This window comes from Polycladomyces subterraneus, assembly GCF_030433435.1.
Classification (GTDB): domain Bacteria; phylum Bacillota; class Bacilli; order Thermoactinomycetales; family JIR-001; genus Polycladomyces; species Polycladomyces subterraneus.
The window spans coordinates 1-46,837 of sequence record NZ_JANRHH010000021.1 but is presented as its reverse complement, the minus strand read 5'-3'; the positions used below and the strand labels follow the sequence as shown (position 1 = coordinate 46,837).

Below are 46,837 nucleotides of genomic sequence, written 5' to 3'. Positions count from 1 at the left end.
ACTCAAGAATCCCACGGCTTCAGCCGTGTGGAGTGTCAACTTTATGGTCAAGGATCGTACACTGAGTTGCATTTTGAGCGGTATCGCAGGGAAACAGGTCAATATCACTGGTTATCTTCAAACAAGACTGCGCCATCAACTCAATCTGGTCAGATTGGTCGTCGGTCCTCCCGATTTGGAAAGAAGAAGTGATCTCCAAGTGGTTAGAAATGTGTTGAGATCCCTTTGTGTGCCTTTTCAGGAGAAAAAAGTGCTTCAAATCCTCCGCATTTCCACCCGGAACACCCGGTGTCATCAACGGATCTTCGGCGCATTGTGGTGCAGGGTAAAGGTGAAGGCGATCTATATCGGTGAGGAAACCAGGCTATTCGTTGACGTATCGAAGCTGGGCAGGGCGGTTCGCATCTTGTCGCAACAAATTGGGAAACAATGTCCCAAGCGGTGCGGATAGCTAGATTAAGACTCACAGGATACGTTCTAAGATGTGGCCATTCAGACAACCCTTTTCAAATGAATGTGTGATCACACATTTCAGTTAGCTTTTCAGACTGGTGAATACTCGAAAAACCAATTAGATCCAACAGACTTGACTCCATTAAACCCTCCGAGTGAGTATTCATTTATCACGATACCAAATAACGATTGTTGTCGGTGAGAAGAATGAAGACTTCTCACAATCTTAAAGTAAAAACTAGTTTGCAACACAGACTTTCTTCATTCATATTTTCATCCCACCAGTGGAATGAACCGATCTAGCATATGAAAACAGCCCAGCGGACGAAGGGGAATTCCGCTGGGCTGTTTGGATTCAAAATGATTTCGCCATCATCACGGCCAGAATCGATCCAAAGACGACATACATGATATGCAGTCGCCAATACGCCAGGATTGCGGCGACAATCCCACCTGCCAAACCGATCCAAGGTTCTCCTTTGGCGACGGATAAAATTCCGGGAAAGATCAATGCTCCCAAGGCCGCATACGGGATGCTGTCGAGCCATTCCCGTGCCCAATCGGGCCATGTGATACGATCCATGATCCATACAGGAAGCCATCGAGGTATCAGTGTCACCACCGACATGCCCAAAATGATGAGCAGTAGATGGTCTGTCATCCCTTTTTCCTCCTCATCAACCAAACTCCGGCCAATCCTCCCAGTACGGTGGACAACACGATCGACCAACCGCTGCTGAGAAACATGCCCAACACCGTGTTGAGCCCCATGCTGATCAAGGCGATCATCCCCCATTTTCCATTCTCCCTGACCGCCGGGATCAACAATCCGATAAACATGGCGTACAGCGCCACCGACATGCTTTCACTGATACTCGGGGGAATGACCTGAGATAGCAGTCCCCCGATCAGGGTACCGATCACCCAAGTGACATAGGAAGTGAGAACCAGTCCCGCGAGAAACCACTTGCCGATCATATCTTTTTTTAAGGAAGCGACAGCGAAGGTTTCGTCCGTGATGCCGCTGGAGACGGCTATTTTCCATGCGACGGGCATCTTTTTCAGTTTGTTCATCAGGGATAATCCCATCACAAAATGGCGGAAATTCAATACGAATGTCGCCAGTACGATTTCCAACGCTCCAGCTCCCGTCGATAGCATATTGACGGCCATAAACTGGCTGGCTCCGGCATAAACCAAGCCCGACATGCAAACGGACAAAAGGGGCGGTATTCCGGACTGCTGGGCGATCATGCCAAACGCAACGGCGATGGGAAGGTATCCTACCACGATGGGAATGGCCGACAATACCCCTGCAGTAAATTCCGATTTTACCGTGATTTTTTGGGTGTGTGTGTTCTTTGCGATGGGTATCACCCCTTTTTTGATCAGATGGTATACTTTATTTATCTTTTGGTTCATTATAATATACAACTGATCGAAAGAAAACGTCATTTCGCTGTATACTCGGAGGGAAAAACAGCAGGATGGAAAATCCATGGGAAGAGAAGCACATCGGAAAACGGGTGGGCGCCAACCTGCGCAAAATCCGTGTCCACCGCGGTTTGAGTATGGAAGCGTTGGCCAAGCAAATCGGGATCAGCAAAGTGACGCTACTTAAAATTGAAAACGGGGAAGCCAACCCGACTCTCTCGGTGATTTGGAAGATCGCCAACGGTTTGTCCGTTCCAGTTACCGCCTTGTTATCAGTGGAGACGGATGTGGCCGTTTCGAGAAAAAGAGAGGGGCTCGTCTTGTCGGATCCCGACGAAGAATTTGAGGTTGAGCCCGTTTTCCGTTCGCATCAACCGCATGTGTTTGAGTTGTACCGAGGGTACTTGCAGCCGTACGGTACCTACCGTTCGGAAGCACATCCTCCCGGTGTGGTGGAATTTGTCACGGTGATGTCCGGCCGGCTTGATGTGGAAATCGAGGGGGAGCGGTATCAACTGTGCGAACATGATGCCATCCGCTTCAACGGTGATGTGCCGCATCAGTACATCAATCCGTCATCCTCTGCGACGGTATTGCATTTTGTCATTTCTTACGACCAGCCTGTTACCGGAAAATCCGTATGGTTTCAGAAGGTTCGACCTGATTGAATCCGACACGGATTGCATTGGGTGAATCCCGGGTTGATGCCCGGGTAGGGTGACTCTCAGCCACCCGAATCCATCAACTAACCTCGTAAGCGTTATAAAAGGGTGGAGAATCGTGCGAGAGCATGGCTATTTTGTTGTGCCAAAAAAGCCGCGGGAAGGATGTCTTCTCGTGGCTTTTTTATGATCCTGTTGTTCGAAGTTTAACTTCTGTTAAACGAAATCATCTGATATATTTGATAAAAAATTTCGTTCAGTAAAGGGGGATCGGCATGGGAAAGCTTTTTCCGGCTTTACTCCCGGAGCATGAAGCGTTCATCAAGAAACAGCGCATATTTTTTGTGGGTTCCGCTCCTTTAAGTGAAGAGGGTCACATCAATATTTCTCCGAAAGGATATGATGCGCTGCGCATATTTTCGCCAAGAGAAGTGGCCTATATGGACCTGACAGGCAGTGGAAACGAAACAAGTGCCCACCTGAAGGAGAATGGAAGGATTACGTTGATGTTTGTTGCGTTTGAAGGTCCTCCCATGATCCTGCGCTTGTATGGAAGGGGGCGCGTAATATTGCCCGATTCATCTGAATGGAATCAATTGATTCATCACTTCGATCTCCTTCCGGGAGCACGCCAAATCATCTATGTAAACATATATGAAGTGAAAACGTCATGCGGATACAGCGTTCCTTACTTCTCCTATTCGGGTGAGCGTGAGACTCTCCAACGGTGGGCCAGTCAAAAGGGGGAGAAAGATCTTCAAACTTATCATCAAGAGAAAAATTCGATCAGCATGGATGGAATCGTCACCCCGTTGGGGCAAAAGTTTATTTCCGAAGAGTGACCTCAGTTGTTTCAGATAATTCTATAGCACCCCAGTATGGTGTGATGGTGTTTGAGTCATCACGGTGGCACTGAGTCAAAAGTTTCAACATGGAGCCGATTCCGATTGATTTGACGGGAACGGCTTTTTTATTTGGTTACATCCATCATAAAACAATGTATCAATTATTTAAACTAGTTTGCTTCACAAACAAAACCAACTATTACTTCAATTCCCCACAAGGAAATGAAACCAAACCCTGTCCCACGAAAAAATGCATACATATCTCGTCCATTTCTATGAATAGACTGTATGGACAAGGAATCTTCTTCAAATCGGGAGAGGTTCACATGTGGAAGAGATGGACCGGCTTGTTGGTCATATTGTGGAGCAGTTTCGTCATATTGCACAGCTATGGATCAGAGTCGGCAATCGCCATGGAACAAACGCAACCGATGCAGTGGGCGCGGCAGGCGGAGCGGGTGTATCAGTTGGTGCAGCGTGGGGATTTATTAGCCGCACGCGATGCGTTGACGGCGCTCTCGCGTAGTTTCTCGCGTGCGAATTTGTCTCCCCTCGGGTTGTCGGTGGAGCAGATCCGTACGTTGTCGCAAACATTGGTAGAAATGGAACAGGAGTTGAACCGCGTACGTCCCAACCCGACCACATTGATGGCAGCGGCGCTTCGGATGCGGATGGCATTTGATGCGTTGACGCATCCCAATCAGCCGCTGTGGAGACAGTATTACTCGGTGTTGCAACGGGATTTGGCCGACATCGAACGGGCGATCAACGCCGGGAATCAAGTGCGTGCGCGCATAGCGGTAGATGCTCTGCTCGATCATTATCGACTGATTCGCCCCGCTATCGTGATCTCACGTACCCCAACGACAGTTACCAAGGTGGATTCGGTCTTATCCTTTCTGCGCAAGCAATCGCGGCCTACGTGGAATCCCGCGCTGCTGCGCAGTGGGGTGAGCCGTTTTCGTGGGATGCTGAATCCGCTGTTTTACGGACCGGAGGAACAAGTAACGGCCATGTACGGTGAATGGGAAACGCCGATCGTCTCGTTTATGCTGATGGTAGGCGGGGTGATTGTGTCCGTGCTGACTTATGTCAGTTGGAAGAAGTATCGGGCGGTGCGTTTACCGTAACGTGGTACTATTGTGCTTCATTTTTTCTTTTTTTTCGCTCCCGAAGAATCTCAATCCCAACAGCCACAACCGACACCGGAATTGGAACAATCCATCAATCCAGCGGATCCAAACAAAGGGGGTGAATCGGAAAATCCCATTTCACCAGGTAACACTTTAGATACTCAAAAATGACTGTCATGCTATAGACAAAAAGAAACCAAAAAAGAAAGCGCGCCTTTCTCATTTTTCCTCCCCAAACAACTACGTCATATGCAGCCTATCTCTATATTCGTCAGACAGATCGTATTTTCTGCTTCAACAAAAAACCCCCGTCCAAACGGGGGTCACTGCATTTTAGTTTCCTCCGGGCTTTCGTAAGTAAACCCTTCTCCCAACACGTCCCGAACATCGTGAACGACCACGAACGCATACGGATCGACGGAGTGGACGATTTGTTTCAGACGGGGCAATTCGTTCCGGTTGACGACCACGTAAAGGACTTCCTTGTCCACCCCAGTGTAGCCGCCTCTCCCTTTTAACAGGGTGGCACCCCGGTTCATTTCTTGGGTGATCTTGTTGGAAATCGAGACGGCGGAGTTGGAGATGATGGTCGCTGCTTTGGCTGAATTCAATCCTTCAACGACAAAGTCGACGACGCGTGCGCCAACAAAGACCGCAACCATGGTATACATCGCTTTTTCTCGTCCGATATACACATAGGACAGCGTCAATACACCCAGGTCGAACAAGAAAAACGTTCGGCCGATGCTCCAGTCGAAATACTTGTTAAGTAGACGGGCGATGATGTCAACGCCGCCAGTGGTTCCACCAACGCGAAAGATCAGCCCCAATCCGACGCCCACCAGTACACCGGTATACAAGGCGGCCAACAGCAAGTCATCGAGCGGACTACCCCAACCTTTGGTCAGTTGTAAAAACAAAGACGAGGCATTGGTACCGATCAGGGTGTAGATGAGCGTATGTTTCCCAAATACTTTGTACCCGATGAAATAAAGCGGGATATTGACGAGGAAAATAAAGAGCGCCGGTGAGATGCCCAATTGGTAGTGTGCCAGCAGCGCCAAACCGGTGAATCCGCCTTCGGCTAATCGGTTGTTGACGGCGAAGTAATTGACGCCGACAGAATAGATAAATGCACCCAACAAGATAAGTACAATGTTTTTGACGTGTTTTTTCATATGATCCCGCCTTTACTTCGTTTCCATGTTTAAAATGCCCAGTTTCTCACCTGCTATATTATACAAGGGGGTTTATTGCAGCATCAATGAGGATCTGTAAAGGATGGATGAGGGATTTGTCTTCCAATCTCAAAATGGGGTAACATGTAGGAGGTTGAGGAGGGTTTACAGAATGGATCGTAAAACGATGTACGACATGCAACAAGAAGTGGATCGATATATTCGTCAGTTCAAGGAAGGGTATTTTCAACCGTTGTCCATGTTGGCCCGCATGACGGAGGAAGTGGGCGAGCTGGCGCGGGAAGTGAATCACCGCTACGGAGAAAAGCCGAAAAAAGAGGGTGAAGCAGAGAACAGCATCGACATGGAATTGGGTGATATCCTGTTTATCATCATTTGTTTCGCCAATTCACTCGGTATTGATTTGGAAGAGGCGTTTGACCGCGTCATGCACAAATATAACACACGAGATGCCAATCGTTGGACCCGCATCGAAACGAACACTGAAGCATGAGCGCATATAGGGGAGGGAGTAATCAATGAGTGAGATTCGTGTCGCGGTGGCCGGGGCGAGCGGCCGCATGGGACAAGAAGTGGTGAAGTTGTTGCATCGGGAAGAAGGAATGACGCTGGTCAGTGGCATTTCCCGGTCCGCAGTGGGACAAGATGTGGGAGAAGTGGCGGGTATCGGTAAACTGGGTGTGACATTTATCGGATCGGTGGAAGAAGCGATCGCCAAAGACCGTCCCGACGTTCTGGTGGATTTCACAACACCGGATGTGGTGCGGCGTCATGCGGAAATCGCGTTGGAAGCAGGAGTTCGCCCCGTGATCGGCACCAGTGGCCTGTCGCGGGAGGATTTGGGACAATTGGATGCACGTTGTCGTGAAAAGGGCATCGGGGCGATCGTAGCGCCCAACTTCGCCATCGGCGCGGTACTGATGATGGTATTTGCGGCAAAGGCAAGCAAGTATCTGCCACATGTGGAGATCATCGAATTGCATCATGACAAAAAGCTGGATGCACCGTCAGGCACAGCCGTCAAAACAGCAGAATTAATCGCGGATGTACGGAATGAGTTTCGCCAAGGACATCCTGAGGAAAAAGAGACGTTGGAAGGAGCGCGCGGTGCTTACTACGACGGATTCCGCATCCACAGCGTACGTCTTCCCGGCATCGTGGCACATCAAGAGGTCCTGTTCGGCGGGCCGGGGCAGTTGTTGACGATCCGTCACGATTCATTGAACCGGGAGTCGTTTATGCCGGGTGTGAAGCTGGCTATTGAGAAAGTGATGGAATTTGATCGTCTGGTATACGGCCTGGAAAACATCTTGGATTTATAAAGGAAGTGACAAGGTGGATACACATTTGTCCCGCTATCCACTGATGTGGGGAGAGACACCGCTGCACCGCCTGCACGGATTGGAGCGGGTCACCGGGCTGAAGGAATGCTGGGTCAAACGGGATGATCTGACCGGGATTGCGTTTGGTGGAAATAAGGTGCGCAAACTGGAGTATCTGCTTGGTGATGCGTTGGCAAAGGGGTGTGACACAGTCATCACCGGGGGCAGCCCGCAGTCCAACCACGCCCGGCTGACGGCAGCGTGCGCCCGGCGTGCCGGACTGGAACCGTGGCTCTGTTTTGCCGGGAAGCACATGGGCATTCAGCAGGGGAACCTGTTGTTGGATCACATATTGGGTGCGGAAATGAAAACCACCGGGGTGTACGGTTCCAAACCATTGCTGGAAGAAATGGAGAAATGGGCCGAAGTAGCACGGCAAAAAGGGAAAAAGCCATATGTGGTTCCGGTAGGTGGCTCCACGCCCATCGGGGATTACGGTTACAAGCGGGCGTGGGATGTATTGCTGGATCAGCTGGCACAATCGGGAGCCCATCCGGAATCGATCGTGCTGGCTGTCGGCAGTGGCGGTACGTTGGCCGGTCTGTTGGCAGGGAAGGTGCTTCATCCCGCCCCGATCAAACTGATCGGGATCAGTGTATGGCTGAAGGCGGATGAGCTGATACCGGAGGTTGTCCGTATGGCGAACGATCTTCTGGCTTTTCTGGGCTCCGACCGACGCCTTTCGGCCGCGGAAGTGCATGTGGAAGACGCCTACATAGGAAAAAAATATGGGGTTCCGTCAGATGCGGGTAATGAAGCCATACGCCTGTTGGCAAGGTCGGAAGGGTTGTTCGTTGATCCTATCTACACCGGCAAGGCGTTAGCGGGTCTGTTGGATCTGTTCCATTGCGGCAAAATCGGTTCCCGTGTCTTGTTTTGGCACACCGGTGGAACACCGGCGTTGTTTACACATGCCCATTCTTTTACACGGGAGGGATGAGCCGATGCACATCGCACTGATTGCGCACGATCGAAAAAAAGAGCAAATGGTGAATTTTGCGATCGCCTATCGGGATATATTGAAGCAACACCATCTTTACGCAACAGGAACGACTGGTCGGAAGATCATGGAGGCGACAGGTCTCCATGTTCACCGGTTTCAATCGGGACCGCTCGGCGGCGACCAACAAATCGGGGCACTGGTAGCGGAAAACAAAATGGATTGCATTATTTTTCTTCGCGATCCGCTGACCGCTCAGCCGCACGAACCGGATATATTGGCATTGCTCCGGTTGGCCGACGTGCACGGCATTCCCGTGGCCACCAATCTCGCGGCGGCGGAAGTGTTGATCCGGTCGATCCAACAAGGGGATTTCGCCTGGCGGGAAATCGTGAATCAAGCTAATGCCAGAGAGGAGGGAAACGCATGACGGTCAACCAACGTGTGGACATTTTGGCATTCGGTGCCCATCCGGATGATGTGGAAATTGGAGCGGGCGGCATTTTGGCCAAACATCAGGCCCAAGGGTTTTCGGTGGCGATTTGCGATCTAACAGCAGCGGAGCTTTCCTCCAATGGAACGGTGGAATTGCGCCGACAGGAGGCAGAAAAAGCCGCTTCCGTCCTTGGTCTGACCGAACGGATCAATCTCGGATTTCCTGACCGAGGGCTGAAAGGTACGGAAGAACAGATTCGACGCATGACTGAGGTGATCCGACGATTGCGCCCGCGCATCGTGTTGGCTCCGTACAGTGAGGACCGTCATCCTGACCATGTGGCCTGCAGCCGAATGGTGAAGGAAGCAGTGTTTGACGCCGGGATCCGCAACCGGAAAGTGGACGGGGATTGGCCTGCCCATCGGGTGGAACAAGTGTTCCATTACTTTATCAACGATGTTGGGCCGGCGGACGTCATCGTCGATATCACTGATGTCTACGAACGAAAGATGGAGGCGATCCAGGCCTATGCCAGTCAGTTTGACCGCTCTCAGGGTGAAGTGGATACGCCACTCAATCATCCCAGTTATTTGGCAATGATTCGGGGACGGGACCAACTTTGGGGCCATCAAATTCGCACATTGTACGGGGAAGGATTGGCTAAGACCCGTCCGTTGGCGATGGATCGGCTCCTATGACGAGGAGGCCTCAGCAGGATGAGAATTGGCATTTCGTGTTACCCCACCCACGGGGGATCAGGCGTGGTGGCCACCGAACTGGGCAAGATGATGGCGGAGCGTGGCCACCAGGTTCATTTCATCACGTACAGCATGCCGTTTCGTCTCGGACGATTTCATCATCATATCCATTATCATGAAGTGGAAGCGAACCGTTATGCGGTATTCAAATATCCGCCCTATGATCTGGCATTGGCCAACCGGATGGCCCAAGTGGCCAAGATCCATCAATTGGACATTTTGCACGTCCACTACGCCGTCCCGCACGCTATTTGTGCATATCTGGCCAAACAGATGACCGGCGGGTCGTTTCGGGTGGTGACCACCCTGCACGGGACAGACATTACCGTATTGGGGGAAGATCCGTCACTTCAGGACATCATCTGTTTCGGCATACGGGAGAGTGATGCAGTGACGGCAGTGTCGGACGATTTGGTGAAGCAGACGCGCGAGTCGTTTTGCGTGGATTCATCCATCCAACGCATCTACAATTTCGTTGACCCGCGTGTTTACTATCCGCGCGACGTATCGCACATCCGGGCCCAATACGCGAGGCCGGACGAAAAATTGCTGCTCCATATCTCCAATTTCCGGGCCGTCAAACGGGTGGATGACGTGGTCAGGGTGTTTGAAAAAGTACAGCGCCAAATCCCCGCGAGACTGTTGCTGGTGGGCGACGGGCCGGAGTTGCCTCGGGTGTCGGAACTGGTAAATGAATTGAATTTGGATCAGCAAGTGGTCTTTCTCGGGAAACAGGACGAAGTGGCGCAGCTCATTTCCCTCGCCGATTTGCTGTTGTTGCCATCCGCTAAAGAGAGTTTCGGCTTGGTGGCGTTGGAAGCGATGGCCTGCGGCGTCCCGGCTGTCACATCCAACGCGGGCGGTTTGCCGGAAGTGGTAAAGCACGGGGAGACCGGTTACCTGGCGGATATCGGGGATGTAGACCAGATGGCGGCATATGCGCTGGAGCTGCTGACGGATCCGGTTAAACACCGGCGTTTCTCCGAAAACGGGTTAAAACGGGCGCGGGAACAGTTCAGTGCGGAAAAAATCGCGGATGAATACGAAGCGTTGTATCGGCGGGTACTGGCTGAGCCGTGAGAGTAGGGAGGAAGAACATGGACCCACGAAAAGCGGCATTGTGGGTGATGGAACGTTTGGAGTCAGCAGGATATCAAGCGTATCTGGTCGGGGGTTGCGTTCGTGACGAGTTGTTGGGCAAACAGCCAAAGGACTATGACGTCACAACGGATGCCCGGCCGGAAACGGTACAGGCGTTGTTTCCCCGTACGGCAGCGACAGGTCTGAAGCATGGAACCGTGACCGTGATTCTCGACGGGCAACCGGTGGAGGTGACCACTTTTCGGGTTGAGACAGGCTACTCGGATCATCGCCGACCCGACAAAGTGGTCTTTGTTTCCCGTTTGGAGGACGATCTAGCACGGCGGGATTTTACCGTCAATGCGATGGCGATGGATCGAGAGGGGCGTCTGTATGATCCGTTTGGTGGACAGAAAGACTTGAAAGAGAGACGAATCCGAACTGTTGGAAACGCAGAAGAGCGATTTGCAGAGGATGCGTTGCGCATGTTGCGGGCAGTTCGATTCAGTGCTCAGCTGGGATTCCGGATTACTGACGAGACAGGCCATGCCATCTGCCGAATGCGTCATATCCTCAGACACCTGGCCGTGGAACGGGTGACGGCGGAGTTGGAGAAAGTGTGGTCGGTGAAATCTCCTTCCATCGCAGTGCAGTATTTGCAGGAGTGGGACCTGTTACCCCACCTGCCGCCATTTCACTGCTGGGAGCACATCCAAAAGGCAGAACTGCTTCCCGCGGAACGATTCGACCGTCTTACCACCCGCGAAGGAAGATGGGGGTTATTGTTACACGCTTGCCACGTTCCTCCGGAGCGAGCGGCGGCACATCTGCGTTTATTGCGATTAAAGTCGGCGGATGTGAAAATGATTGGCGGGATTTACCAGTTGGCGTTCGACTGTCCGAATTGGCAAATGATTTCCCCGACCGAGGGGAAACGACTCCTTTTCCGACAGGGGACGGAACCGGTGTTACAATCTCTTCAGTGGAGCCGGGTAATGGGTCATATTGATACAGAGACAGCCGAGCGACTGGAAGTGCTGTTTGAGAGATGGGCAAAGGAAATGCCTGTACGGCAACTGTCCGACCTGGCGATTGACGGAAGCGATCTGATCCGGGCGACGGGGTGCCCTCCCGGTCGATGGGTGGGACAGGCTTTGGCGTATTTACTGGAGCAAGTGGCATTGGGACGGTTGCCCAACGACCGTTCCCGTTTGTTGGAGGAGGGAAGGCAATTTGGGAAGTGAGATCCGCGAACGCCTGTTGGCACTGCTGATCGAGCATGCCGGTCATTTCGTATCCGGCGAGGAGATCAGCAGACAGTTGGGCTGTACCCGTACAGCGATCTGGAAGCATATCGACGAACTGAGAAAGGCGGGGTATGAAATCGAGGCCAGACCGAAAGCGGGGTACTGCCTCCGGTATCAGCCGGACCGGATTGCGCCGGAGGAGATCAAGGCGTTGCTCTCCACGCGACGGTTTGGACATGCTATTCATTATGTGGAATCGGTGGAATCGACACAATGGCTGGCACATCAAGGCGTGCGATCCGGCGCCGAGGAAGGGGCCTTGTTTCTTGCCGACGAGCAGAAACAGGGACGCGGACGTATGGGGCGGAAATGGCACTCACCGCCGCGCTCCGGTATTTGGATGAGTTTGTTGCTACGGCCACCGATCCCGCTCAATCTCGCTCCGCAGTTGACCTTGATGGCGTCAGTCGGAGTAACGCGGGCCATCCGAAGAGAAACGGGGTTGCCGGTCACGATCAAATGGCCCAACGATCTGTTGATCGATGGGAGAAAAGTGTGTGGCATCCTGACGGAGTTGAGAGGAGAACAGGATCAAATTCATTATGTCGTTCTGGGGATCGGGGTGAATGTCAACACACCGGCCACATCGTTCCCTGAGGATTTGAAAACCATCGCCACCTCACTGGCTGCCGAAAGTGGGCGTACCTATCGGCGGGCAAAGCTGATCGCGGCGATTTTGGAAGAATTGGAGTATGTGTATGATCTGTATCTGAGCGAAGGATTTGAAACGATTCGCCATTCCTGGGAATCTTTCGCCTGTATGCTCGGTCAATCAGTGACGGCTCATACCCCGCAAGGGCCGCGACAGGGTATAGCCAAGGGGCTTCATGCTTCCGGGGCATTGCTGTTGGAAACCGATGAAGGGATTGTGCCCGTCTACTCAGCGGACATTCGCTGGTATGAGCAGGGATTGCCAAATTGACTTTTTTGCGTTACCCTTAAGGCGACGGCAATATCCCTTTTTCGGGAGTTGCACGTCGCGTGTAGGCCTGATGGACATGTTAAGGGAAAACCGAATCGCTTTTTCAAAGTCTGCTCTGAGCCTGAGGGAGGGACGGAGACAGAGAAAAGGGTGAAACCAACGCCTTTTCAGTCCTTTTTCCGGCTGAGAGGCGTTTTTTGTCTTTGGCGGGTTCCCGTTCGGCTCAGCAGCGATCGGAGGGAATCGAGATGGAAGGGCGGAAAAAAGTCACCACCCGCATGTTGCGCGATATGAAAGCAAAAGGGCAGAAAATCGCCATGATCACGGCCTATGATTATCCTTCGGCCAAATTGGCGGATCAGGCGGGAGTGGATGTGATTTTGGTGGGGGACTCGCTGGGGATGGTGGTATTGGGGTATGATTCCACCATCCCGGTCACCATCGATGATATGGTGCACCACACCAAGGCGGTTACCCGCGGAACGAAACATGCGTTCGTGGTATCCGATCTGCCGTTTCTCACCAGCCATCTGGGAACGGAGCATGCACTTCGGGCCGCAGGACGCCTAATGCAGGAAGCAGGAGCCAAAGCCGTTAAGATCGAGGGCGGTGAAGAAATCCTGCATGTGGTACGCGCTTGTGTGGCGGCTGGCATTCCGGTGATGGGCCACCTGGGCTTGACACCGCAATCGGTTCACCAACTGGGCGGTTACCGGGTACAAGGGCGTGATGCCGAAACGGCGAAGCGCCTGATCCGTGATGCTCGTCTGCTGGAAGAGGCGGGAGCGTTCGCGTTGGTATTGGAGTGCGTGCCAGAGGAGTTGGCGCGGGAAATTACGGAGGCGATCACCATCCCGACGATCGGGATCGGGGCAGGACGTTACTGTGATGGACAAGTGCTGGTCTTCCACGACGTCTTACAAATCGCAAGCGAGGTAAACCCTTCCTTCGTTCAAGCGTTTGCGGAAGCGGGAGCGGTGATGCAGGAAGGGATCCGGCGTTATGTGCAAGCTGTCAAAGAAACGCGTTTTCCACAGGAGGAACATGTGTTCCATCTCTCTAATGAGACGATGGCCACACTGTACGGAGGTAAAGGATTGAGCGGAAAATGAAGATCATTCATTCGATTCAGGAATTGCGTCAGACCTTGCGCCCCCTTCGAACGGGAACGATTGGTTTTGTACCGACGATGGGCTACTTGCATCGGGGACACCAAAGTCTGATGGACCGGGCTCGCCAAGATTGCGACACGGTGGTGGTGTCGGTTTTCGTCAACCCGTTGCAATTTGGACCAAATGAGGATTTCGACCGCTATCCAAGGGATTTGGAGCGAGACGCAGCGATTGCCGAGGCTGCGGGAGTGGACTATTTGTTTGCGCCCAGTGTTGACGAGATGTATCCGTCGAAATCATTGACCACCGTGACTCTGCGTCGGATCACAGAGCCTTTGTGCGGTGCATCGCGTCCTGGTCATTTCGACGGTGTGGCGACCGTGGTGACGAAGTTGTTTCACATCGTACAGCCTGACAAGGCGTATTTCGGTTTGAAAGACGCGCAACAAGTGGCGGTCATTCAGCAGATGACAGAGGATCTCAATTTTCCGGTGGAGATTGTGCCTTGCCCGACTGTCCGGGAGCCGGACGGGTTGGCGATGAGCTCTCGCAACGTGTACTTGTCTCCGGAAGAGCGACAGCAAGCGACCGTGTTGTACCGAGCTCTGCGAGCGGCAAAGGAGCAAATTGAAGCAGGTACACTGACGCGGGCGTCCGATGTGACTGCTTTTTTGGAAAAAGAAATCCGTACACAACCGCTGGCGGATATCGACTACGTGCAAGTGTTGAGCTATCCACGGCTGGAGCGGATTGACCGTTTGGAAAACGAGCGTATTATCATGGCGGTGGCTGTTCGGTTCGGCTCAACGCGGTTGATCGATAACCTGATTCTGCCGGAAGAGGGGGACGGATCATGTTTCGAACAATGATGAAAGCCAAGATTCATCGGGCCACGGTGACGGAAGCCAATTTGAACTATGTGGGCAGTGTGACCATCGACGAGGAGATTTTGGAACGTGTCGACATTTTGCCCAACGAAAAAGTGCAGATTGTTAACAACAACAATGGAGCCCGTTTGGAAACTTACGTAATTCCCGGTCCGCGTGGCAGCCGGACGATTTGTCTGAACGGGGCAGCGGCGCGTCTGGTCCAGCCGGGTGATAAGGTCATCATTATTTCCTACGCACTGATGAGCGAAGAAGAGATCGCCCGTCATCAGCCCAAGATCGCAATCATGGGAGAGAATAACGAGATCCAGACGGTGATCGGAGAAGAAGTACATGGCACAGTATACTAATGGTTGTACCAAACAAGTCGTTCCCTTCAGGGAACGACTTGTTTTCGTTTCAGCAGAATCCCCACTGCGATCCCACCTTTTTTCAGCATGGAAAACGGGGAGCGGGAGATACTCTTAGCGAAAACTGCTGATGGGGAGGGATGACCGTGTTTCACCAGTGGATGGATACCATCCTACAAGGGTTGGCTGAAATCGAAGACCAATATCCCACCGGTTCCGCACAGGAACGTGAACGGTTGAAAGAGCGGTTTCACCAAATCCAAACAGTATGCCAACATTTGTTGGAATCATGGGCATTGGTGGAGGAACAAATGGCACGCTTGCTTCAGCGTCATCCCGAGCTGTCTGTCCAGGATCAGGGTCTGGAGGAAGAATTTTGGCTGCGCGAGGAATCAGTGCGACAGTTTCGACAAGGTCAGGGATATTATCAATTGCGGATGTTTACACAAGCGGAAGATGCATTTCATCAAGTGGTGGAGGAAGAACCCGAATTTCTGCTCGGGAGGATCTATTTGGCGCTCAGCCATTTTCAGTCCGGTGATTGGGACGAAGCAGACCGCCAGTTCCAAATAGTGGCAAAAACAGCGACACATGACGTCTTTCTGGGCTTTGCCCATCATATGCTGGGATGTGTGCGGGTCAAACGCGGGGATGACCGTCAGGCAATCCGGGCATTTCACAAGGCGTTGTCGTACGACCAGCACAATCCGGATACGTGGTTCAACATCGGGACCTGTCACTTCCGTCTAGGGGAATACATGGAAGCGATCCGACACTTTTTTCAGGCTGTCCTGTTGGATGAGGAAGATTGGGAAGCCATGTTGTCCCTTTCACAGTGTTATCAGCAAATGGGGGAACGGGAAAACGGCCTGTACTGGCGAATCTGGGTGTACGAAAAAACACGCCACCCCCACGTGATGGAAGCGATCGCCCACGACTACGAAGAGATGGGCAAGCCGGAGGAGGCCATATTTTGGTATCGGAAGTTACTGTCACATGATCCCGTCAACCCGGCTGCTTATCACGGAATCAGTTGGAACCTGTGGGCGCTCGGCAAAACGACGGATGCCGAGACCTGGCTGAAAAAAGGGTTGAGTTTGGCTCCTCGAAACCCGGATTTGCTGTTCACTCGTCTGTGGATGTGGATGCAGCAGGGGGAATGGGCAAAGGCGGAACAAATGATGACTCGAGTGCCGGATGAAGTCAAACAGCAACCAGATTGGCTGTTAATCCGTTCCCAATTGCTGACCCATTTGCACGAGTTCTCCCGGGCGGAATCGCTGGCGGAGGCGGTCATGCAGCAATCGGTACCATCCGTTCAAGCAATGGGTTGTTTTCAAAAAGGGCGGATCTTATTGGAACAGGGTCATATTGCAGAGGCGATCCAGCTATTCCAACAAGCACAACAGCTGTGCGTCCAATGGAAAGAACCCGTTTTTTACGAAGGATTGTGCCATATCATCGAGGGACGCCCCGATTTGACCCGGCAACGATGGCAACACTTGTCCACGTAAATGGAGGGATACGCCATGCATACCATATGGAAAGGTGCGATCAGTTTCGGCTTGGTCAATATTCCGGTCAAGATGTATGCGGCCACCGAAGAGAAAAAGATACCGTTTCGCCTGTTGCACAAGAAATGCCGAACACCATTGCAATATACCCGGACCTGCCCTTATTGCCAAGAGGAAGTACCGTGGGCCGATGTCGTGAAAGGGGTAGAATATGCGGACGGTAAATACGTATTGATGGAAAAAGATGAATTGGAGGCGATCGCACCGGAAAACCGCAAGTCGATCGAAATCCTCGACTTTGTGGATTTGAGGGAAATCGATCCGATCTTCTTCGACCGCACCTATTATTTGGGGCCGGGAGATACCGGGGAACGGGCTTACACTCTGCTTAGGGAAGCGATGGAACAGACAGGGAAAATCGGTGTGGCGCAGATCACGATTCGTTCCAAGCAAAGCTTGGCGGTCGTCAGGGTGTATCAGAACTGTCTGGTGATGGAAACGATCTTTTATCCCGATGAAGTTCGTTCTGCGACATTGGTGCCGGGGGTTCCACAAGAGACGGCATTGCCGGAAAAAGAGATGGAGATGGCGCGCCAGCTGATCGAAAGCTTGTCCACACCGTTTGATCCCGGAAAATATCGCGACGATTACCGTGAAGCATTAAAAGAAGCGATCGATAAGAAAATCCGCGGCGAAGAAATTGTGGAAGCACCGGAAGCTGAACCGGAAAAAGTGGTCGATCTGATGGAAGCGCTCAAGGCGAGCATCGATGCGGCTCAAAAAAGAAAGAAGGCGGCCGGAACAGAATGAGTTCTCACGGTTTCGGCCGCTCTTGTTTGTCCCAGTACCGCATATAGGTTTTCTCGCCGGTGGGAATAGCCTCCAGCAACCGACCGTAGCGGTCGTAGCGATACTCCACCTTCTCATACGTTTCAATCCGCCAGTCTCCATGTTGTTTGGCACCTTCAAACCGATCTTGCACCTCCACCCGTTCACCCGGTAAGACGGGAACGGTGGTGGTGGGCGCGGTGGCCGGCAGGGACACTTGCCCCCTCGCCCAAAGCAGGGCACCCAACATCACGTTAACCGCCAATGCGGTGAAGATAACGGACTGCATCAAGATTTGTTTGATTCCCGGTTTCATGGCCGCCTCCATTTTGAACTCCGCTTTTATTTATCTATATGGGACAACAGGGACGTTTTAGAAGGGAGTTTGTTCGAACAAAGCGAAAACGGTAGATGGGAGGTGTTTGGTGCATGCGTTTATCTGAATTATTGGAGAAATACAAACAGGACCACCAACATCCAATCAACCAATTGACGCACGCGTTCGGCATCCCGATGATCGTAATCTCGATTCCACTGGTGTTTGTTCAATGGAAAACCGCCCTCATCCTTTTCGTGGCGGGATGGATTTTGCAGTTTATCGGTCATGCATTTGAAGGAAAGAAACCTTCCTTTTTCAGCAATCCCCGCTTTTTATTGATCGGACCGTACTGGTTGGCAAAAAAGTGGGCGCAGTGGTTTAAAAAGAGCGGTTCATAATCGATGGTTCCGTAACTGATCTCGATCTACTCAGCGCCCTGAAAGAAAGCAGGTCAAGGCCGCGGGCAAAGTAAAGGAAGTTGCCCGCGGCCTGCGTTTTCCAGATCGATACTCGGTTGCGATGAAGTTGTGGGCCACCCGGGAAAAGTAGCTCCTTTACCAAGAGGGATGGCTTACATTTGGATTGGGGGAGACTAAGCCACGGAGGGAGCACAAGATGAGACTGCCCGCAATTCAACCGATGGAGCCTGTATTGCAAGAGACGATTCCCGAAAGCGACCGGTACTGGTACCAAGTCAAATGGGACGGTGTTCGGTTGCTGGCCTGCAGAGACGAATCCGGGTGGTGGTTGTATAACCGAAAGCAAAACGAGCGGACTCACACATATCCCGACCTGCTGGCGGAGTTGACGTTACTGGAATGTGAAAGCGTGTTGCTCGACGGGGAAGTGGTGGCGCTCGAAGGCGGTCGTCCTGATTTTTTCCGGGTGTTGAAGCGGGACTTGGGATCTCCGGCCAACCAGTCCCGGTTAAAGGATCGCATTCCGGTGTATTATATGATATTTGATTTGTTGTTCGCCGACGGACGTTGGTGGACTGATCGTCCTCTCTATGAACGTTACGAACGGCTGACCCGGCTGATTCCTTCCGGATTGAAGAGAATCCATGTCTGCGACAATTACGAAAACGGTACGGCTCTGTTTGAGACCATGAAGGAGAAAGAAATGGAAGGGATTGTCATCAAGGAACGCGAGGGTGTATATCATGTGGGGCAGAAACATCCTACATGGCAAAAGGTGAAGCATTTTCGTGAGATGCGGGCGGCGGTGATCGGGGCGACTCTGCGGCAAGGACGGGTAAATGCGCTGCTATTGGGGGAACCGGCAGGTGCTCCCGAACGGTATATCGGCAAAGCGGCTACCGGATTGAATCAACGGGAGCTTACCATTTTAACGCAATCTCTTCCCCAATTGCGCATGTCCAAACCGCCGATTGCTGTCGTCCCGAGTTTTCCGTCAACGGAAACAGTCGTCTGGTTACAGCCCCTCTTGACCGTTCATATACGGTTCCTATCTTGGACACCGGATGGAACATTGCGTTCTCCTGTCATCAAAGGGTTCCCCTTGCCACCTTAAATAAAAAAGCCCGCTTGTCGCGAGGGTGGACTCCCCGCCAAAGTGGGCAAAAGGGATCGGATGATCAGCAAGGGTAGGGGTAAGAAGGGTAAGGGTATGTCGGATAAGTCTGACTGTAGTAAGGGGGGTAGTACGGATAGGGATGCTGGTAGTAGGGGGGATAGTACGGGTGATAAGGGGGACAATAAGGATAGCGATAATGTTGTGTCTGAGAGGACGAGCTCTCGCCACTCGAAAAAACGGGGCCTTGGCTAATGGCTGGATACGAATGACCCAAATAACCAGGATATCCGTATAAATTTTCCGGATTGTAGCTATAGGCGGGGTAACCGTATTCGTTTTCATTCCGGGTGGCTTTGCTCTTCACTTGAGGGGTCTTTTTCTTTGGGGTCTTTTCTTCTTTAGCCATCGGACGATCCTCCTCAAAGTTGTGCAGGCGCATTCCCAATGTATGTTTTGGCCGGATATTATTACGGCACGATCTGATTCGGAAGCGACATTGGACAATCAATTACCGTTTCAACGTTACCAGAACGGGAACGGACGGAAGAACGGGAAACCGAAGAACGGGAAACCGAAGAACGGGAAACCGAAGAACGGGAATAGGTTCACTTGTGCGTTCGGATCCCCTGGGGCTGTCTCCTCTATACCGTACTCGTATGTTTCGTAATCATAAGGATAAAAATCGTCTCCCGTAAGATAAAAATCATCTCCCGTAACAGGATACTCGCTAGTGGTGGGATACGGATATTCCAGACCGTAGTCATAAGTGGGGTAGTCGAATTCTTTTTCGTTCAAGGCGGTTTCTTCAGCTTTGCTTTTCACTTGGACGGTCTTTTTCTTTGGGGCTTTCTCTTCTTTTGCCATCTGATATTCCTCCTCTTCTTTCTTAAATCGTGCAGGTACATTCCCAATGTATGTAAGAATGGGACATTTGGACGTTTGTCCCGCAAAAATGGGCGCAGGAAGTGATGTCGCCATGGGTGTGAAAGAGACACGCGCGATTCGTGTGGAAGGAAAAGAGCTGACGATTTCCAATCCGGACAAGATGATGTATCCCGAGGACGGCATCACTAAATGGTCGTATCTGTTGCACTTGACGCGATTGGCACCGTGGATGTTGCCCCATTGCCGTGGAAGATGGTTGACGACGATCCGTTTTCCGGACGGGGTGCATGGCAAATCGTTTTATCAGAAAAATGTACCGTCGCACGCTCCCAAATGGGTGCGCACTGCTGTTTGGAACGAAGTAGAATACATACTCTTGGAAGATACAGCCACGTTAGCGTGGCTGGCCAATTTGGCCTGCTTGGAGTTTCACCTTTCGTTCGATCGAGTGGACGCTCCGGACATACCGCCTGAACTCGTATTTGACCTGGATCCGTCCGCCCCGCCGTTTGAAAAAGTGGTGGAAGTGGCGCTTTACACCAAAGAAGCATTGGACGGTATGGGACTGTCGTCATATGTCAAAACGTCCGGAGCGACAGGGCTGCAGGTATACGTACCGATCCGTCGCCAATACACTTTTGATGATACACGCAGGGTAAGCCGGTTTATCGCGATGTATCTCGCCCAAAAATATCCGCGTTTGATCACGATCGAGCGGACGGTGAAAAACAGGGGTGACAAGGTTTATTTCGATTACTTGCAGCACTGGCGCGGCAAATCTCTGATCGCCCCTTATTCGCCCCGCGCGCGAAATGGTGCACCGGTATCCACTCCGCTGACATGGGAAGAATTGAAAAAGGGCGCCCGCCCAGAACAGTTTACGCTGGCTACCATTCATGGGCGTTTAGCGGAAAAAGGGGATCTGTTCGCCAGGTTGCTCGCAGAAGATTCGCGGCACGATCTGACGGATATTCTGAAATGGATCCCCAAGTAAGCCCTCTTGTGTCTCCGCGCTATTTCGGTTATCGTGGTTTCTGACTGGCAATTCATGTGTGGGGAGGCGTTCATTTTTGAAACGTTTGTTTATCCATGCAACCATACTGACCATGAAGGACGGGGAAAAACCACTGACCAATGCCGCGTTGGCGGTGGAAAACGACCGGATTACATACGTCGGTTCCGTTCCGGAAGATCGTTCCGTTTACGATGAAGTGATCGACATGAGCGGACATGCGATATTACCCGGATGGGTCAACACTCACGGTCACGCCGCCATGTCGCTGTTGCGCGGATACGGAGACGATCTGCCGCTGAAGACGTGGTTAGAGGAGAAAATGTGGCCGATGGAGGCGCGATTCGGTCCCGAACAGGTCCGTTGGGGAACGGCGCTGACAGTTTTGGAGATGATCAAGGGTGGTACGACGTGTTTCCTCGATATGTATGATCACATGGATCAAGTGGCCGAAGTCGTAGCGGAAGCAGGGATCCGGGCTCGTCTGTGCCGTGGTGCGATCGGACTCTGTTCGGAAGAGGAACAGGTGGCCAAATGGAAAGAAGCTGTCCAGTTCGCCCGGAATTGGCACAATCAAGCGGACGGTCGGATCACGACGATGATGGCTCCGCATGCTCCGTATACCTGTTCGCCCGACTTTATTCGGAGGTTTGTGGAAAGTGCCGCAGAGTACCAACTGCCCATTCATACGCACATGTCGGAGACGGCCGCCGAAGTCCAACAAAACGTGGATCAGTATGGCGTTCGTCCGGTGGAGCACCTGGATAAACTAGGCGTGTTCGACTTGCCATGTCTGGTGGCTCACGCGGTTCATCTGACCGATGACGAGATCGCATTGTTGGCGGAAAAAGACGTCAAGGTCTCCCATAACCCGGGAAGCAACCTCAAACTGGGCAGCGGCATCGCGCCGATCCCCAAAATGCTGGCGCACGGGATGCGACCGTCATTGGGAACGGACGGACCGGCCAGCAACAACAATGTGGACATGCTGGAAGAAATCCGTCTGGCCGCGCTGATCCACAAAGGAGCCAATGAGGACCCGTTGGCGGTAACGGCCGATGTAGCTCTTCGCATGGGGACCATCTACGGCGCGGAAGCCTTATTCCTCGACTCGGAAATCGGCACATTGGAGCCGGGGAAAAAAGCGGACTTCATCACGGTGGCACTCCACCAAGCTCATTTGCAGCCGTTGCACGATGTGGAGTCCCATTTAGCATATGCGGCCGTCAGTACCGATGTACGGGACGTTTATGTTGACGGACGGCCAATTATGAAGGATCGCGAGTGTCTGACATTGGACGAAGAACGGATCATCTACGAGGCCAATCGGGCTTTTCAGGCGATTGCTCCTTAAGAAAAAACCTGCCCGGTGAGGGCAGGTAAATATTGGGGAGAGGTATAGGCAGGAGAAATGTAGTCAAACTAGGTACTGATCAAGATTTTACATCGATGTCCAATGTGAACCGTAAGGGGATCTCCTCCTCTTCAGTCCGCCAACGCCGTTTGCGGGCGGAAGGGGAGGCCCACGATTCTGCATGCATCACCGTCTGAATCCGGTCCCATTCTTCGTCGGACAGATGGGATTTCAGCACCTCCAAAATCCAACCGGAGGAAAGGGAAGCGGTCATGATGCTCACCTCCTCGGGCAAGAATAGTATCACCCGAGACAGAGTCATTATGTCTAACACATTTTGTACGTATGCCCATATGCCCGTAATATCCGGGCATTTTCTTTTGTCTTGAGTCGTGAACCGTTGGTTGTCAACATACAATGGAATGATACCAACGGCAAAGGGGGACTACTGGCATGCGACGGCTTTCTTTCCTTTTCCTCCTGATTCTCCTGGCCGCTTGTTCTCATGCAGCGCCCGACGCTTCCTCCAAACAATCCGTGGAAGTCCGGGCGGCGAAGGATTGGCAGTCCGTTGTCGGGAAACAATTGGCACAAAAAGAATATGCATTCCAGCTCACAGTAAAAGGCAGCGGGGAAACCGTTACCATGAACGGTGAACAATCGGGTCAAGACTGGGCTATGAAAAACGAGGGAAAACAAATCCGGGTGTTCAAAAAAGGGGATCAAATCCATTTGTCCCGGTCGGGCACGCAGGAAACGGCTACACCTAGACAACTGGGTTTGATGTCTCCGCGCGATCACCTGCTTTGGATGCAGCATGTAGGGGGGCGGGTGGAACGAATCGGAATGGTCAAGTGGCAGGGGAAGCGGGCTATTGTGCTTCAGAAAGATCTGAATGAACGCCAAGTAGGCAAGATACTCAGCAAATGGATGGGGACACCATCAAGCGATTTTGCAGAGATCATCGGACACCAATTCGATGTGCGGTACCGGTTGTGGTATTTGCCGAAAAACCATACACTGGAGCAGATGGTGGCCGAGATTCGTTCCGAAGGTCAACTACGACAGACTATTTGCTATGTGTTTCACCCGATGCGATAAGACGGCGGATTTCCGCCGTTTTTTTGTTTTTCCAGGGATTCCTTCCATCAAGCCATATATATTTTATGATATACTGATTGTGATCAACAGAATCGTAGAGAGGAGGCGTGACACCCATGAAAACGCGCGTTATAGCTGCGATTCTCAGCTTGGTTGTCACGCTGGTCTTGTTGTTTGGCGGTTATTTTGTTTATCAGTGGTGGGCGTTGAAAAAACCGATCGAGGCGATGCTGACACACGAACCCCATTTTCAATTGGTTGAATTGCGCATCGAACCCGATCGTGTATGGATAAAAGCAAACACGGATGCTGCTTTTTCTTTCACAGATCAGTTTCCAGATTTGAACAAACGTGTCAAAAACATGGCCGGAGAACGTGCGGTAACTATTCAGTTGGTAGACAAGCCGGATCCGGTGTTGAACCGGGCTTGGAATCAGATGGTTTTCGGCATTGAGGAAGGATTGGTGAACACGCGATATTCGCAAATTCCGAAATCGGTGGATACGGTGGCCAAATCGATGCAGATCCGTTACGATATTACGATGGACGATCAGTTCCTCTACGTGGAGCTGCATCGTGGGCCGCATACCCTTTACCGCGTTCTCCCGTTGCATAAATCGAATTCCGGGGTGAAGGATAATGGGTAAAGCGATTGCCTTCGGTTCCGCCTCCGCGATGATCGTGTTTCTTTTGACCTTGGGATACAGTATCTTGCCGTTGGTCACGTTGTTGGCCATTGGCACGGGCGCATATCTTCTTGCGCAATCGCGTGGCAGCGGGTTTGCTCTGGGCCGAAAAAAGTTGGTTCAGAGCAAAGCATCGGTGCCTACGACGTCGTTCGATAATATCGGTGGTCACGATCGTGCCAAGAAAGAACTGAAGGAAGCGCTGGACTTCCTGATCCACCGTGACCAGATTTCGCAATACGGCATTCGCCCCATCAAGGGGATTTTGTTGTCCGGTCCGCCGGGCACAGGGAAAACCTTAATGGCGAAGGCAGCGGCTCACTATACCGATTCGGTGTTCGTCTCGGCGTCCGGGAGCGAATTTGTGGAGATGTATGTCGGGGTGGGCGCCCAACGGATGCGTGAATTGTTCCAAGAAGTGCGGACGTTAGCCAAACGGAATCAAAAAACCAGCGGTATTATTTTTATTGACGAAATTGATGCCATAGGTGGACATCGGGAAGGGTCACAACACCGTGAGTACGATCAGACGCTCAACCAGTTGCTCACGGAAATGGACGGCATTACGACGGATCAAGACATCCGCATTCTCGTGATCGCGGCCACCAACCGGAAGGATATGCTGGACCCGGCATTGCTGCGGCCGGGGCGGTTCGATCGGCAGATCGAAGTGGATCTGCCCGATAAAAAAGCTCGTCTGCACATCCTCCAGTTGCACACGAAAAACAAGCCGCTGGCCGAAGATGTGAGCCTGGAACGTCTGGCTGTGGAGACATTCGGATTTTCCGGTGCACAGTTGGAGAGTGTCACCAACGAGGCGGCGATTTATGCGATGCGGGAGAGCAGTCCGGAAATCACCCAACGTCATTTGTCCGCTGCGATCGACAAAGTGATGATGGGAGAAAAAACGGACCGGGAAGCGACGCAAGAAGAGCGCGAGCGTGTGGCGATACACGAGTTGGGGCACGCCATCATCTCGGAGTTGGTCCGGCCCGGTTCCGTTTCGCAAGTGGCCTTGTCCCCACGGGGGCAGGCGCTGGGGTATGTGCGCCAGCATCCGGGTGAAGACCGGTATCTGTACACACGGAAGCAGATCGAAGACCAGATCAAGATTTGTCTCGCGGGTGCGGCCGCCGAAGAGCTGATTTACGGCAACCGCAGCACCGGCGCACGCAATGATTACCAGCAAGCCAACCAGTACACCCGGACCTTGATCGAAACCGGTCTTTCTGATCTCGGCATCATCGATCCGGATTGGATCAACAAGGAAAAAATGCAGGACGAGTCGACCCGGATTTTGAATGCACTGCAAAAAGAAACGTATGATCTGCTGGCCCAGTACCGCAAACTGTTTGACGCATGTCTGCAGGTGTTGCTGCAGGAAGAAACGCTCTCTGGAGATCAATTCCGCAAGATGATGAAGGATGCGGTACCAGTAGAGGCCAAGATCGGGTAGAAGGGAAGGAGATGTGCCTTGTCATCGATTCATGAAATCGCAGTGATCGGTGGTGGCACGATGGGGCAGGGGATTGCCGAACTGTTGTCCAAAAAAGGGTTTGAGGTGACACTGTTGGAGCAGTCCCCTGAACACGCCGAACAAGCCCGCCATCATATCGAGATCAGTTTGGACAAGCAGCTGGCCAAATGGGGGATTACGGCTGCCGAGAAAAAGGGAATCCTCTCCCGAATTCGGTTCACGACGGACTTTGAATCACTAAAAAATGCCGATTTGGTCATCGAATCGGTCTATGAAGATCTGAATGTGAAAAAAGATGTGTTTGTACAATGTGACCGGATTTGCCGGCCGGAAGTAATCCTGGCCAGCAATACATCCACTTTGAGTTTGACGGAAATCGCCGCTGCGACTCAACGGCCCGATCGTGTGATCGGCCTTCATTTTGTTCATCCGGTGGCCAAAGTGGACGTAGTGGAGATTATCCGTGGACTCAAAACGTCGCATGAAACGTTTGAGACCATTCGCGAATGGGTCAAGGGGATGGACCTGGTCGGAATCGAGGTATATGAGTCGCCTGGGTTTGTCACGACCAGGCTGAGTATGCTGCTCATCAACGAAGCCATCCATACCCTGATGGAAGGGGTGGCATCCGCCGAGGAGATTGATCTGGCGATGAAGCGGGGATACAAATTCCCTATGGGCCCGCTCGAAATGGCCGATCACTTTGGATTGGATTCCGTGCTCGCAGCCATGGAACGTCTGTTTCGTGAGTACGGCGACACCAAATACCGGCCGGCGCCGTTGCTCAAAAAGATGGTGCGCGCCGGGCAACTCGGTGTCAAAACGGGGGAAGGCTTTTTCCGCTACAACGAAGATGGAGAACGGTTGGATAGGAAGGATGTCCGATGAAGGTTCTGGTGATCAATTGCGGGAGTTCATCCATTAAATATCAGTTGTTTGAGATGAAGGATGAATCGGTTCTGGCCAATGGCTTGGTCGAACGGATCGGTACGGACAGCGCGATTTTAACGCATCGTGTAACCGGCCGAGATGAGTGGGTGGAAACAGCGGAGATCTTGGATCACAGTGAGGGATTGAACAAAGTACTCTCTTTGTTGACCGATCCACAAAAAGGAGTAATCCAAAGTGTTGAGGAGGTTGCCGCTGTTGGCCACCGCGTGGTGCACGGCGGCGAATCCTTTTCTGAATCCGTCATTATTGATGACGAAGTCATCCGTGAGATCCGGCGCAACGTGGATTTGGCACCGCTGCACAATCCGCCTAACTTGCTCGGGATCGAAGCGGCACGCCAACATCTGCCCCATGCTCAACATGTGGCGGTATTTGATACCGCATTCCATCAAACGATGCCGGACTACGCGTTTATGTACCCGCTTCCTCGGGTGCTGTATCAGAAGTATAAGATCCGCCGGTATGGTTTCCACGGTACATCCCATAAATACGTGACCTTGCGCGCGGCGGAAGTGTTGGGGCGTCCGTTGGAAGAGCTGAAGCTCATTTCTTGCCACATCGGCAACGGAGCCAGTCTCGCGGCCGTTCAACACGGAAAATCCGTGGATACCACCATGGGGATGACCCCGTTGGAAGGGTTGATGATGGGAACACGTTGTGGCAGCATTGACCCGGCCATCGTTCCGTTCGTGATGGCCAAGGAAGAGTTGACGCTGGCTGAAGTCAGTTCCATGATGAACAAACACAGCGGTCTTTTGGGTGTGTCGGGACTGTCCGGCGATATGCGCGAAATCACTGAAGCGATGTTTGAAGGTAACGATCATGCCCGTCTTGCGTTGGATATGTATACATATCGCCTGCGCAAGGCGATTGGGGCTTATGCCGCGGCCATGGACGGTGTGGATGCCATTATTTTCACGGCCGGTGTCGGGGAAAATGCCTCGCTCGTACGCGAACGCGTCTGTGAGGGATTGTCCTTCCTCGGTGTTGAGTTGGATCGGGAGAAAAACGCCGAACGCTCCAAACAGGAGCGGATTATCAGCACGGAAAGCTCTCGGGTGGCTGTGTTGGTCATCCCGACCGACGAAGAATTGATGATCGCGCGTGAGACCAAAAATCTGGTGGAACAGTAACGTTTACCAAAGCGAGCCTTTTTGGAAAAAGGCTCGCTTTCGTACAATCCACCACCGAGGGTTCTCCAGTTTGGACCTCCGGTCAATGGTTGACGATTGATGTACATCGACAGTTGCAGTACAATATGGAGCAAACCAGGGGATTTGGAGGAGGAGGAACCATGAAACTTTCTGAGCGGGCTCAGCAACTGACCCCTTCGTCCACGCTGGCCATTACCGCTAAAGCGAAAGAACTGAGACAACAAGGACACGACGTGATCGGCCTCGGTGCTGGCGAGCCGGACTTCAACACGCCGGAACACATATTAAAGGCTGCTGAAGAAGCTATGCGTGCGGGGCACACGAAATACACGGCTTCCGGTGGGATTCCCGAGCTGAAAAAAGCCATTGCTGACAAGTTTCGTCAAGACAATGGATTGAATTACGAACCGGATCAGATTGTGGTGACAGTCGGTGCCAAGCATGCACTGTACAACTTGTTTCAGGTCATGTTGGATCCCGGTGACGAAGTGATCATCCCGGCTCCGTACTGGGTCAGCTACATTGAGCAGGTGAAGCTGGCCGGAGGTGTCCCGGTGATCGTGGAAGGTTCGGAGGAACAACGGTTCAAAGTCACTCCAGAGCAGCTGCGTGCCGCAATTACGGATCGGACACGTGCATTTCTGATCAACAGCCCGTCCAATCCGACCGGGATGGTCTATACGGAGGAGGAACTGCGGGCACTCGGGGAAGTGTGCCTTGAGCATGATGTAGCGATTATCTCCGACGAAATTTATCAACACCTGATTTACGGTGAAGAAAAACATGTGAGCATCGCCAGTCTGGGGCCGGACTTCTACCGGAATACCATTGTCATCAACGGCGTATCCAAAACCTACTCGATGACCGGTTGGCGGATCGGTTATGCCGCTGGAGATGCTCGTATTATCAAGGCGATGACGGGATTGGCCAGCCACAGCACCTCCAACCCCACCTCCATCGCTCAATATGCGGCAATTGCCGCATTGACCGGTACACAGGAACCGGTGGATACGATGCGGGCCGCCTTCAAGGAACGCCGCGATTTCGTAGTGAAACGTCTGTCCGAGATCCCCGGGTTCCGGATCTTGCCGCCGCAAGGGGCATTTTATGCGTTCGTCAATGTGCGGACGGCCATTGATGCTTCACCTTTCGAGAATGTGGATGCATGGGTGAAAGCTCTGTTGGACGAAGAAAAAGTGGCTGTCGTCCCCGGTTCAGCTTTTGGATCTCCCGATCATATCCGCATTTCGTACGCGACTTCCATGAATCAATTGGAAAAAGCGCTTGACCGAATTCAACGTTTCGTTGAAAAGTATCAATAAGCAAAAAAACAGCCCGCCGATCATACTCGGCAGGCTGTTTTTCATTTTGGACTCAATACTTTCGGATGTTGAAGTTATCTCGAAGCAGGGACCAGTTCCTAGGAAAATCCTCGCCCAAAAGCCAATAGCCGATCCCCCGTAGTCGATACTCCTTGATCAAGTTGAACTTGGCTTGGGCACTCTGTGTGTTTTCAAACCAGACCACATGTTTTTTTCCACGTTGATCCGTGTAGAAAAAGTACGGAGCTTGATCTCGGTTATTGTATTGGATTTTCAGCGACTTCATGTAAGCGAAAGTCTCAGCTTCCTGTGGCGACACCCGTTTAGCAGGTGGGCCGCCTTTTTTATATGGAAGTATCCAGTCATAACCGTAAAGGGGAGCGCCCATGATAATCTTTTCTCGAGGGATCTTAGAAACAGCATAATTCACGACTTTGCGAACCTGAGGGATCGGAGAGACTGCCATCGGAGGTCCGCCAGTCCAACCCCATTCATAGGTCATCAGAATGACGAAATCCGCTATTTTGCCATGGAAGGCATAATCATGGGCACCATGCCAAGGGCCTGCCTGGTTGTCACTCGATTTTGGGGCCAGAGCGGTGGATACCAGAAATCCTTCTTTTTTGACCTGTGGCAACAGAGTCGCCAAAAAGCCATTGTACAGCTGCCGATCTTTTTCACGGATATGTTCAAAGTCTACGTTAAGGGCACGGTAACCTTTTTGCTTCATGACACGGATTACGTTATGAATCAGCCGTCGAGAAGCCATGGGATCGGTAAAGATCCGGTGAGCGATATCCGGCTGGAAATTTCCTGATGCAAAATTGGTGATCACTAACATCGGGGCAGCATGGTTCCGCTTGGTAGCTGCCAAAGGAGAGGCATCATTTAAAGGAATCAAGTCTCCATTAGGTTGAACACGGTAACTGAAAAAACCGATGTAAGTCAAATTTCGTGCAGCCTCATTGACATCGGAAACGGCTTGTGCGGGGTTTACCGGTTCCAAAAAGCCGATGGACTCAATGTGGGGTTTGGCTGCGTTGGTGGGGAGATTGTTTTCCCCTCTTTTATCAGGGAGTACCCTGCCTCTGCTTTTCATTGGTACTGTTTCCGGATGAGCATTCCAATAGCTAAGCTGCTTGGGACGAGGATTTACATCTTGGCTTTGTTTGGCTGTGTTGCATCCCGCCAATAGTAGGACCAATGCGATGAAGATCATATACACTTTTTTCATCTGTATCACCCATTTTGGTTTGTTCGAATATCATGCTTTTCTTATTCTCGTCTTTTTATGCATGGTTTCTGGCATGATGTTGGGGTGTGTGTTTGTATACTCCAGGGCGTTTACCCATCTTGTCATGCCATGTTGGGGAGGATATCGGCAATAAAACCCTTCAGATCACGAAAGTCCCAAAATAGAAAAATATCTGGTTTTGAATAACTGACACACACATGGTTAGGATAAACGTCAAACAAAATGAAGGTGGTCTACGTGAAGAAAATATTTATTATTTTGATATCTTGTTTTTTGATCGTCTCTCTTCCTATGCATTTGGTCTATGGCAATGAGAAAACTGGATGCAAAGTCCTTGAACAAATTTTTGGTACTAAAGCAAAAGCAGAAAAAGGGGTTTGTAAGGTAGAAATTCCGCGTAATATCCCTATTACTTTCAGGGGGATCAAACTCTCACCAGAAACAATGGAATTGGAGTTTATCGCTACATTTGAACAAACAAATGGGAAAACAGTGGTGACGGGTGAGTTTTCTCTACTTGAAAGCGAAGTTACTCCTGTATTGGATACGTTACGTAAAGGAAACCTAGAGATTTCTGCAATACACAATCACTGGATTTATGAAAAACCACGCATCATTTATTTGCATTTCCAGGGAGTCGGAGATATGAGGAATCTTGCCCAGACAGTGAAAGCAGCTATTCAAACGACCAAATCGTAGTCAGCTGAGCCATTGTTTTACAAACTTACTTCATTTCATCCGCTTCGAAACGGACCACAGCGCGGGCAAGCATCGAAATTGGGGTAAAAACTTGAGGCTGTATCCGAATCCATAAACAAACCCAGCGGTATTAACGCTGGGTTTGTCTCAATAGTCTTAGCCTCTGCTTTGACCTCTCAATGAATTTCCCGGAATACCCCGATTACTTTCCCCAAAATACTGACACTTGTCAGGCGAATCGGTTCCATCTCATCGTTTTCCGGTTGCAGGCGGATATGATCCTTTTCTTTATAGAACCGTTTTACGGTGGCTTCCCCGTCTTGGGTCATCGCCACGACGATATCCCCGTTTTCGGCGGTGTTCTGCTGACGCACCACCACATGGTCACCATCAAGAATGCCGGCGTTGATCATACTGTTTCCGTGAACGGACAAGACAAACGCCCGTTCTGCATTGCCAACCAGGCGACGAGGGAGAGGGAGGTATTCTTCCACATTTTCGATGGCAGTGATGGGTTCCCCCGCGGTGACTTTCCCGACCAGTGGTACCAATACGGTATCAGAGGAGCGTACCGTGTCCTCCAGATCCCTGCGATCCAAAAGTTCGATTGCCCTCGGTTTGGTGGGATCGCGTCGGATAAACCCCTTCTTTTCCAAACGGGCAAGATGACCGTGTACCGTCGAGCTGGATGCCAAGCCGACTGCTTCCCCGATTTCGCGAACAGACGGCGGATAGCCCCTCTCTTTGACCGATTTCTTTATGTAGTCCAAAATTGCCTTTTGCCGCGAGGAGAGTCGCGTTGTCATCACCCTCAACTCCTAGTCGATGATGTTTCCATTTTCTCCAGTATACACGAAACTGCTCCAAAGAACAAACATCAGTTCCCCGGAATGTGTGTTCCGGAGAACAAATTATCGTCAATTTGCACCTCCACCACTTACTTGCGTCCCTTTTGGCAATCTCTTTGGTGAGCAGCAAGACGGTACTGGGGTATCCGTCATGCTATGGGGACCGCGGAGATAGGGGCTCGGCGTTTTTTTCTTTCTGATCTATTTATTATTCATTTATTATTGTGGTTACAAATAACATTTCAGATGATATGATGTAGAAAGAGTAGGAATCGATGAAATCTTTACTACAAAAGTGATTTCAACAAACTGAATAATATTACATACAGGTTTGCAATACAAACTTAAAAGGAGATTTATATGCGCTGCAAACTTATTTCTTTCCTCCTAACCGCCAAACGAGCCACATATGCCGCTCAAGGAGACGATGCTTCCGTCCCGGCACAGCTACCAGGGGCCAAACAATTGGAATACCGGGAGGGTCCTTATTTCTATCGGGATATCTATTTCGGGATGGAGATGTTTACGGGGATGGAGACGGTATATCATTTGGACCAACCCCTATGGGCCATGAGTTATGGGGGAGGAGTGATCAATATCGGTGATCGGGAGCAGATTCGTTCCATCTATGCATTTTTGCGTGAAGCGCTGCGCTTGGGATCGGAGGAAGCGCCTTATCGGGGACCGGACTTCTGGAAAAAAGGGCCGTTTACCTATATGAATCATTGGGAGGGCACATGGGAACGGTTTTACGGGTATGAGGAAATCCACTTGAAAGATACAAAAGTGTATGAATTGCGTTATCAGGGTGGTTTATTGAGTTAAGCTAGGAGGAGTTTGAATGGGGATATCCAATGGATCTCATTCGTTTTTTCCTCACTGCGCGTAATCGCAACACCTGGCCTATCCGTAACATTACTGATCACGACAAGTATGCGGTGGGGGAAAAGGGTTGCATTTTGGATGATTCCGGGCATTTTAGGTAATTTTACGGCAGTGACTGATATCCTTTTTGTAGGGGTCCCTATTGCTTGTCTTCCCCACCCTTTAAACTGGTTGGCGCAACCTATTATAATCAAACTGGTTTGTGTTATAAACTATTCAACACCATATTTGACTAGATTCAAATGACTGATATAGTAACTGCCCGTTTGCCTAGTGGGGAATCGCCGATTTTTCCCGACCGTTTCATAAAAAATGCCCTCATTTGGGTATATGCGCTTTTTTTAGTTAGGAGATACTATCGATTCAAAAAAAGATCAAAACCACTGAAATCACCTCTTATCTGGACTACGTTTATGTAGTTCTTCAAGCAATTTCTTCAGCATCTCGCGTTCCTCTTTTGCAATCGCCAGTTCTTCTTTGACCAGCGCTAATTCATCCATCACCGCATCATGTGTTTCGTTCAAAATTTGCTCCTGCTTTTCTCCAGCCTTTCGGGATACGTAACCTAAAACAGGTAGTGCAACACCTTGAAAGAAGACGGTTACCCAAAACATGAGCCACGCTTGAACACCTTCCGGTCTTTGAAAAAAAAGAGTTGCAAGAATGGCAATCGAAATAAGATAGAAACACCCCATGGTTGAGAGCCAGTAAGCGAGTTTATCCCCCAACCAATCGTTAAAACGTTTCATCATCACCATCACTCCTTTAAGGGGTAACGGATTCAAATACGAACTATGTGCGGCGGTAAGCGGAATGCTTCTCTCACCTAAACGTATGCCACACCTTCTATTTTTGTGCGAGTATGAGATGTTTGTTTCAGTTCGGAGAGATTCAAATAAATGGAAATTTGTTGTGGGTTACACGAAAAAAAGTCCTTCTATTTTCCCGTATAAGCGACCTTTTTTATATCGGGAATACAATTGGTCCAAAAAGGATCAAAATCGCTAAAATCGCCCCATATTCGCTCTATGAGCGTATGTAATATTTATCCAATTAGAGGCGTGCGAACTCCCCCTTCCTGGACTAAAAAATATCCATATTCACTAGAAGATGTATGATGAATACCGTGAACGGCTCGCTCCATCTCCTGCCTAAACACCTAGAACAACCGCCCCAACCGATCCAATGCTTCATCTTTCTCCGGGTTGATGACGTGAGTGTAAATTTGGGTGGTGTGAATACTGGAATGACCGAGGATTTCCTGCACCACCCGCAAGTTTTCGCCGTTGGAAAGCAATAAGGTAGCCAGGGTATGACGCAGTTTGTGCGGTGAGATGCTGGCTGCTTTGGGAGGTAAATTTGCTTCCCGGGCGTATTTGCGTATCACTTCGGAAACGGCCTTGCGACTGATGCGGGTATGGTTGCGGTTGACAAACAATGCGTCACGGTGTTCCACCGGGATTTTCGATTTCGGGCGTAATGCGAGGTAATCTTGCAGTGCGTGCATTGCGATAGGATTTAACTTCAGCACGCGTTCCTTGCCGCCTTTTCCAATCACGATCACACGGGCTTGGTTACCGTCAATTTGAAAGCTGTTGAGATTGAGGTTGATCAACTCCGATACGCGCATACCAGTGTTCAACAAAAGAATGATGATCGCGCGATCACGGGCTTCCACCCATATCTGCCGGTGGCGGTTGGGTTTCTCGCCATAGGCGGCGACGGCGTCAATCAGGCGGATCGCTTCTTCCCGTGTAAGGAAGACGGGAATTTTGGTCCGATTACGCGTGCGTAACGATACGTCCTCATATTCTTCTAAGGGATTTTGCGAGAGTACGTGACTTTTGACCAAATAACGGAACAGTGAGCGAAGGGAAGCCAGTTTCCGTTGTTTTCCCGCCCGCGAATTTTCTCTTCGATGTTTCCGCTCAATCCAATCTTCGTATATTTCTCCGGTGTGCGGATTCTTCTTTTTTACTTTCACCTGTACCGTTCGTTCATAGCCGTTTTCAATGCGTCGGAAAAAATGTCGGATCACTTGGGGGGTGACATTATCCAAATCCATTTGTTGCGAGGTGAGGAAATCGAAAAAGAGAGCGAAATCGTAGGCATAGTTGGCGATGGTTTGCGGGGAACGCTCGGCACTGATCATCTCCCAAAAAAAATCCTGCACTGGGTTAGGGAAACGAGAAATCGTCCGGTTGACAGACTCTGGAAGGCGAGACGAGAAAGGAATATCCGACATGGGTTTCACTCCTCATTTTGTAACGTCATCTCATACATATCACAAAATCTTCCAAATTACTAGTCGGAAATGGGTTATTTCTAACTTCCGATACGGTACTATTATCGGAAGTTAGAAAGGAGGGGGATTCCTTTCCAACAACTTCCTTGTCTGGTATCATAAACCGAGCTTGTAATCCCAACAGGACAGGAGGTCATCTTTTCGAAGATTGCATCCGGTTGCTTATACGGTCTTGATCGGAAACATATTTGTGACGATCGCCAAAACACGGAGAAAAGGAACCTTTTATCGGCGTGTTGCGGGGAAGCATCCTGCTCGCGGTCGGGGAGGTTGGATTCGCTTTTTCCTCCGGCTGGGCTGCGTATATGGTATCCATGATTCTCTTTACCATCGGAGAGGTTTGGTTGGTTCCCTCTGAGTATGCATTGCATTGATCGACAGGATCACACTTGAAGGTTTACGGGGCACCTACTACGGCGGGGGCCACTTTGGCCAATCTCGGCTTTTCTTGGTCCATGGGTAGGAAGTATGGTGTTGGAAGCATTTGGTGAAGCGTGATGTCCCTGATGTACGGGTTAATCGCGCTCATTGGGATCCTTTTTATCGTCGGGGGCGACTGTTTCTCAAACGAAAACGGAGAAGCAAGGATATCTCGTTAGGTTGGGGTGAATGGAAACAGACATTTTATTGGTGACTAGGACTCAAGTAAGTTCTTGGTAAATCATTGACTTCCCATGCAGCATGTATCCCAGACTCGATTGCACCTTGGATCCAAGCGTGGGTCGATGAGGCATGTTCACCAGCAAAATGAACCCTTCCCTCGGGAGTGGAAATATGGGGAGCTAGTTCCATTGCTTGATATGGTTTAAACATCGTGAAAGCCCCACCAGAATACGGATCTCGAATCCAACTGTGGCTCATTCCTGTTAGATACTCACGGTACACCTGTTTACCGTGAATGGTAGCCAAGCTTCTTAATGCATATTCGAAGCGATCTTCATCGGCCAAACTGTCCCAAGGTACAGCATCATCCTCCCATGTATAACTAGCCACAACAACACCCGGTCCTGGTTCACCGAGGCCATCGCTCGGGTATTTCGTATACGTAATCGGGAGATCAGAAACGGTTTTCCCACCATACAAACCTTCCTTTTCCCAGAACCTGTTTTTAAACTGGATGCCGGTCTTCGTAGAGCCCACATAATGAAGTTCTCGAATCGCCTTCCATTTCTCATGAGAAAAAGAGTTAACTGGTTCAACCTCCACAAATTGCAAGGTTGTAAAAGGAATGGTCACAATCGCAAGATCACCAGTGATTTGTGATGGCCCCAAGATTTTATGGACAGAATGAATGGTTACTTGGTTGTTGTGTTGCACAATTTTCGTCATCTTTTGTCCGTACAGGATATCATCTTTTAATTGAGAGAGAAATGCTTTAGGAAGTTGGTCGTTACCGCCCGTGATCTGATAGAAGCGAATATTAGGGGCAAACAAGACCAATAGTTCACGTAACAGTTCCAGGAAAGAAAGCTCCGGAAATCCTTCTATTGAAAGAAGTACTTTAAGCATATCGATGGCACCTACAGATAACGAGACTCCAAACGGATTATCTTTTAAATAAGATTCCATCGAGTATTGATTCAAATGTTTTACGACCACAGGCCAATTTTTCCGCGGGTTTTGGTTAATAAAATCTGTCACGGGTTTTATTGCTGATTGGAGCAACTCTGTAGCGGTTTTCCCCTTTTCGTGTGGGGCTACCGGAAAGCCGAAAATATCAGGGTTCTGTTCATACGTCTTTAAACGAGCTTTGATTCCTCTAAGATAGATAATGTCGTTGGGAGTCGTGTTAATAAACCTACTAACCGGAAGGCGAAATTTTTTTATATATTCCAAAGTCAACAAATGAGTATGTGGAATACGCATCGCGCCAGCTTCAAGATACTGCCCATCCTGAAAATTGTCTCGCAACGTATATACACGTCCTCCAACCCTTTCCGAAGCTTCAAGAATGGTAACATGGTGCCCAGCTTGCTTAAGCAAAGAGGCCGAGACTAGTCCTGCCATCCCTGCGCCTATAATAATGATCTTCTTGGGAATTTGGGTTTTTGGAAGTCCATTTCTGATGATCGAAATCATTTGATCAGATGATAACTCAGGATAAATGTAACTTGACATAGTTCGCTCCTCTGCAGTGCTTACCATGAGCTGATAAAAAAATGGCGTACTTCATTTTATTGAGCTGTATCATACAATTATGTACCCCGATAAAAACGAACCAGGCCTATAGGTAAGGTGGCGCGATCCATATGAGTGCACGGAGGAACAAAGAGGTATACATCTAATGTAGCAAGGCGTCTTTTTCCTTAAACTGAATGTCGACTCAGAAGCAGAGGAAGAGGTTCACTAAAGTCAATCAGATTGCTAAGATACCGGGAAAGGCGTGTCTTATATGAATCATTTGCATTTCGATCACTCCTACTGTGAAAACCTCTTGAAGCGGAGGGCGCTGATCGCGCTGTTTGAGACGGTGTTTGGAATTTCTTCTGATTTCTTATTGCGCTTTTACGAAAGGGGATACTGGGACCCAACATACCGCCCTTTTTCATTTTTTGAGGGAAACAAGGTAGTAGCGAATGTCAGTATGTTTGATATGCCGTTGGTGATCAACGGACAGGACGTTAAAGCGGCCGGCATACAATCCGTAATGACTCATCCTTCATATCGGGGGAAGGGATTGATCCGTAAGCTGTTCATGGAACTTTTCAGAAGGTATGAACACCAATATCCGCTTTTCTTCTTGTATACACAAATCCCTCATATGTATCAAAAGTTCGGATTCCGTATTCTTTCCCAGTGCCATTTCATCTGTGAGGATGTTGAGATGATGGGTAAACAGAAGACGCTGGTGGAGTTGGACATGCATAACGAACAGGATGCCAATCTGGTGAAAAAGATGTTTGAGAAGAGGACACCCGTGTCACATGTGTTTGGATTCCGCCATCATCAAAGCCCCTTTTTCTTTCAGGTGTTGAGTAGGGATACGAAAGTGAAAGTGGCTTATGCCCCCATCCTTGACGTCGTACTGGTGTATGATCGATCCAATACCACTCTGCATCTATACGATATCATTGGAAGCCGAATCCCGAATCTCCGTGTGATCGCAAGTTGCTTTGACTTCGATATTTCAAAAGTAGAAGTCCACTTTTCCCCCGATTTGCTTGAAGCGTCCGAAGTCAAAATCGCAACCAACCCCCATCAACAGCTAATGGTAAGAGGGGACCTGCCGACGGAGAAATACCATTTTGCGATACCGTCGATTGCTGAATTTTGAAGGGGTGTATGTTTAAATAGAAACAGACAGAGAAATGGAGAGGTGAACCATGAACCAACTGACAACCAGAAGCGGAGAACTCTCCACGGAATTGCGGGAAGTATTGGAAAAGGCGAGAGATTACACGCAACAATCCAAGGCTGCTAATACCAAGAAAAGCTATCGAGCGGACTGGAATGATTTCACCACCTGGTGCGGGGAAAGAGGATTATCTCCACTTCCCGCCGATCCGCAAACGGTGGCGCTGTATTTGAGCGACCTGGCGGACCGGCGCAAAACCTCCACGTTGCAGCGAAGGTTATCGGCCATTTCGCAAGCACACCAGGCTGCGGGTTACGACACTCCGACCAGCAGCTACATCGTGCGTACAGTATGGGCGGGGATTCGGCGGGCCAAGGGGACTTATCAGGAAGGGAAGGACCCAATCCTGGTGGATGATTTGAGGCGGATGGTGGCTGAACTGCCATCAAATACATTGACCGGAAAACGGGATCGGGCGCTTCTGTTGGTCGGGTTTGCCGGGGGTTTCCGACGCTCCGAGCTAATCTCCATTGACCGCGAGGATATTCAAATCGTTCCACGCGGCATGATCATCCTGTTGCGCCGCTCCAAAACGGACCAAGAGGGGAGAGGGGAGAAAGTGGGGATCCCCCGCGGCTCCCATCCGGACACTTGTCCCATTCGAGCGTTGGAAGAATGGTTGCGAGCTTCCGGTATACAGACAGGGCCCGTTTTTCGCCCTATCAACCGTCACGGCCAAGTGCGGAACCGACGACTCACCGATCGATCCGTGGCATTAATCGTCAAAAAAGCAGCGGAATTGGCAGGGCTGGACCCCCAACGTTTTTCCGGCCACAGCTTGCGCGCCGGCATGGCTACATCAGCAGCGATGGCCGGCAAGGATGAACGGACGATCATGAAACAAACGCGGCACAAATCTGTTAACATGGTACGTAGATACATACGCGACGGAGAATTGTTCAGCGAAAACGCCGTGTCGGATATCGGATTGTAGAAGATGGAAGGGCACTCCAGATGGGGTGCCTTTTCTTTATGGTTTGGTCATCAATTTTTTATCTTGTGTTAAAAGGGAATCCAGGATTGATTCAGAAAGAGGAGGAGTAAAAGTAGATGGGGGAGGAGCGAAGTAATGAAAGGAGTCCGGTCGGTTATTTGTGTGCTGTTGTCTTTGGTTGCGTTGACGTTTGACCCAAGCCCTTCAACTGTGGAGGCCGCCAGCGACATGGACCTGGCTTATCGATGGGCACCGGTCCATTTCCAGGACACGGATGATTCCGATGCGGATGCAGATTACTTGACTGCAGTTGATTATGACGGTGATTGGAATACACAAAACAACTGGGAAAATCAAGATGATGATCCTTCTCGTCTGAAGGGCACGGTTTATTACTCCGTCACCGAAACCGCCACACATTGGTATTTGGTGTACAGCTTTTATCACCCCAGGGACTGGGTGGATTATCCCGACTTCGGATTGGACAGCCACGAAAACGACATGGAAGGTGTCTTAGTCATCGTGCGGAAGGATGGCAGTACATATGGAACGCTGGAAGGCATGGTGACTGTGGCCCATCTGGATTTCTACTCTTACACCCCGGCTGGCAGTCCCTTGACAGACGGACAAGAAAACATTGATGGGACAGTGAGGATGATCACCACCGACTACCCAAGACCTGCCACTTTCCAAGAAGCCAAAGGACATGGGGTAAAGGCGTGGGACGGATCTGAGTTTCCCGGAGGAGACGGGGTGGTCTATTACCCCGATCGATCCACAGGAGAAGTACCGTCCTCCGGCAATGACCGCAGTGTGAAATATCGATTGGTGGATACGTTTGAAGCCAACGGATTGTGGAGCCACCGATACGATCCTCAAACGTTCGCTTCCTGGGGTACATTTCTTGGGGACAATGGAAAGGATAATGCGGCACACACCGCCTGGGCTTGGGACGACCACGACGACGGCCCCGTCTATGCGGGCGAAATGGCCACCGATCCCGCCCATCTGACGGATGTGTATTTTGATGGTTTGGGGAATTTCAGCACCACATATCTACGAAATGGATATGTGCAATAGATAGGAGTGAATGCCCCCTTAAAGAGACACGATCATGATGTGTGTCTGCTTTAAGGGGCTCTTGATTTTCCATACCCTGACTTCCCGGCTGATCAATGACCTTACGTCAATGGCACATCCGACCCGGGTGACAAGAAAACCGGCCATTTAAACAAAGAACCCCTGTCAGTCGACAGAGGTTCTTTGTTACGGTTGCTTACACCTGCAGCGGCAATGATTTGTCCAGAAATAAAGGAACCAGACAGCATGGTTTTGTTCGTCCTGGGCGGCTCTAGTGAACGCTTTTTTGATGGCGGGGTCCCGGGCTTTGTCGGCAATCTCGAGATAAAAGTCTACAGTATTCTGTTCGTCTTTCAGGGCGAATTCCAGTCCTTCCTTGTAGTCATCCGGACAGGGTTCCACCGCGATCTGAGGCTGTTGCCCGGTCAGACGGACGTAGATCTGATAAAATTCCCGGTAATGGTTGGTCTCGTCCTGACGAATCTCCATGATCTGTCGCCGCTCTTCCTCCGTGGGAGCCAACCGGGCCAATTTCTCGTAACAGGCAATCGCGCTGTATTGACCATTGATCGCCTTGGCGATGTCTTGTATCAAACCTGGATCTTCCCCGGAGACTCCCCATTCTCCCAACGTGTAGGCCCGCATTGATTCAGGATTCCAAATCGATGGATGATAAACATAGGGATACATTTAGATCTTCGCTCCTCGTTGTCTGGGTGTCGGGATAGTATATGGTCGAATCCCCTGGGGCGTACTATGGTTTATGGAACGATTCGAAGAAGTGGAGACCACTCTTTTCCAGAGTGGCCCCAAATTTCGCAAATCGTTGCCGTACCCCTTATAGGGGCGGTAGATCCAATTTTCCTTCTTCAAACAAGGCCTTGATCATGTGTTTGGCATAGCCGGAGGCCTGGGAGAACGTGATTTTTGGCGGCAAGGGTGCTTCATCAGGGTCGACGAGTACATCGATAATGCAGGGTTTTTTCTGCAACACGGCTTGTTCAAATGCAGGCAGCAACTCTTCCGGCTTTTCGACGCGATAGCCGATGCCGCCGCAAGCTTCTGCGTATTTGGCAAAATTGGGATTGGTGAGTTCCGTTCCAAATTCCAGATTCCCCATGACTTCCTGTTCAAACTTGATCATAGCAATTTTTTGGTTGTTTAAGACCACCACAACCATCGGCAATGCGTATTTTACGGCTGTTACGAAATCGTTCATCGTCATGCCGAAGCCGCCATCACCGCAGATGGCAAAAACCTGCCGATCCGGATAGGCGATCTTTGCAGCAATCGCTCCAGGCAATCCACAACCGAGTGTGGCCAACCAACTCGAAATAATGAATTGCTGGTTAGTCATGCGAAAATGGCGGGCCACCCAGACGGTCACATTGCCAACATCGACAGATAAAATGGCATTGTCACTGGCGACCTTTTGAAGTGCCCTGATGACACTTTGCGGTTTTAGGGGAATGGATTCTTGAACTTCTTGTTTATTAAGTCGGTCATGCCAATCTTTCATCATCTCTTGATGCTTTTCAAGGAAGGATCGGTCGGGTTGGTTCCCGATTCGTTTCGAAAACCAGGTCAGTGTTTTCGCCGAATCACCAACCAATCCGACATCAACGGGGTACCGTTTGCCAATTTGCGTCGGATCGGTGTCAATTTGAATGGTTTTGGCTTTTTCGGGTAAGAAACCGGTAAAAGGAAAAGAAGTGCCGACCATTACCAGAGTATCCGCCGTTTGCATAGCGTGGTAAGCCGGACGGGTGCCGATGAGGCCGAGCCCTCCCAGACATAAGGGATGCTCATCGGGAATGGTCCCTTTCGCCGGAAGAGAAAGGACGATCGGAGCGGCCAATTTTTCTGCAAACGCAAGCAATTCTTCGCGTGCATGTCGGGTCCCTTTTCCTGCAAGGATCACTGGCCGTCTGGCCTCATTCAACACATCGAGGGCATTCTCCAAATCATCCTGTTTTGGGAATATCTCCGGGGTGACGTGAAAGGAAGCAGTATGTAGGGCTTCTCTTCCCACTTCAAATGTGGGAATGTCGTCCGGTACAGTCAGTACCGCGACCCCTCTTTTGGCATATGCGGTACGGATGGCCTGATTGACCACCGCTGGAAGTTGTTCTGCAGACATGATTCGCTGATTATAGACGGCAACATCGTCAAACAACCGTTCAAGGTTAACTTCTTGAAAAAAATCTGTTCCCAAAAGGTCAGATTCGACTTGCCCTGTGATTGCAAGCACCGGAACGCGGTCCAATTTGGCGTCATACAAACCATTCAGCAAGTGGATGGCTCCTGGGCCGGCAATGGTGAGGCAAACCCCGAGTTTCCCCGTCAATTTGGCATACGAGGCCGCAGCAAGAGCTCCCGCTTCTTCATGGCGGACTTGAATGAATTTGATTTTGTCTTGCGCTTTGCGAAGCGGTTCGATAATGGAATTAATCGAATCACCCGGCATGCCGTAGATGTGATCGACCTCCCATTTGATCAAAAGGTCAACGAGCGTTTCTCCTGCGGTTTTTCGAAACATGTTTTTCCTCCTGTGTCAGTGTGTGTCACTTTTTTATTGTGCGCAGATTCAGGCAGATCAATCATGAGGAAAAGAGAAATAAAAAATGCCCCAAACCTTCGCTTCCTGGGGGCACATTTCTCGGAAACAATGGATAGGATAATGCGACACACACCGCCCGGGCTTGGTCAGTAATCAGATCAACGGCCTACCGGAGTAATTGAATCCCTTAGCGGGTGGAAAATGTCCCAGAAAACGAAGTTCACTGTAACTGTTGGAATAGAGCCGTTTTAGCTCAAAATCCCATGACCTGACCCGATAGAGACTTATGGTTGAGTGTCTGGTTGTGCATTTACGGGCAAGGCTTTGCCTTCAAGATAAACAGCCGCAAAAGCTTGAGCAAACGCCTTGGTTGATCGATATTCCTCTTCCATCGTATTGTCGACACCCCCGATTTCAATCAGGATGCTTCGCGGTGAAATCGACTGATTGTATTCTCCGTTTCCTTCCTCGTGATTTTTGACAAAAACCCCTTTGGAAACGCCGGGATATAGTTTTTCCAATTCATAGTGCAGTTGAAGTGCTAATTTCTTATTCTCCTGCCAATGGGGGTTGAGTGCGCCGATAATAAAAGAGATTCGAGCATAGTCTTTGCCGTTTAAGCTTATCGTCGTTTTTTTTCGCCTTCGAGAGTCCCGATGGATGTCGATAAAGTACTGCAGATTCCCATTTTGTTTCATGGCGGTCAGCACCGTCTTTCTGGAGGCCTGATACAATCGGGGATAGTAGACGCCTGTGTATAATTTATTGGAAAACTGAGCGCCGATCCCCATTTTTTCTAATTCTTCTTTTAGCTTTTGCCCCACCGATCTGACGCTGATTTGAACGTCATAAGCTTGGTCAGGATTAGTCCGATGGAGTTCCGGCAAAAAGGACTCCGTATAATGCGTGTTGTAAATATACACGATCTTGTTTTTGGGAGACTCTTCTTCTGGCTTTGTGGGTGAATTCACGTCGTTATTCTCTTCATGAGGGGGCACTCCCTTGTTCGGATGGGGCTGAAGATCTGCGGGAGGGGGCAAATCCACTGGGATATCGGTGTAGTCTACACCTTTTCCCGCCGCTACAATGTCCGTGTCAAAGAGGTCAAACTCCGGCAATTCCCCTCTGAGAAACGTTCGCGGATCTTTCAAATTGACACCTGTCACCAATTCCGAAACCAACGCTTCCCAAGCTTCATCTTTCAATGGTACCCGAACAATAGTAAAAAAGTAGGGGATCTCTCCGAAAGCATGCAACAAACTTTCCTTCGAAAGAAGAGAGGTCAGTTTGGACAATTCGGAATGGGAGACGTTTTCGGTCCGCAGTTCAGTAAACACTCCAAAATAGAAAAACATCAAAGCCAGACTGATAATGATATAGACGGTTCGTTTTACACGGTATTTGAAATCGTTTTGAGACAACCAGTTTTGCATCTTCTCTCCCCCCAGGCTGCTTGTCCATATGAAAAATATGCAGAGAGGGGAGGAGTAAGAACTGCATATGGAATCTAGAACCTATTGATTCGTTGATGATAGAAGTATGACTAGACATGAGCTTACCTCGAGAACGTAGAACCACACACGACGGGATGATGACACATCCATGAAATTCGCCGTTATCCGAAACGGAAATCGATTGAGAACGATCGAGATCCCACGGATTTGACCTATACCGATACAGATTGATATTTGGTATGCAGCTTTTATCATCCAAGGGATTGAGGATGATTCTGACTTTGGGTTGGACAGCAGTAAGGGACGGACACGGATCATTTTTTGGATGAAAGGGAAAGGGAAAAGGTGTATCATCATCTAATCTAACCGTTACAAAATATTTATTTTGTAACGGTATCTAACTGATACAACTTCATATGTTTCACTTGCCACACACCGCAGGTTGTCGCGTTGAAGCCCCTGGTAAAATAGGCATTATTGACCGCTGTGCAATACCTTCCACACCTGCTGATCACGTTATTTTGCAGCGATGTGGATGTATATATTGACCGCAACTGTCGGCGTTCTATCCTGATCGGTGCCAATCTTGGTCGAGCCGTGTTCGGGTGCATAGGATTCAGATATCTGATTAGAGTCGGTGACTGGGATCCGGCTCGCTTTTTTCTTTTCTCTGACCCCTCTCTGGAGGTCAACAGCGATTTTATTGTATCGGATCAGGGATACCAGTTCAAAAATGAGAGATATCGGGAGAAAAAAAACCGGGTTTTTTCTTCTCCCGGAACCTTCAGATAAACGGAACTACCAGTTCTCATCTTTCTCATAACCCCATTTTATCAACAAGGGTCCCACTTGTTTTTTCAATGTTTCCTTTTGCATGTCATTAAGTTCTGTCTTCCAGTCACCGATCCTCCCTCTTCGGTATGTCTTGGACTTGTCAGGAATTGCATTGCTCATCATCATATGAATAACGATCTCCTTCATTTTTTCATTCATCGAATTACCATACAAATAATCAAGTACTATTCTACAGGTATTGAAACGGGATTTTTGATCTCTAACCAGATCTTCATAACGGAGGACGAGGATACCAGGGATCTCCCGCCAAGGGAAATGGTGTCGAAACTCCTCGTAAACGCCGGGATAATTACATTTAGGATGTTGCACACCAGCAATCAAATGCGACACCAAGTCCTCAAACCGACGGTTCAGATATCGATCATAAAATGAATATAATGGATGCTCGTGTTTATCATTGATGATGAAATGGGCATAGGAAACGACGATGTCCCTGAAATCCCTGTATACGAAAATCTGCTTGACTTCACATTCTTGAAGAAGCCGATGATTATTCTTACTATACTTAATATGACCACAAACCAATTCACCCGGCAACATTTTGTGCAGTTCATGTATATTTTGAGGATTTATCCACGCTTGACATGATGTCGCAAATCGGATCTCAGGAATTCCCGCAACTAATTGTAGCATCAAGTGGGTTCCACTCTTCGGCACAGTGTTAACCAATATTTTCGGATGATTTTTTGACAATATTTCTTCCTCCAATCCGGTTTTTTCGATATATTATAAATAAATCGATTTAAATCTGCGGAATGATTGATAAATTTAAACTACTACTCTCCGCCGATCAACATCGTAACCGCTGATTTCATTACCGACGACTTCTCCGCCGGTGTGACGGTCCTAGTCGCTGAATAGATTTACCACTACCATGTCTGTACCGGCGGCAAGGCATCGGCCCGGCGGAGTGACGCGACGATGGCTTCTTCTCCGACAGGGAGCTACGCGCCCGCGTCCAGTAGGGGACGGAAGCGGATTGCGGCCCAAGGAATGTACGATTGGACATGGCAAATGGATTTTGGATCTGGGCAAACCGTTTCGGGTTGTTTCTGTATATCAGGCGCGCTCTCATTTCGATCGGTTCCCCGCTCCGATAAAAGTTATAACTGCATGGGAACGTCCGGGAAGGATGGTATCCCATTTCTGACAACTCCCGGCTATATTGATCGACAAGAAGGTGGATGGGGTGCCTCTGGTTAGGAAGCATACCTTTGATCACTTGCGAATAACGAACCCGGGTAAACCATGCAAAATGATAAAAACGGAGGGGTTGGTCATTTACCAGGAATTTACCATTTTTGAGAGTGATCTTTCTGTGGTACAAATTCCACTCAGCCACGTTATAACCGGGGTGTTGCAAAATGTGGACATCAAAAAAAACGGGAGCATGATCCAACCATCTTTGGTCACCATAGATTCCGCGGTCCGTATCATCATAACACATCCGATCGAGTCTTTTGGTCCACCAATTGAGAAACCGCATGGATTCCCTGGTTCTTTTCAGGGCGATAAAACCCGAATTATAGAGGCCAACCTTATACATTCGAAGCTCATCCTGCATCGAA

The 46,837-nt window shown here is 50.1% G+C and carries 47 protein-coding genes, 2 pseudogenes and 1 riboswitch; of the genes and pseudogenes, 34 read left to right on the top strand and 15 right to left on the bottom strand.

Translation table 11 applies throughout. The features are described 5' to 3' along the window. Window positions 1-451 (top strand): hypothetical protein (locus NWF35_RS05030; RefSeq protein ID WP_301237994.1); only part of this gene is annotated, 451 nt, incomplete at its 5' end. 357 nt (window positions 452-808) lie between these two features. Here the strand turns inward: NWF35_RS05030 and NWF35_RS05025 are convergent. Further along, complete coding sequence (locus NWF35_RS05025) at window positions 809-1,114, bottom strand: AzlD domain-containing protein (RefSeq protein WP_301237993.1); 306 nt, start codon at window positions 1,112-1,114, stop codon at window positions 809-811. Then, window positions 1,111-1,875, bottom strand: a complete 765-nt coding sequence (locus NWF35_RS05020) for an AzlC family ABC transporter permease (RefSeq protein WP_301237992.1) — start codon at window positions 1,873-1,875, stop codon at window positions 1,111-1,113. Before NWF35_RS05020 ends, NWF35_RS05025 begins: the two co-directional genes overlap by 4 nt. 65 nt (window positions 1,876-1,940) lie before the next feature. Here NWF35_RS05020 and NWF35_RS05015 point away from each other — a divergent pair. The 3 genes and pseudogenes from NWF35_RS05015 to NWF35_RS05005 all read left to right on the top strand — a co-directional run. Next, window positions 1,941-2,432 (top strand): annotated as a pseudogene (locus tag NWF35_RS05015) (helix-turn-helix domain-containing protein); the annotation flags it as partial. Window positions 2,433-2,484: 52 nt separating this feature from the next. Beyond that, window positions 2,485-2,662, top strand: a riboswitch (cyclic di-AMP (ydaO/yuaA leader). Between the two features lie 162 nt (window positions 2,663-2,824). Continuing rightward, a complete protein-coding gene (locus NWF35_RS05010; protein WP_301237991.1) occupies window positions 2,825-3,391 on the top strand; it encodes a pyridoxamine 5'-phosphate oxidase family protein in 567 nt (188 codons plus the stop codon). Between the two features lie 329 nt (window positions 3,392-3,720). Further along, window positions 3,721-4,524, top strand: a complete 804-nt coding sequence (locus NWF35_RS05005) for a sporulation protein YpjB (protein ID WP_301237990.1) — start codon at window positions 3,721-3,723, stop codon at window positions 4,522-4,524. Between the two features lie 326 nt (window positions 4,525-4,850). Here the strand turns inward: NWF35_RS05005 and NWF35_RS05000 are convergent, their stop codons facing one another. Next, the gene (locus tag NWF35_RS05000) at window positions 4,851-5,705 is read right to left on the bottom strand and encodes a YitT family protein (RefSeq protein WP_301237989.1); all 855 of its coding nucleotides are present in this window, start codon (window positions 5,703-5,705) and stop codon (window positions 4,851-4,853) included. Between the two features lie 172 nt (window positions 5,706-5,877). Here NWF35_RS05000 and NWF35_RS04995 point away from each other — a divergent pair, with 172 nt between their 5' ends. The 13 genes from NWF35_RS04995 to ku all read left to right on the top strand — a co-directional run bounded on the left by NWF35_RS04995 (window position 5,878) and on the right by ku (window position 17,224). After that, window positions 5,878-6,219: a nucleotide pyrophosphohydrolase gene (locus NWF35_RS04995; protein ID WP_301237988.1), complete on the top strand. Its 342-nt coding sequence runs from the start codon at window positions 5,878-5,880 to the stop codon at window positions 6,217-6,219. A gap of 25 nt (window positions 6,220-6,244) precedes the next feature. Further along, entirely contained in the window at window positions 6,245-7,048 is an 804-nt protein-coding gene (gene dapB, locus NWF35_RS04990; RefSeq protein WP_301237987.1) for a 4-hydroxy-tetrahydrodipicolinate reductase, read from the top strand. A gap of 13 nt (window positions 7,049-7,061) precedes the next feature. Beyond that, the gene (locus tag NWF35_RS04985; protein ID WP_301237986.1) at window positions 7,062-8,048 is read left to right on the top strand and encodes a 1-aminocyclopropane-1-carboxylate deaminase/D-cysteine desulfhydrase; all 987 of its coding nucleotides are present in this window, start codon (window positions 7,062-7,064) and stop codon (window positions 8,046-8,048) included. A 4-nt stretch (window positions 8,049-8,052) separates the two neighbouring features. Next, window positions 8,053-8,478 (top strand): methylglyoxal synthase, encoded by a 426-nt coding sequence (gene mgsA / locus NWF35_RS04980; RefSeq protein WP_301237985.1) that lies wholly within the window; start codon window positions 8,053-8,055, stop codon window positions 8,476-8,478. Further along, on the top strand, window positions 8,475-9,182 hold the full coding sequence (bshB1, locus tag NWF35_RS04975; protein ID WP_301237984.1) for a bacillithiol biosynthesis deacetylase BshB1: 708 nt from the start codon (window positions 8,475-8,477) through the stop codon (window positions 9,180-9,182). Before mgsA ends, bshB1 begins: the two co-directional genes overlap by 4 nt. Window positions 9,183-9,200: 18 nt before the next feature. Next, window positions 9,201-10,322 (top strand): N-acetyl-alpha-D-glucosaminyl L-malate synthase BshA, encoded by a 1,122-nt coding sequence (bshA, locus tag NWF35_RS04970; RefSeq protein WP_301237983.1) that lies wholly within the window; start codon window positions 9,201-9,203, stop codon window positions 10,320-10,322. Window positions 10,323-10,339: 17 nt separating this feature from the next. Further along, window positions 10,340-11,566, top strand: coding sequence for a CCA tRNA nucleotidyltransferase (locus NWF35_RS04965; RefSeq protein ID WP_301237982.1), 1,227 nt, complete (start codon window positions 10,340-10,342; stop codon window positions 11,564-11,566). Then, window positions 11,556-12,551, top strand: coding sequence for a biotin--[acetyl-CoA-carboxylase] ligase (locus tag NWF35_RS04960; protein WP_301237981.1), 996 nt, complete (start codon window positions 11,556-11,558; stop codon window positions 12,549-12,551). The genes NWF35_RS04965 and NWF35_RS04960 overlap by 11 nt, the downstream gene beginning before the upstream one ends. Window positions 12,552-12,799: 248 nt before the next feature. After that, on the top strand, window positions 12,800-13,663 hold the full coding sequence (gene panB / locus NWF35_RS04955; RefSeq protein ID WP_301237980.1) for a 3-methyl-2-oxobutanoate hydroxymethyltransferase: 864 nt from the start codon (window positions 12,800-12,802) through the stop codon (window positions 13,661-13,663). Continuing rightward, window positions 13,660-14,532: a pantoate--beta-alanine ligase gene (panC, locus tag NWF35_RS04950; protein ID WP_301237979.1), complete on the top strand. Its 873-nt coding sequence runs from the start codon at window positions 13,660-13,662 to the stop codon at window positions 14,530-14,532. Before panB ends, panC begins: the two co-directional genes overlap by 4 nt. Continuing rightward, window positions 14,517-14,900, top strand: coding sequence for an aspartate 1-decarboxylase (panD, locus tag NWF35_RS04945; RefSeq protein WP_301237978.1), 384 nt, complete (start codon window positions 14,517-14,519; stop codon window positions 14,898-14,900). The genes panC and panD overlap by 16 nt, the downstream gene beginning before the upstream one ends. A 146-nt stretch (window positions 14,901-15,046) precedes the next feature. Next, a complete protein-coding gene (locus NWF35_RS04940; protein WP_301237977.1) occupies window positions 15,047-16,414 on the top strand; it encodes a tetratricopeptide repeat protein in 1,368 nt (455 codons plus the stop codon). Window positions 16,415-16,429: 15 nt separating this feature from the next. Continuing rightward, window positions 16,430-17,224, top strand: a complete 795-nt coding sequence (gene ku, locus NWF35_RS04935) for a non-homologous end joining protein Ku (protein WP_301237976.1) — start codon at window positions 16,430-16,432, stop codon at window positions 17,222-17,224. A 4-nt stretch (window positions 17,225-17,228) separates the two neighbouring features. Here the strand turns inward: ku and NWF35_RS04930 are convergent, their stop codons facing one another. Beyond that, on the bottom strand, window positions 17,229-17,558 hold the full coding sequence (locus NWF35_RS04930) for a hypothetical protein (protein ID WP_301237975.1): 330 nt from the start codon (window positions 17,556-17,558) through the stop codon (window positions 17,229-17,231). Between the two features lie 113 nt (window positions 17,559-17,671). Between NWF35_RS04930 and NWF35_RS04925 the strand changes: the two genes are divergently transcribed. Together NWF35_RS04925 and NWF35_RS04920 are read left to right on the top strand one after the other, a co-directional pair. Beyond that, complete coding sequence (locus tag NWF35_RS04925) at window positions 17,672-17,959, top strand: Mpo1-like protein (protein WP_301237974.1); 288 nt, start codon at window positions 17,672-17,674, stop codon at window positions 17,957-17,959. Between the two features lie 217 nt (window positions 17,960-18,176). Beyond that, entirely contained in the window at window positions 18,177-19,094 is a 918-nt protein-coding gene (locus NWF35_RS04920; RefSeq protein WP_301237973.1) for an ATP-dependent DNA ligase, read from the top strand. 525 nt (window positions 19,095-19,619) lie between these two features. Here the strand turns inward: NWF35_RS04920 and NWF35_RS04915 are convergent. After that, on the bottom strand, window positions 19,620-19,961 hold the full coding sequence (locus tag NWF35_RS04915; protein WP_301237972.1) for a hypothetical protein: 342 nt from the start codon (window positions 19,959-19,961) through the stop codon (window positions 19,620-19,622). 112 nt (window positions 19,962-20,073) lie between these two features. Between NWF35_RS04915 and ligD the strand changes: the two genes are divergently transcribed. Then, window positions 20,074-20,976 (top strand): non-homologous end-joining DNA ligase, encoded by a 903-nt coding sequence (gene ligD, locus NWF35_RS04910; RefSeq protein ID WP_301237971.1) that lies wholly within the window; start codon window positions 20,074-20,076, stop codon window positions 20,974-20,976. A 112-nt stretch (window positions 20,977-21,088) separates the two neighbouring features. Then, window positions 21,089-22,348 carry an amidohydrolase gene (locus tag NWF35_RS04905; protein ID WP_301237996.1) on the top strand — a complete coding sequence of 420 codons (1,260 nt, stop codon included), beginning with the start codon at window positions 21,089-21,091 and terminating at the stop codon, window positions 22,346-22,348. Between the two features lie 79 nt (window positions 22,349-22,427). On the opposite strand, the gene NWF35_RS04900 is transcribed toward NWF35_RS04905, so the two are convergent. Continuing rightward, entirely contained in the window at window positions 22,428-22,622 is a 195-nt protein-coding gene (locus NWF35_RS04900) for a hypothetical protein (RefSeq protein WP_205494821.1), read from the bottom strand. Window positions 22,623-22,801: 179 nt separating this feature from the next. Between NWF35_RS04900 and NWF35_RS04895 the strand changes: the two genes are divergently transcribed. The 6 genes from NWF35_RS04895 to NWF35_RS04870 all read left to right on the top strand — a co-directional run bounded on the left by NWF35_RS04895 (window position 22,802) and on the right by NWF35_RS04870 (window position 29,039). After that, entirely contained in the window at window positions 22,802-23,449 is a 648-nt protein-coding gene (locus NWF35_RS04895; protein ID WP_301237970.1) for a hypothetical protein, read from the top strand. Window positions 23,450-23,565: 116 nt separating this feature from the next. Beyond that, complete coding sequence (locus tag NWF35_RS04890; RefSeq protein ID WP_301237969.1) at window positions 23,566-24,096, top strand: hypothetical protein; 531 nt, start codon at window positions 23,566-23,568, stop codon at window positions 24,094-24,096. Beyond that, the gene (locus NWF35_RS04885) at window positions 24,089-25,591 is read left to right on the top strand and encodes an AAA family ATPase (protein ID WP_301237968.1); all 1,503 of its coding nucleotides are present in this window, start codon (window positions 24,089-24,091) and stop codon (window positions 25,589-25,591) included. The genes NWF35_RS04890 and NWF35_RS04885 overlap by 8 nt, the downstream gene beginning before the upstream one ends. Window positions 25,592-25,609: 18 nt before the next feature. Then, window positions 25,610-26,500, top strand: coding sequence for a 3-hydroxyacyl-CoA dehydrogenase family protein (locus NWF35_RS04880; RefSeq protein ID WP_301237967.1), 891 nt, complete (start codon window positions 25,610-25,612; stop codon window positions 26,498-26,500). After that, entirely contained in the window at window positions 26,497-27,696 is a 1,200-nt protein-coding gene (locus tag NWF35_RS04875) for an acetate/propionate family kinase (RefSeq protein WP_301237966.1), read from the top strand. The genes NWF35_RS04880 and NWF35_RS04875 overlap by 4 nt, the downstream gene beginning before the upstream one ends. Before the next feature lie 161 nt (window positions 27,697-27,857). Continuing rightward, a complete protein-coding gene (locus tag NWF35_RS04870) occupies window positions 27,858-29,039 on the top strand; it encodes a pyridoxal phosphate-dependent aminotransferase (RefSeq protein ID WP_301237965.1) in 1,182 nt (393 codons plus the stop codon). A gap of 52 nt (window positions 29,040-29,091) precedes the next feature. On the opposite strand, the gene NWF35_RS04865 is transcribed toward NWF35_RS04870, so the two are convergent. Then, entirely contained in the window at window positions 29,092-30,273 is a 1,182-nt protein-coding gene (locus NWF35_RS04865) for a glycosyl hydrolase family 18 protein (RefSeq protein ID WP_301237964.1), read from the bottom strand. 258 nt (window positions 30,274-30,531) lie between these two features. Between NWF35_RS04865 and NWF35_RS04860 the strand changes: the two genes are divergently transcribed. Then, on the top strand, window positions 30,532-30,993 hold the full coding sequence (locus NWF35_RS04860) for a DUF1259 domain-containing protein (protein ID WP_301237963.1): 462 nt from the start codon (window positions 30,532-30,534) through the stop codon (window positions 30,991-30,993). A gap of 176 nt (window positions 30,994-31,169) precedes the next feature. Here the strand turns inward: NWF35_RS04860 and lexA are convergent, their stop codons facing one another. Next, a complete protein-coding gene (lexA, locus tag NWF35_RS04855; protein WP_301237962.1) occupies window positions 31,170-31,799 on the bottom strand; it encodes a transcriptional repressor LexA in 630 nt (209 codons plus the stop codon). A 402-nt stretch (window positions 31,800-32,201) separates the two neighbouring features. On the opposite strand from lexA, the gene NWF35_RS04850 reads away from it, so the two are divergent. Further along, on the top strand, window positions 32,202-32,666 hold the full coding sequence (locus NWF35_RS04850; RefSeq protein ID WP_301237961.1) for a DUF5680 domain-containing protein: 465 nt from the start codon (window positions 32,202-32,204) through the stop codon (window positions 32,664-32,666). A gap of 449 nt (window positions 32,667-33,115) precedes the next feature. On the opposite strand, the gene NWF35_RS04845 is transcribed toward NWF35_RS04850, so the two are convergent. From NWF35_RS04845 to NWF35_RS04835, 3 genes are all read right to left on the bottom strand, one after another. Then, window positions 33,116-33,478: a hypothetical protein gene (locus NWF35_RS04845; protein ID WP_301237960.1), complete on the bottom strand. Its 363-nt coding sequence runs from the start codon at window positions 33,476-33,478 to the stop codon at window positions 33,116-33,118. A 407-nt stretch (window positions 33,479-33,885) separates the two neighbouring features. Then, a complete protein-coding gene (locus NWF35_RS04840) occupies window positions 33,886-34,971 on the bottom strand; it encodes a tyrosine-type recombinase/integrase (protein WP_301237959.1) in 1,086 nt (361 codons plus the stop codon). A 684-nt stretch (window positions 34,972-35,655) separates the two neighbouring features. After that, complete coding sequence (locus NWF35_RS04835) at window positions 35,656-37,149, bottom strand: flavin monoamine oxidase family protein (protein WP_301237958.1); 1,494 nt, start codon at window positions 37,147-37,149, stop codon at window positions 35,656-35,658. Window positions 37,150-37,423: 274 nt separating this feature from the next. Between NWF35_RS04835 and NWF35_RS16805 the strand changes: the two are divergent. The 4 genes and pseudogenes from NWF35_RS16805 to NWF35_RS04820 form a co-directional block, all read left to right on the top strand. Next, window positions 37,424-37,807: pseudogene (locus NWF35_RS16805) on the top strand (GNAT family N-acetyltransferase); the annotation flags it as partial. 51 nt (window positions 37,808-37,858) lie between these two features. After that, a complete protein-coding gene (locus NWF35_RS04830) occupies window positions 37,859-38,305 on the top strand; it encodes a hypothetical protein (protein ID WP_301237957.1) in 447 nt (148 codons plus the stop codon). A gap of 49 nt (window positions 38,306-38,354) precedes the next feature. After that, window positions 38,355-39,320 carry a site-specific integrase gene (locus NWF35_RS04825; protein WP_301237956.1) on the top strand — a complete coding sequence of 322 codons (966 nt, stop codon included), beginning with the start codon at window positions 38,355-38,357 and terminating at the stop codon, window positions 39,318-39,320. Between the two features lie 135 nt (window positions 39,321-39,455). Continuing rightward, window positions 39,456-40,400: an NPP1 family protein gene (locus NWF35_RS04820; RefSeq protein ID WP_301237954.1), complete on the top strand. Its 945-nt coding sequence runs from the start codon at window positions 39,456-39,458 to the stop codon at window positions 40,398-40,400. A gap of 186 nt (window positions 40,401-40,586) precedes the next feature. On the opposite strand, the gene NWF35_RS04815 is transcribed toward NWF35_RS04820, so the two are convergent. From NWF35_RS04815 to NWF35_RS04800, 4 genes are all read right to left on the bottom strand, one after another. Beyond that, window positions 40,587-41,045: a ferritin-like domain-containing protein gene (locus tag NWF35_RS04815; protein ID WP_301237995.1), complete on the bottom strand. Its 459-nt coding sequence runs from the start codon at window positions 41,043-41,045 to the stop codon at window positions 40,587-40,589. A 193-nt stretch (window positions 41,046-41,238) separates the two neighbouring features. After that, window positions 41,239-42,939, bottom strand: a complete 1,701-nt coding sequence (locus tag NWF35_RS04810) for a pyruvate oxidase (RefSeq protein WP_301237953.1) — start codon at window positions 42,937-42,939, stop codon at window positions 41,239-41,241. A gap of 305 nt (window positions 42,940-43,244) precedes the next feature. After that, complete coding sequence (gene spoIIP, locus NWF35_RS04805) at window positions 43,245-44,393, bottom strand: stage II sporulation protein P (RefSeq protein WP_301237951.1); 1,149 nt, start codon at window positions 44,391-44,393, stop codon at window positions 43,245-43,247. Window positions 44,394-45,212: 819 nt separating this feature from the next. Further along, window positions 45,213-45,962, bottom strand: a complete 750-nt coding sequence (locus NWF35_RS04800) for a sulfotransferase domain-containing protein (protein WP_301237950.1) — start codon at window positions 45,960-45,962, stop codon at window positions 45,213-45,215. A gap of 580 nt (window positions 45,963-46,542) precedes the next feature. Here NWF35_RS04800 and NWF35_RS04795 point away from each other — a divergent pair. Then, window positions 46,543-46,837, top strand: a 295-nt coding sequence (locus NWF35_RS04795) for a hypothetical protein (RefSeq protein ID WP_301237949.1), incomplete at its 3' end; no start/stop codon positions are given.

Excerpts from the sequence above, each read along its gene's own strand:
- NWF35_RS05025 (WP_301237993.1), bottom strand. The coding sequence starts at position 1,114 with ATGACAGACCATCTACTGCTCATCATTTTGGGCATGTCGGTGGTGACA.
- NWF35_RS05020 (WP_301237992.1), bottom strand. The coding sequence starts at position 1,875 with ATGAACCAAAAGATAAATAAAGTATACCATCTGATCAAAAAAGGGGTG.
- NWF35_RS05010 (WP_301237991.1), top strand. The coding sequence starts at position 2,825 with ATGGGAAAGCTTTTTCCGGCTTTACTCCCGGAGCATGAAGCGTTCATC.
- NWF35_RS05005 (WP_301237990.1), top strand. The coding sequence starts at position 3,721 with ATGTGGAAGAGATGGACCGGCTTGTTGGTCATATTGTGGAGCAGTTTC.
- NWF35_RS05000 (WP_301237989.1), bottom strand. The coding sequence starts at position 5,705 with ATGAAAAAACACGTCAAAAACATTGTACTTATCTTGTTGGGTGCATTT.
- NWF35_RS04995 (WP_301237988.1), top strand. The coding sequence starts at position 5,878 with ATGGATCGTAAAACGATGTACGACATGCAACAAGAAGTGGATCGATAT.
- dapB (WP_301237987.1), top strand. The coding sequence starts at position 6,245 with ATGAGTGAGATTCGTGTCGCGGTGGCCGGGGCGAGCGGCCGCATGGGA.
- mgsA (WP_301237985.1), top strand. The coding sequence starts at position 8,053 with ATGCACATCGCACTGATTGCGCACGATCGAAAAAAAGAGCAAATGGTG.
- bshB1 (WP_301237984.1), top strand. The coding sequence starts at position 8,475 with ATGACGGTCAACCAACGTGTGGACATTTTGGCATTCGGTGCCCATCCG.
- bshA (WP_301237983.1), top strand. The coding sequence starts at position 9,201 with ATGAGAATTGGCATTTCGTGTTACCCCACCCACGGGGGATCAGGCGTG.
- NWF35_RS04965 (WP_301237982.1), top strand. The coding sequence starts at position 10,340 with ATGGACCCACGAAAAGCGGCATTGTGGGTGATGGAACGTTTGGAGTCA.
- panB (WP_301237980.1), top strand. The coding sequence starts at position 12,800 with ATGGAAGGGCGGAAAAAAGTCACCACCCGCATGTTGCGCGATATGAAA.
- panC (WP_301237979.1), top strand. The coding sequence starts at position 13,660 with ATGAAGATCATTCATTCGATTCAGGAATTGCGTCAGACCTTGCGCCCC.
- panD (WP_301237978.1), top strand. The coding sequence starts at position 14,517 with ATGTTTCGAACAATGATGAAAGCCAAGATTCATCGGGCCACGGTGACG.
- ku (WP_301237976.1), top strand. The coding sequence starts at position 16,430 with ATGCATACCATATGGAAAGGTGCGATCAGTTTCGGCTTGGTCAATATT.
- NWF35_RS04930 (WP_301237975.1), bottom strand. The coding sequence starts at position 17,558 with ATGAAACCGGGAATCAAACAAATCTTGATGCAGTCCGTTATCTTCACC.
- NWF35_RS04925 (WP_301237974.1), top strand. The coding sequence starts at position 17,672 with ATGCGTTTATCTGAATTATTGGAGAAATACAAACAGGACCACCAACAT.
- NWF35_RS04920 (WP_301237973.1), top strand. The coding sequence starts at position 18,177 with ATGAGACTGCCCGCAATTCAACCGATGGAGCCTGTATTGCAAGAGACG.
- NWF35_RS04915 (WP_301237972.1), bottom strand. The coding sequence starts at position 19,961 with ATGGCAAAAGAAGAGAAAGCCCCAAAGAAAAAGACCGTCCAAGTGAAA.
- ligD (WP_301237971.1), top strand. The coding sequence starts at position 20,074 with ATGGGTGTGAAAGAGACACGCGCGATTCGTGTGGAAGGAAAAGAGCTG.
- NWF35_RS04905 (WP_301237996.1), top strand. The coding sequence starts at position 21,089 with ATGAAGGACGGGGAAAAACCACTGACCAATGCCGCGTTGGCGGTGGAA.
- NWF35_RS04900 (WP_205494821.1), bottom strand. The coding sequence starts at position 22,622 with ATGACCGCTTCCCTTTCCTCCGGTTGGATTTTGGAGGTGCTGAAATCC.
- NWF35_RS04895 (WP_301237970.1), top strand. The coding sequence starts at position 22,802 with ATGCGACGGCTTTCTTTCCTTTTCCTCCTGATTCTCCTGGCCGCTTGT.
- NWF35_RS04890 (WP_301237969.1), top strand. The coding sequence starts at position 23,566 with ATGAAAACGCGCGTTATAGCTGCGATTCTCAGCTTGGTTGTCACGCTG.
- NWF35_RS04885 (WP_301237968.1), top strand. The coding sequence starts at position 24,089 with ATGGGTAAAGCGATTGCCTTCGGTTCCGCCTCCGCGATGATCGTGTTT.
- NWF35_RS04875 (WP_301237966.1), top strand. The coding sequence starts at position 26,497 with ATGAAGGTTCTGGTGATCAATTGCGGGAGTTCATCCATTAAATATCAG.
- NWF35_RS04870 (WP_301237965.1), top strand. The coding sequence starts at position 27,858 with ATGAAACTTTCTGAGCGGGCTCAGCAACTGACCCCTTCGTCCACGCTG.
- NWF35_RS04865 (WP_301237964.1), bottom strand. The coding sequence starts at position 30,273 with ATGAAAAAAGTGTATATGATCTTCATCGCATTGGTCCTACTATTGGCG.
- lexA (WP_301237962.1), bottom strand. The coding sequence starts at position 31,799 with ATGACAACGCGACTCTCCTCGCGGCAAAAGGCAATTTTGGACTACATA.
- NWF35_RS04850 (WP_301237961.1), top strand. The coding sequence starts at position 32,202 with ATGCGCTGCAAACTTATTTCTTTCCTCCTAACCGCCAAACGAGCCACA.
- NWF35_RS04845 (WP_301237960.1), bottom strand. The coding sequence starts at position 33,478 with ATGATGAAACGTTTTAACGATTGGTTGGGGGATAAACTCGCTTACTGG.
- NWF35_RS04840 (WP_301237959.1), bottom strand. The coding sequence starts at position 34,971 with ATGTCGGATATTCCTTTCTCGTCTCGCCTTCCAGAGTCTGTCAACCGG.
- NWF35_RS04835 (WP_301237958.1), bottom strand. The coding sequence starts at position 37,149 with ATGTCAAGTTACATTTATCCTGAGTTATCATCTGATCAAATGATTTCG.
- NWF35_RS04830 (WP_301237957.1), top strand. The coding sequence starts at position 37,859 with ATGGGTAAACAGAAGACGCTGGTGGAGTTGGACATGCATAACGAACAG.
- NWF35_RS04825 (WP_301237956.1), top strand. The coding sequence starts at position 38,355 with ATGAACCAACTGACAACCAGAAGCGGAGAACTCTCCACGGAATTGCGG.
- NWF35_RS04820 (WP_301237954.1), top strand. The coding sequence starts at position 39,456 with ATGAAAGGAGTCCGGTCGGTTATTTGTGTGCTGTTGTCTTTGGTTGCG.
- NWF35_RS04815 (WP_301237995.1), bottom strand. The coding sequence starts at position 41,045 with ATGCGGGCCTACACGTTGGGAGAATGGGGAGTCTCCGGGGAAGATCCA.
- NWF35_RS04810 (WP_301237953.1), bottom strand. The coding sequence starts at position 42,939 with ATGTTTCGAAAAACCGCAGGAGAAACGCTCGTTGACCTTTTGATCAAA.
- spoIIP (WP_301237951.1), bottom strand. The coding sequence starts at position 44,393 with ATGCAAAACTGGTTGTCTCAAAACGATTTCAAATACCGTGTAAAACGA.